The 55,206-nt window shown below is 70.6% G+C and carries 55 protein-coding genes, 1 pseudogene and 1 riboswitch; of the genes and pseudogenes, 30 read left to right on the top strand and 26 right to left on the bottom strand.

Features of this window, described 5'->3' with window-relative positions; translation table 11 throughout:
- The 5 genes from M4J07_RS15130 to M4J07_RS15110 all read left to right on the top strand — a co-directional run.
- The coding region (locus M4J07_RS15130) for an HD-GYP domain-containing protein (RefSeq protein WP_255972026.1) at positions 1–1,066 on the top strand (1,066 nt) is incomplete at its 5' end.
- Positions 1,067–1,183: 117 nt separating this feature from the next.
- The gene (locus tag M4J07_RS15125) at positions 1,184–2,164 is read left to right on the top strand and encodes a tetratricopeptide repeat protein (RefSeq protein ID WP_255972024.1); all 981 of its coding nucleotides are present in this window, start codon (positions 1,184–1,186) and stop codon (positions 2,162–2,164) included.
- A gap of 150 nt (positions 2,165–2,314) precedes the next feature.
- Positions 2,315–2,965, top strand: coding sequence for a peptide deformylase (gene def / locus M4J07_RS15120; protein ID WP_255972022.1), 651 nt, complete (start codon positions 2,315–2,317; stop codon positions 2,963–2,965).
- Between the two features lie 342 nt (positions 2,966–3,307).
- Positions 3,308–4,393 (top strand): terpene synthase family protein, encoded by a 1,086-nt coding sequence (locus M4J07_RS15115; RefSeq protein ID WP_374215042.1) that lies wholly within the window; start codon positions 3,308–3,310, stop codon positions 4,391–4,393.
- Positions 4,390–5,778: a bifunctional albaflavenone monooxygenase/terpene synthase gene (locus M4J07_RS15110; protein ID WP_255972021.1), complete on the top strand. Its 1,389-nt coding sequence runs from the start codon at positions 4,390–4,392 to the stop codon at positions 5,776–5,778. Before M4J07_RS15115 ends, M4J07_RS15110 begins: the two co-directional genes overlap by 4 nt.
- 4 nt (positions 5,779–5,782) lie before the next feature.
- Here the strand turns inward: M4J07_RS15110 and M4J07_RS15105 are convergent, their stop codons facing one another.
- Positions 5,783–6,760, bottom strand: coding sequence for a GlxA family transcriptional regulator (locus M4J07_RS15105; RefSeq protein ID WP_255972019.1), 978 nt, complete (start codon positions 6,758–6,760; stop codon positions 5,783–5,785).
- 93 nt (positions 6,761–6,853) lie between these two features.
- Between M4J07_RS15105 and M4J07_RS15100 the strand changes: the two genes are divergently transcribed.
- Entirely contained in the window at positions 6,854–7,021 is a 168-nt protein-coding gene (locus M4J07_RS15100) for a hypothetical protein (protein ID WP_255972017.1), read from the top strand.
- A 14-nt stretch (positions 7,022–7,035) separates the two neighbouring features.
- Here the strand turns inward: M4J07_RS15100 and M4J07_RS15095 are convergent, their stop codons facing one another.
- The 8 genes from M4J07_RS15095 to M4J07_RS15060 form a co-directional block, all read right to left on the bottom strand.
- Positions 7,036–8,052 carry a ribonucleotide-diphosphate reductase subunit beta gene (locus M4J07_RS15095; protein WP_255972015.1) on the bottom strand — a complete coding sequence of 339 codons (1,017 nt, stop codon included), beginning with the start codon at positions 8,050–8,052 and terminating at the stop codon, positions 7,036–7,038.
- Complete coding sequence (locus tag M4J07_RS15090) at positions 8,052–10,403, bottom strand: ribonucleoside-diphosphate reductase subunit alpha (RefSeq protein ID WP_255972013.1); 2,352 nt, start codon at positions 10,401–10,403, stop codon at positions 8,052–8,054. The genes M4J07_RS15095 and M4J07_RS15090 overlap by 1 nt, the downstream gene beginning before the upstream one ends.
- A 124-nt stretch (positions 10,404–10,527) precedes the next feature.
- Positions 10,528–10,657, bottom strand: a riboswitch (cobalamin riboswitch).
- An 80-nt stretch (positions 10,658–10,737) separates the two neighbouring features.
- The gene (locus M4J07_RS15085) at positions 10,738–11,763 is read right to left on the bottom strand and encodes a nucleoside hydrolase (RefSeq protein ID WP_255972011.1); all 1,026 of its coding nucleotides are present in this window, start codon (positions 11,761–11,763) and stop codon (positions 10,738–10,740) included.
- 76 nt (positions 11,764–11,839) lie between these two features.
- Positions 11,840–13,465: a monocarboxylate uptake permease MctP gene (gene mctP / locus M4J07_RS15080; protein WP_255972009.1), complete on the bottom strand. Its 1,626-nt coding sequence runs from the start codon at positions 13,463–13,465 to the stop codon at positions 11,840–11,842.
- The gene (locus tag M4J07_RS15075; RefSeq protein ID WP_255972007.1) at positions 13,462–13,719 is read right to left on the bottom strand and encodes a DUF3311 domain-containing protein; all 258 of its coding nucleotides are present in this window, start codon (positions 13,717–13,719) and stop codon (positions 13,462–13,464) included. The genes mctP and M4J07_RS15075 overlap by 4 nt, the downstream gene beginning before the upstream one ends.
- 125 nt (positions 13,720–13,844) lie before the next feature.
- A complete protein-coding gene (locus M4J07_RS15070) occupies positions 13,845–14,042 on the bottom strand; it encodes a YbdD/YjiX family protein (protein WP_374215044.1) in 198 nt (65 codons plus the stop codon).
- A complete protein-coding gene (locus tag M4J07_RS15065; protein ID WP_255972003.1) occupies positions 14,017–16,158 on the bottom strand; it encodes a carbon starvation CstA family protein in 2,142 nt (713 codons plus the stop codon). The genes M4J07_RS15070 and M4J07_RS15065 overlap by 26 nt, the downstream gene beginning before the upstream one ends.
- Positions 16,159–16,293: 135 nt before the next feature.
- Complete coding sequence (locus M4J07_RS15060; protein ID WP_018535186.1) at positions 16,294–17,058, bottom strand: GntR family transcriptional regulator; 765 nt, start codon at positions 17,056–17,058, stop codon at positions 16,294–16,296.
- A gap of 417 nt (positions 17,059–17,475) precedes the next feature.
- Between M4J07_RS15060 and M4J07_RS15055 the strand changes: the two genes are divergently transcribed.
- The 4 genes from M4J07_RS15055 to M4J07_RS15040 all read left to right on the top strand — a co-directional run bounded on the left by M4J07_RS15055 (position 17,476) and on the right by M4J07_RS15040 (position 22,265).
- On the top strand, positions 17,476–18,780 hold the full coding sequence (locus M4J07_RS15055; RefSeq protein ID WP_255972000.1) for a sugar ABC transporter substrate-binding protein: 1,305 nt from the start codon (positions 17,476–17,478) through the stop codon (positions 18,778–18,780).
- Between the two features lie 219 nt (positions 18,781–18,999).
- Positions 19,000–19,878 carry a carbohydrate ABC transporter permease gene (locus M4J07_RS15050; protein WP_374215043.1) on the top strand — a complete coding sequence of 293 codons (879 nt, stop codon included), beginning with the start codon at positions 19,000–19,002 and terminating at the stop codon, positions 19,876–19,878.
- Positions 19,875–20,741 carry a carbohydrate ABC transporter permease gene (locus M4J07_RS15045; RefSeq protein ID WP_255971996.1) on the top strand — a complete coding sequence of 289 codons (867 nt, stop codon included), beginning with the start codon at positions 19,875–19,877 and terminating at the stop codon, positions 20,739–20,741. The genes M4J07_RS15050 and M4J07_RS15045 overlap by 4 nt, the downstream gene beginning before the upstream one ends.
- Positions 20,742–20,750: 9 nt before the next feature.
- Entirely contained in the window at positions 20,751–22,265 is a 1,515-nt protein-coding gene (locus tag M4J07_RS15040) for a glycoside hydrolase family 3 protein (RefSeq protein ID WP_255971994.1), read from the top strand.
- Positions 22,266–22,339: 74 nt separating this feature from the next.
- Here M4J07_RS15040 and nagB read toward each other — a convergent pair whose 3' ends face one another.
- Entirely contained in the window at positions 22,340–23,125 is a 786-nt protein-coding gene (gene nagB / locus M4J07_RS15035) for a glucosamine-6-phosphate deaminase (RefSeq protein WP_255971992.1), read from the bottom strand.
- 524 nt (positions 23,126–23,649) lie between these two features.
- Between nagB and M4J07_RS15030 the strand changes: the two genes are divergently transcribed.
- Positions 23,650–24,672, top strand: a complete 1,023-nt coding sequence (locus tag M4J07_RS15030) for an SIS domain-containing protein (RefSeq protein WP_255971990.1) — start codon at positions 23,650–23,652, stop codon at positions 24,670–24,672.
- A 136-nt stretch (positions 24,673–24,808) separates the two neighbouring features.
- Here M4J07_RS15030 and M4J07_RS15025 read toward each other — a convergent pair whose 3' ends face one another.
- Complete coding sequence (locus M4J07_RS15025; RefSeq protein ID WP_255971988.1) at positions 24,809–25,561, bottom strand: SDR family oxidoreductase; 753 nt, start codon at positions 25,559–25,561, stop codon at positions 24,809–24,811.
- 109 nt (positions 25,562–25,670) lie between these two features.
- Between M4J07_RS15025 and M4J07_RS15020 the strand changes: the two genes are divergently transcribed.
- Positions 25,671–26,294 (top strand): TetR/AcrR family transcriptional regulator, encoded by a 624-nt coding sequence (locus tag M4J07_RS15020; protein WP_255971986.1) that lies wholly within the window; start codon positions 25,671–25,673, stop codon positions 26,292–26,294.
- 425 nt (positions 26,295–26,719) lie between these two features.
- Entirely contained in the window at positions 26,720–28,186 is a 1,467-nt protein-coding gene (locus tag M4J07_RS15015) for a PAS domain-containing sensor histidine kinase (protein ID WP_255972037.1), read from the top strand.
- Between the two features lie 252 nt (positions 28,187–28,438).
- On the opposite strand, the gene M4J07_RS15010 is transcribed toward M4J07_RS15015, so the two are convergent.
- The gene (locus M4J07_RS15010) at positions 28,439–28,696 is read right to left on the bottom strand and encodes a WhiB family transcriptional regulator (protein WP_016639615.1); all 258 of its coding nucleotides are present in this window, start codon (positions 28,694–28,696) and stop codon (positions 28,439–28,441) included.
- A gap of 319 nt (positions 28,697–29,015) precedes the next feature.
- A complete protein-coding gene (locus tag M4J07_RS15005) occupies positions 29,016–29,984 on the bottom strand; it encodes a diacylglycerol/lipid kinase family protein (protein ID WP_255971984.1) in 969 nt (322 codons plus the stop codon).
- 126 nt (positions 29,985–30,110) lie between these two features.
- Between M4J07_RS15005 and M4J07_RS15000 the strand changes: the two genes are divergently transcribed.
- Complete coding sequence (locus M4J07_RS15000) at positions 30,111–30,554, top strand: hypothetical protein (protein ID WP_255971982.1); 444 nt, start codon at positions 30,111–30,113, stop codon at positions 30,552–30,554.
- A gap of 82 nt (positions 30,555–30,636) precedes the next feature.
- Here M4J07_RS15000 and M4J07_RS14995 read toward each other — a convergent pair whose 3' ends face one another.
- The 3 genes from M4J07_RS14995 to M4J07_RS14985 all read right to left on the bottom strand — a co-directional run bounded on the left by M4J07_RS14995 (position 30,637) and on the right by M4J07_RS14985 (position 32,607).
- Positions 30,637–31,671, bottom strand: a complete 1,035-nt coding sequence (locus M4J07_RS14995; RefSeq protein ID WP_255971980.1) for an RNA polymerase sigma factor SigF — start codon at positions 31,669–31,671, stop codon at positions 30,637–30,639.
- The gene (locus tag M4J07_RS14990; RefSeq protein ID WP_255971978.1) at positions 31,668–32,081 is read right to left on the bottom strand and encodes an anti-sigma regulatory factor; all 414 of its coding nucleotides are present in this window, start codon (positions 32,079–32,081) and stop codon (positions 31,668–31,670) included. The genes M4J07_RS14995 and M4J07_RS14990 overlap by 4 nt, the downstream gene beginning before the upstream one ends.
- A gap of 265 nt (positions 32,082–32,346) precedes the next feature.
- On the bottom strand, positions 32,347–32,607 hold the full coding sequence (locus M4J07_RS14985; protein WP_255971976.1) for a UBP-type zinc finger domain-containing protein: 261 nt from the start codon (positions 32,605–32,607) through the stop codon (positions 32,347–32,349).
- A gap of 51 nt (positions 32,608–32,658) precedes the next feature.
- Here M4J07_RS14985 and M4J07_RS14980 point away from each other — a divergent pair, with 51 nt between their 5' ends.
- Positions 32,659–34,257, top strand: coding sequence for a Na+/H+ antiporter (locus tag M4J07_RS14980; RefSeq protein ID WP_255971974.1), 1,599 nt, complete (start codon positions 32,659–32,661; stop codon positions 34,255–34,257).
- Here the strand turns inward: M4J07_RS14980 and M4J07_RS14975 are convergent.
- From M4J07_RS14975 to M4J07_RS14965, 3 genes are all read right to left on the bottom strand, one after another.
- Positions 34,236–35,177, bottom strand: coding sequence for a 1-aminocyclopropane-1-carboxylate deaminase/D-cysteine desulfhydrase (locus M4J07_RS14975; RefSeq protein WP_374215041.1), 942 nt, complete (start codon positions 35,175–35,177; stop codon positions 34,236–34,238). The two genes, M4J07_RS14980 and M4J07_RS14975, sit on opposite strands and share 22 nt — an antisense overlap.
- 114 nt (positions 35,178–35,291) lie before the next feature.
- Positions 35,292–35,882: an N-acetylmuramoyl-L-alanine amidase gene (locus tag M4J07_RS14970; protein ID WP_255971970.1), complete on the bottom strand. Its 591-nt coding sequence runs from the start codon at positions 35,880–35,882 to the stop codon at positions 35,292–35,294.
- Positions 35,883–36,024: 142 nt separating this feature from the next.
- Positions 36,025–36,258, bottom strand: a complete 234-nt coding sequence (locus M4J07_RS14965) for a hypothetical protein (RefSeq protein WP_255971968.1) — start codon at positions 36,256–36,258, stop codon at positions 36,025–36,027.
- Between the two features lie 219 nt (positions 36,259–36,477).
- Here M4J07_RS14965 and M4J07_RS14960 point away from each other — a divergent pair, with 219 nt between their 5' ends.
- The 3 genes from M4J07_RS14960 (at position 36,478) to M4J07_RS14950 (ending at position 39,906) form a co-directional block, all read left to right on the top strand.
- Positions 36,478–37,884, top strand: a complete 1,407-nt coding sequence (locus M4J07_RS14960) for a family 2B encapsulin nanocompartment shell protein (RefSeq protein WP_255971967.1) — start codon at positions 36,478–36,480, stop codon at positions 37,882–37,884.
- A gap of 111 nt (positions 37,885–37,995) precedes the next feature.
- A complete protein-coding gene (locus M4J07_RS14955) occupies positions 37,996–39,117 on the top strand; it encodes a family 2 encapsulin nanocompartment cargo protein polyprenyl transferase (RefSeq protein ID WP_255971966.1) in 1,122 nt (373 codons plus the stop codon).
- 141 nt (positions 39,118–39,258) lie between these two features.
- Positions 39,259–39,906 carry a GNAT family N-acetyltransferase gene (locus M4J07_RS14950; RefSeq protein WP_255971964.1) on the top strand — a complete coding sequence of 216 codons (648 nt, stop codon included), beginning with the start codon at positions 39,259–39,261 and terminating at the stop codon, positions 39,904–39,906.
- Between the two features lie 30 nt (positions 39,907–39,936).
- On the opposite strand, the gene M4J07_RS14945 is transcribed toward M4J07_RS14950, so the two are convergent.
- Positions 39,937–40,533, bottom strand: a complete 597-nt coding sequence (locus M4J07_RS14945) for a TetR/AcrR family transcriptional regulator (protein WP_255971962.1) — start codon at positions 40,531–40,533, stop codon at positions 39,937–39,939.
- Positions 40,534–40,683: 150 nt separating this feature from the next.
- Here M4J07_RS14945 and M4J07_RS14940 point away from each other — a divergent pair, with 150 nt between their 5' ends.
- From M4J07_RS14940 to M4J07_RS14915, 6 genes and pseudogenes are all read left to right on the top strand, one after another.
- Positions 40,684–41,271, top strand: a complete 588-nt coding sequence (locus M4J07_RS14940) for a dihydrofolate reductase family protein (protein WP_255971960.1) — start codon at positions 40,684–40,686, stop codon at positions 41,269–41,271.
- 175 nt (positions 41,272–41,446) lie between these two features.
- Complete coding sequence (locus tag M4J07_RS14935; protein ID WP_255971958.1) at positions 41,447–41,863, top strand: YciI family protein; 417 nt, start codon at positions 41,447–41,449, stop codon at positions 41,861–41,863.
- The gene (locus M4J07_RS14930; protein ID WP_374215040.1) at positions 41,857–43,107 is read left to right on the top strand and encodes an RNA polymerase sigma factor; all 1,251 of its coding nucleotides are present in this window, start codon (positions 41,857–41,859) and stop codon (positions 43,105–43,107) included. The genes M4J07_RS14935 and M4J07_RS14930 overlap by 7 nt, the downstream gene beginning before the upstream one ends.
- 9 nt (positions 43,108–43,116) lie before the next feature.
- Positions 43,117–43,443: pseudogene (locus M4J07_RS14925) on the top strand (DUF952 domain-containing protein); the annotation flags it as partial.
- Positions 43,444–43,467: 24 nt separating this feature from the next.
- Positions 43,468–44,016 (top strand): sugar O-acetyltransferase, encoded by a 549-nt coding sequence (locus M4J07_RS14920; RefSeq protein WP_255972034.1) that lies wholly within the window; start codon positions 43,468–43,470, stop codon positions 44,014–44,016.
- A complete protein-coding gene (locus M4J07_RS14915) occupies positions 44,013–44,948 on the top strand; it encodes a hypothetical protein (RefSeq protein ID WP_255971956.1) in 936 nt (311 codons plus the stop codon). The genes M4J07_RS14920 and M4J07_RS14915 overlap by 4 nt, the downstream gene beginning before the upstream one ends.
- A 143-nt stretch (positions 44,949–45,091) precedes the next feature.
- Here M4J07_RS14915 and M4J07_RS14910 read toward each other — a convergent pair whose 3' ends face one another.
- Together M4J07_RS14910 and sodN are read right to left on the bottom strand one after the other, a co-directional pair.
- Positions 45,092–45,922: a hypothetical protein gene (locus tag M4J07_RS14910; protein ID WP_255971954.1), complete on the bottom strand. Its 831-nt coding sequence runs from the start codon at positions 45,920–45,922 to the stop codon at positions 45,092–45,094.
- 213 nt (positions 45,923–46,135) lie between these two features.
- Positions 46,136–46,531 (bottom strand): superoxide dismutase, Ni, encoded by a 396-nt coding sequence (sodN, locus tag M4J07_RS14905; RefSeq protein ID WP_255971952.1) that lies wholly within the window; start codon positions 46,529–46,531, stop codon positions 46,136–46,138.
- A gap of 145 nt (positions 46,532–46,676) precedes the next feature.
- Here sodN and sodX point away from each other — a divergent pair, with 145 nt between their 5' ends.
- Positions 46,677–47,111 carry a nickel-type superoxide dismutase maturation protease gene (gene sodX / locus M4J07_RS14900; protein WP_255972032.1) on the top strand — a complete coding sequence of 145 codons (435 nt, stop codon included), beginning with the start codon at positions 46,677–46,679 and terminating at the stop codon, positions 47,109–47,111.
- Here the strand turns inward: sodX and M4J07_RS14895 are convergent.
- Positions 47,015–47,644 (bottom strand): CGNR zinc finger domain-containing protein, encoded by a 630-nt coding sequence (locus M4J07_RS14895; RefSeq protein ID WP_255971950.1) that lies wholly within the window; start codon positions 47,642–47,644, stop codon positions 47,015–47,017. The two genes, sodX and M4J07_RS14895, sit on opposite strands and share 97 nt — an antisense overlap.
- Positions 47,645–47,731: 87 nt before the next feature.
- Here M4J07_RS14895 and M4J07_RS14890 point away from each other — a divergent pair, with 87 nt between their 5' ends.
- On the top strand, positions 47,732–48,502 hold the full coding sequence (locus tag M4J07_RS14890) for a class I SAM-dependent methyltransferase (RefSeq protein WP_255971948.1): 771 nt from the start codon (positions 47,732–47,734) through the stop codon (positions 48,500–48,502).
- Between the two features lie 135 nt (positions 48,503–48,637).
- Here the strand turns inward: M4J07_RS14890 and M4J07_RS14885 are convergent, their stop codons facing one another.
- The 3 genes from M4J07_RS14885 to M4J07_RS14875 are packed head-to-tail and all read right to left on the bottom strand — an operon-like array spanning position 48,638 to position 51,360.
- On the bottom strand, positions 48,638–49,390 hold the full coding sequence (locus tag M4J07_RS14885) for an amino acid ABC transporter ATP-binding protein (protein WP_255972030.1): 753 nt from the start codon (positions 49,388–49,390) through the stop codon (positions 48,638–48,640).
- Between the two features lie 11 nt (positions 49,391–49,401).
- Positions 49,402–50,352 (bottom strand): amino acid ABC transporter permease, encoded by a 951-nt coding sequence (locus M4J07_RS14880; RefSeq protein WP_255971946.1) that lies wholly within the window; start codon positions 50,350–50,352, stop codon positions 49,402–49,404.
- A gap of 42 nt (positions 50,353–50,394) precedes the next feature.
- Positions 50,395–51,360 (bottom strand): ABC transporter substrate-binding protein, encoded by a 966-nt coding sequence (locus tag M4J07_RS14875; protein ID WP_255971944.1) that lies wholly within the window; start codon positions 51,358–51,360, stop codon positions 50,395–50,397.
- Positions 51,361–51,926: 566 nt separating this feature from the next.
- Here M4J07_RS14875 and M4J07_RS14870 point away from each other — a divergent pair.
- The 4 genes from M4J07_RS14870 to M4J07_RS14855 all read left to right on the top strand — a co-directional run bounded on the left by M4J07_RS14870 (position 51,927) and on the right by M4J07_RS14855 (position 55,192).
- Positions 51,927–53,141: an NAD(P)-dependent malic enzyme gene (locus M4J07_RS14870; RefSeq protein ID WP_255971942.1), complete on the top strand. Its 1,215-nt coding sequence runs from the start codon at positions 51,927–51,929 to the stop codon at positions 53,139–53,141.
- A gap of 153 nt (positions 53,142–53,294) precedes the next feature.
- The gene (locus M4J07_RS14865) at positions 53,295–54,257 is read left to right on the top strand and encodes a zinc-binding dehydrogenase (protein ID WP_255971940.1); all 963 of its coding nucleotides are present in this window, start codon (positions 53,295–53,297) and stop codon (positions 54,255–54,257) included.
- Between the two features lie 123 nt (positions 54,258–54,380).
- Positions 54,381–54,590: a helix-turn-helix domain-containing protein gene (locus tag M4J07_RS14860; protein ID WP_207827323.1), complete on the top strand. Its 210-nt coding sequence runs from the start codon at positions 54,381–54,383 to the stop codon at positions 54,588–54,590.
- Entirely contained in the window at positions 54,590–55,192 is a 603-nt protein-coding gene (locus M4J07_RS14855; protein ID WP_255972028.1) for a Clp protease N-terminal domain-containing protein, read from the top strand. Before M4J07_RS14860 ends, M4J07_RS14855 begins: the two co-directional genes overlap by 1 nt.
- Positions 55,193–55,206 lie beyond the last annotated feature (14 nt).

Raw genomic sequence — 55,206 nt, 5'->3', positions numbered from 1 at the left:
GCCGCTCGGGGCCGCGGGAGCGCTCGCGTACGCGTTGCTGGGGGAGGTGGCGGGGGAGCCCACGCGGCACGGGGTGCTGCAGGTCGTCGCGGTCACCGTCGCGGGCGCGCTCGTCGGGTGCGTACCGCACGTGGCCCGGGGGAGGGGGCCCACCCTCGATCACATGGCGCGGCGGGTGCTGACGGTCGCCTTCGCCGCCGTCTGCTTCCAACCGCTTTACAACCAGGGCAAGTTGGCGGAGTGGTTCGGCGGCGGCGCGTACTACGCCCTGCTCATCGCCGGACTGCTCGTGCTCACCGCGCTGTGCGACGCCGTGCTCGCCGCCGCCATGGCCAGGGCCAGGACCCGGTGGCCGTTCGGCCCGCTGCTGCGCGACGAGCTGCGGGCCATGCTCGGGATCGGCTCCGCGGTGTGCGCGACCGGCGCGGTCATGGCGCTCGCCGTCGCCGTCGCCGGGCTGTGGGCGCTGCCCGTGATCAGTCTGCCGCTGCTCCTCACCCAGCTGGCCTTCCGCCGGTACTCCGCGGTGAAGGAGACCTACCGCCAGACCATCGCCTCGCTGGCCCGGGCCACCGAGATCGCCGGGTACACCCCGCACGGGCACGCCCACCGGGTGGCGGCGCTGAGCCGTGCCATAGGGCGTGACCTGGGGCTCTCGGGTCCCGACCTGACCGTTCTGGAGTACGCGGCCCTGATGCACGACATCGGGCAGCTGTCGCTGGTCGACCCCGTGATGGAAGGCGCCACCGCGGCGCTGCCGCCGGCCCAGCAGCGGCGGATAGCGCTCCTCGGCGGCGCCGTCGTCCGGCAGACCGGCGTGGACGCCCGGATCGCCGTGGTGGTCGAGCGGCAGGCCGATCCGTACCGTGAACAGCCCCTCACCGCCCGGATTGTGCGGACAGCGAACGCGTACGACGAGATGGCCAGGGAACAGGGCCCTCAGGGGCCGCTGGCGGCCTTGGAACGGCTGCGTCTGGCCACGGGCCACGAGTACCAGCCGGAGGTCGTGGAAGCCCTGGCCAGAGTGGTGTCGCACCCCGGTCTGAGCCTAGGGTCGGCTGGGTAACCCATGGGTAATGAGCGGGCGTCCGACCGTACGTGGTTGGATGCGAATGAAGGCAGGAAACGCAGAGAACGCGCGGCGTCCGGGGGCGCAGGCCTCGAGCATCGGCAGGCGGGAATCGTGAGGATCTTCGGCAAGGGACGGCACCGGCCCTCCGCCTCCTGGCGGCAGGCCACGGATCGTGCGTTCACGCTGATCGGCGACGGTCGCTACGAGGACGCGGGAGCGCTGCTCACCCGCGCCGCCGACCTGGAGCCGTGGCTGTCCGAGTCCTGGTTCAACCTCGCGCTGCTGCACAAGTTCCGGCACGACTGGGAGCAGGCCAGGACGGCCGGGCTGCGGGCCGTCGCGCTGCTCGACCGGGAGACCGGCGCTCCCGACTGGTGGAACGTGGGGATCGCCGCCACCGCGCTGCAGGACTGGCCGCTGGCGCGGCGGGCCTGGCAGGCGTACGGGCTGAAGGTGCCGGGCGGCGCCGCCGCCGCCGGTGAGCCGACCGGGATGGACCTGGGCAGCGCCGCCGTGCGGCTGTCGCCGGAGGGCGAGGCGGAGGTCGTGTGGGGCCGCAGGCTCGATCCGGCGCGCATCGAGGTGCTGTCCATTCCGCTGCCGTCGTCCGGGCGGCGCTGGGGCGAGGTCGTACTGCACGACGGGGTGCCGCACGGGGAGCGGACGACCGCGGCCGGGCACTCGTACCCCGTCTTCGACGAGATCGAGCTGTGGGCGCCGTCGCCGGTGCCGACGTGGGTGGTGCTGCTGGAGGCCGCCACCGAGGCCGACCGGGACGCGCTGGAGCGGCTGGCCGCCGACGCCGGGTTCGCCGCGGAGGACTGGTCGTCGTCGGTGCGGCTGCTGTGCCGGATGTGTTCGGAGTCGCGGATGCCGTCCGACGAGGGCGACGGTGAGCACCTCGATCCGCACGACCACAGCGAGCCGGGGCATCCCGGCCCGCTGGGGCACCGGACCGACGGGCAGTTGTGGGTGCCGGAGCGGGAGTGCGGGGTGGCCGCGCCGGCTTCGCTGGTCCGTGGGCTGCTCGACGGGTGGGTCGCGGACTCGCCGGACTCACGGGACTGGCGGGATCTCGAAGAGGTCTGCTGAGGTGTGCCGTCGTCCGCGGGCCGTCGGGGGTCGCTCGCGCTCCGCGGCTCAGCCGCCGATCGTTACGGCCCCGCGCCCCTGACGGGGCGGCCCCCACCTCCCCGTACCCTTGTGGACGTAATCGTTTCCCTAGGAAGGCTTACCCCGGTCATGGCCCAGCAGGACACCGATCAGCAGCACTCCGGCGTGCTCCCCGTGGACGACGAGGGCTTCGTCATCGACACGGAGGACTGTGAGGCACGGGAGGCGGCGTACCGCGAGCGGGGCACGTCGCGGCCCATCACCGTGGTCGGCAACCCCGTCCTGCACAAGGAGTGCAAGGACGTGACCGCCTTCGACGACGAGCTCGCCGCGCTCGTCGACGACATGTTCGCCAGTCAGCGCACCGCCGAGGGCGTCGGTCTCGCCGCCAACCAGATCGGTGTGGACCTCAAGGTCTTCGTGTACGACTGCCCGGACGACGAGGGCGTGCGCCACACCGGCGTCGTCTGCAACCCGGTCCTCCAGGAGCTGCCCGCCGACCAGCGCCGCCTCGACGACTCGAACGAGGGCTGCCTGTCGGTGCCGACCGCGTACGCCGAACTCGCCCGCCCCGACTACGCGGTGGTCACCGGCAAGGACGAGAAGGGCAACGCGATCACCGTGCGCGGCACCGGCTACTTCGCCCGCTGCCTGCAGCACGAGACGGACCACCTGTACGGCTACCTGTACATCGACCGGCTGTCGAAGCGTGAGCGCAAGAACGCGCTGAAGCAGATGGAGGAAGGGACCCCGCGCTACCCCGTGGTCCCCAACGACTGAGGCCTTCAGGCCTGTTGGTCCCCGAGCGGCGTCTGGTACGGATGATTCCGGCCAGGCGCCGCTCTCTCGTGCGCCCACAGACGCTCGCGGAACATCCGTCGACACCCCGCACACCCGCACACACCCGCGTACGCCCGCGTGTGCGAACAGGACCGGCCGCCGGAGATCCATATTCGGTCATGTAAGGGGACGAATCCGGTGACGAGGGGTAGTGAGGGGAGCAAATCCGTTCCCAGAACGGTCAGTTGTAGTGCTGAATAGAAAGCGCGGGGATACGCAACGGCGCGCGCCCGGCACTGCGGGAGGGGCGTACGCCTTCAGGCGGCAGAGAGGGGTTTGTTCGTGCCTGCCTATCCACAGACAGCGGTCCCACCGGCGCTGGCGCTTCCGGTGATCGAGGACGCGTTTCCTCGTAATCTGCACCCGTATTGGCCAAAGCTTCAGGAGAAGACCCGCTCCTGGCTGCTCGAAAAACGGCTCATGCCCGCCGACAAGGTGGAGAAATATGCCGATGGCCTGTGCTACACCGACCTCATGGCGGGCTACTACATTGGTGCCCCCAACGACGTGCTGGCCGCGATATGCGACTACAGCGCGTGGTTCTTCGTCTGGGACGACCGCCACGACCGCGACGTGATCCACGGAAGGACGGCGAGCTGGCGGCGGCTCGCCGTCCAGCTGCACGCGGCCACCGAGGCCCCACAGCTTCACCTGGACCACAGGGACCCGCTGGTCGCGGGCTTCGCGGACAGTCTCGAGCGGCTCTACGGGTCGCTGAGCCGGACGTGGAACGCCCGGTTCGCCCGCCACTTCCACGTGGTGATCGACGCGTACGACCAGGAGTTCCGCAACCGAATGACGGGAACGGTCCCGTCCGTCGACGAGTACATCGCTCTGCGCCGGAATACATTCGCGCACTGGATCTGGCTCGACCTGTTGGAGCCGACCGCGCAGCACGAACTCCCCACATGGGTGCGGAAGAACGAGGCATTCACGCGTGCGGCGCTCGCCTGCCAGGATTTCGCCGCCTGGTACAACGACCTCTGCTCGCTTCCGAAAGAACTCGCGGGAGAGGAACTGCACAACCTCGGGATCAGCCTCATCAAACACGAAGGGCTTTCCCTTCAGGAGGCGATCGCAGAAGTGCGGAGGAGGGTCGAGGGAACCATCACCGATTTCCTCGAGGCGGAGATCGAGGTCGAGCGTATCGCGGCCGCGACCGAGAATATCGGACCGCACGGGAAGGAACTCGCGGACGCCATCAGGTCGTGCATGTCGAATATGCGGAACTGGTTCAGTTCCGTGTACTGGTTCCATCACGAATCGGGGCGGTACGCGGTGGACAGCTGGGACGATCGCGCCACTCCGCCGTACATCACCGACACCGAACCGACGGAACAGACGGATCAAGTAGGTGAGTGCGCATGACCGTCGAGTCCACGCTGCCGGCCCCCGCGCCGAGCACCGGCCCGGAGCAGCCGCCGCCCGCCCCCGGTGGCGCGCCGCTCCTCGGCCACGCCTGGAACCTGCTGCGCGACCCGCTGGGCTTCCTGACGGAGCTGCGCGACGGCGGCGACGTCGTCCGGCTGAAGCTGGGCCCGAAGACGGCCTACGCGGTGTGCGACCCGGAGCTGGTCGCCACGCTCCTCAAGAGCCCGGACTTCCTGGTCGGCGGGCCGCTGTGGGAGACCATGGGCGTCCTGCTGGGCAAGGGGGTGGCGACCAGCAACGGGCCGCTGCACCGGCGCCAGCGCCGGGCGATCCAGCCCGCGTTCAGGATGGACCGGATCCACGAGTACGCGGTCGTGATGGAGGACGAGGCGCGCGCGATGGCCGCGCGCTGGAGCGACGGGCAGACGGTCGACATCGGCGCCGAGGTGTTCCGCACCGCGACCCGGATCGTGGCGCGTTCCGTGCTCCAGGTCGAGTCGATCGACGAGCGGGCGGACCGGCTGAGCGCGGCACTGCACACGGTGTTCGAGGGTCTGTACCGGCGGATGATCCTGTCCTTCGGGCCGCTGTACCGGATGCCGCTGCCGGCCAATCGGCGATTCGAGAACGCGCTGGCCGATTTGCATCGGCTGGTCGACGAGATCATCGCGGAGCGAAGGGCCGCGGCGGCTTCAATGGCCCCGGGAAGCAATCCGGACGACCTCCTCGCGGCTTTGCTCGACGACCGCGACGAGAATGGTGAAACGGTCAACGAGCAGGAGGTGCACGACCAAGTCGTCTCGCTCGTCGTGGCGGGAGCCGAGAATGTGGCGAAGACGCTGACGTGGACGTTCCAGCTTCTCGCCGAACACCCCGAGCACGAAAGCCGGTTGAGCGAGGAGCTCGAATCCGTCACGCGTGGCCGGCCGGTCGCTTTCGGTGACATCAAAGAACTCGCATATATGCGGAATCTCATCACCGAGTCGATGCGGATACGGCCCGCCGTCTGGATATTGACGCGGCTCGCCGCCGTCGACACGACGCTCGGCGGGTATCGCATTCCGGCCGGGTCGGACATCGTCTACAGCCCGCTGGCCATGCAGCGCGACCCGCGCGCGTTCCACGACCACCTGGCGTTCGACCCCGACCGCTGGCTGCCCGAGCGCGCCGCGGACGTCACGCCCGCGGCGCACGCGCCGTTCAGCGTCGGCAACCGCAAGTGCCCAGGAGACCACTTCAGCATGGCGGAACTGTCCCTGGTCCTGGGGGCGGTCGTGCAGAAGTGGCGGGTGACGCCGGCCGCCGGTGCGGACGGCACGCCCCGGATCGGGATCACGCTGCAGCCCCGGCAGGCGCTGATCAGGGTGGAGGCCCGCACCTAGAGCCCTAGCCCGCGAGCCGGACTCGGAAGGTCCTTCTGAAGGCGTTGGGCGTCGTGCCCAGCGCCTTCATGAACTGGTGCCGCATCGCCGCCGCGTTGCCGAACCCCGCGCGGAACGCGATCGCGTCGACCGTCTCGTCGGTGCCCTCCAGCAACGCCTGGGCCAGCAGCACCCGTTGGCGCAGCAGCCAGCGGTACGGGGTGGTGCCCGTCTCCTGCTGGAAGCGGCGCGCGAAGGTGCGCGGGGACATGTGGGCACGCGCCGCGAGCTCCTCCACGGTCACCGGCGCGTCCAGGTTCCGCTCCATCCAGGTCAGCACCTCGCCCACCGTGTCGCAGCGGGAGACGGGCAGCGGGCGCTCCACGTACTGCGCCTGGCCGCCGTCGCGGTGCGGTGGGACGACCATCCGGCGGGCGATCGCGTTGGCCACCTCGGAGCCGTGCTCGGTGCGGACGATGTGCAGGCAGGCGTCGATGCCCGCGGCCGTGCCGGCGGAGGTGATGACCGGGCCCTCGTCGACGTACAGCACGTCCGGGTCGACCCGGGTGCGCGGGAACTGGACGGCCAGCTCCCGGGCGTAGCGCCAGTGGACCGCGCAGCGGCGCCCGTCGAGCAGTCCGGCCGCGCCGAGCACGAACACCCCCGCGCACAGGCTGAGCACGCGCGCGCCCCGGTCGACCGCCTGCCGCAGCGCGTCGAGCAGCTCCGGCGGGTACTGGTCGAACCGGCGCCCGGCCGAGGGGATCGCGATGAGGTCGGCCTCCGCGAGCCGCTCCAGGCCGTGCGGGGTGGAGATCGTCATGCCGGGGACGTGCGTGGTCAGGGTCGGACCTTCGGCGGAGACCGTCGCGAAGTCGTACACGGGGAGCCCGGCGTCGCTCCGGTCGAGGCCGAACACCTCGCAGACGACGCCGAGTTCGAAGGGGTGCACGCCGTCGAGCAGCACCGCGGCCACGTTCGTCAATGTCGCTGCCTTCTGCATGCCGTCCAGTGTGCCGCAGAGTTGGCAGTAATTCGAGGGTCAGTGACGGTCCTGCCACTGCCCGGGCGGTCCGTGCGGCGCGACAGTAGAGGCATGAACACAGCGATGAACTACCTCACCGTCCTCGTCGTCTTCCTCCTCCTCGCCGCCCCGTCCCTGTACGGGATGGCGCACGACCGCCGCATCGACCGCGAGATCGCGAAGGCGCGGCGCGAGGCCGAGGAGACCTCCCGCCGCGCCGGGTTCGCCAAGGCGGCCTAGTACACCGGAACGCCTCAGAACTCCTCGTCGAAGCCGACCGAACCCTCGACCGCGACCTGGTAGGCCGAGGGGCGGCGCTCGAAGAAGTTGGTCAGCTCCTGGACGCCCTGCAGCTCCATGAAGGAGAAGGGGTTCTCCGAGCCGTAGACGGGCGCGAAGCCGAGGCGCTGCAGGCGCTGGTCGGCGACGCACTCCAGGTACTGCCGCATGGACTCGGTGTTCATGCCCGGCAGGCCGTCACCGCACAGGTCGCGGCCGAACTGCAGCTCCGCCTCGACCGCCTCCCGCAGCATGGCGGTGACCTGCTGCTCCAGTTCGTCGTCGAACAGGTCCGGCTCCTCCTTGCGGACCGTGTCGACCACGTCGAAGGCGAAGCTCATGTGCATCGTCTCGTCGCGGAACACCCAGTTGGTGCCGGTGGCGAGCCCGTGCAGCAGGCCGCGCGAGCGGAACCAGTAGACGTAGGCGAACGCCCCGTAGAAGAACAGCCCCTCGATGCACGCCGCGAAGCAGATCAGGTTGAGCAGGAAGCGGCGGCGGTCCGCCTTGGACTCCAGGCGGTCCATCTGCTCGACCGAGTCCATCCACTTGAAGCAGAACTCGGCCTTCTCGCGGATCGACGGGATGTTCTCCACCGCCGCGAACGCCGCCGACCGGTCCTCCGGGTCGGGCAGGTAGGTGTCGAGCAGCGTCAGATAGAACTGGACGTGCACGGCCTCCTCGAACAGCTGACGGCTCAAGTAGAGCCGCGCCTCGGGGGAGTTGATGTGCTTGTAGAGCGTCAGCACCAGGTTGTTGGCGACGATCGAGTCGCCCGTCGCGAAGAACGCGACCAGACGGCCGATCATGTGCTGCTCGCCCGGCGACAGCTTGGCGAGGTCGGCGACGTCCGAGTGGAGGTCGACCTCCTCCACCGTCCAGGTGTTCTTGATCGCGTCCCGGTAGCGCTCGTAGAAGTCCGGGTAGCGCATGGGCCGCAGGGTCAGTTCGAAGCCCGGGTCGAGCAAGTTCTTCTCAGGAGTGGTCGTCATTACTGGCAGGCCTCGCAGGACTCGGGGTTTTCCAGGGAGCAGGCGACCGCGTCGGCCTCGGACGCCGTCTGTACGGGGACGGTGGCGCGGGCCGCGGCGCGGGCGATGCGCGTCGCGGGGCGCGAGCGCAGGTAGTACGTCGTCTTCAGGCCCGACTTCCAGGCGTACGCGTACATCGAGGAGAGCTTGCCGATGGTCGGCGTCTCCATGAACAGGTTCAGGGACTGGGCCTGGTCGAGGAACGGGGTGCGGGCCGCCGCCATGTCGATGAGGCCGCGCTGCGGGATCTCCCACGCCGTGCGGTACAGGGCGCGCACCTCCTCGGGCACCCAGGTGAAGCCCTGCACCGAGCCGTTGGACTCGCGCAGCGCCTCCCGGGTCTGCGCGTCCCAGACACCGAGCGCCTTGAGCTCCGCCACCAGGTACGAGTTCACCTGGAGGAACTCGCCCGACAGCGTCTCGCGCTTGAAGAGGTTGGAGACCTGCGGCTCGATGCACTCGTAGACGCCCGCGATGGACGCGATGGTGGCCGTCGGCGCGATGGCGAGGAGCAGCGAGTTGCGCATGCCGGTCGAGGCGATGCGCTCGCGCAGCGCGGCCCAGCGCTCCGGCCAGGTGAACTCGACGCCGTAGTGGTCCGGGTGCAGCACGCCGCGCGCGGTACGGGTCTTCTCCCAGGCCGGGAGCGGGCCGTTGCGCTCGGCGAGGTCGGCGGACGCCTCGTACGCGGCGAGCATGATGCGCTCCTGGATCCGCGTGGAGAGCGCCTTGGCCTCGGGGGAGTCGAACGGGAGCCGCAGCTTGAACAGGACGTCCTGCAACCCCATCGCGCCCAGGCCCACCGGACGCCAGCGGGCGTTGGAACGGCCCGCCTGCTCGGTCGGGTAGAAGTTGATGTCGACGACCCGGTCGAGGAACGTGACGGCCGTGCGGACGGTCTCGTCGAGCCGCTCCCAGTCGATGTCCGAACCGTCGACGAACGCGCCGAGGTTGACCGACCCCAGGTTGCAGACGGCCGTCTCCCCGTCGTCCGTCACCTCCAGGATCTCGGTGCACAGGTTCGAGGAGTGGACCGTGTGGCCGGGCTCCGCCGTCTGGTTGGCGGTGCGGTTGGCGGCGTCCTTGAAGGTCAGCCAGCCGTTGCCGGTCTGCGCGAGGGTGCGCATCATGCGGCCGTACAGGTCCCGGGCGGGGATGGTCTTCTGGGCCTTGCCGTCCGCCTCGGCCTTCTTGTATGCGGCGTCGAACTCCGCGCCCCACAGGTCGACCAGCTCGGGCACGTCGGCCGGCGAGAACAGCGACCACGGCGCGTCCGCGTTCACCCGGCGCATGAACTCGTCCGGGATCCAGTGCGCCAGGTTCAGGTTGTGGGTGCGGCGCGCGTCCTCACCGGTGTTGTCGCGCAGCTCCAGGAACTCCTCGATGTCGGAGTGCCACGTCTCCAGGTAGACGGCGGCCGCGCCCTTGCGGCGGCCGCCCTGGTTCACGGCGGCGACCGAGGCGTCCAGCGTCTTGAGGAACGGCACGATGCCGTTGGAGTGCCCGTTCGTGCCGCGGATCAGCGAACCACGGCTGCGGATGCGGGAGTACGAGAGGCCGATGCCGCCCGCGTGCTTCGACAGCCGGGCCACCTGGTGGTAGCGGTCGTAGATCGAGTCGAGCTCGTCCAGCGGGGAGTCGAGCAGGTAGCAGCTCGACATCTGCGGGTGCCGGGTGCCGGAGTTGAAGAGCGTGGGGGAGGACGGCAGGTAGTCGAGCCGGCTCATCAGGCCGTACAGCGCGGCGACCTCGTCCAGGGCGCGGGCCGAATCGTCCTCGGCCAGGCCCGCGGCGACGCGCAGCATGAAGTGCTGCGGGGTCTCGACGACGTGCCGGGTGATCGGGTGGCGCAGCAGGTAGCGGCTGTGCAGGGTGCGCAGCCCGAAGTAGCCGAAGCGGTCGTCGGCGGCCGGGTCGATCAGGGCGTCGAGCCGGGCGGCGTGCACGCGGACGAAATCGGCGGTGCGGTCCGCGATCAGGCCCTCGCGGTGGCCGACCGCGACCGACTCCGTGAAGGACGTGACGCCCTGCGAGGCGGCCTCGGCGGCGATGGAGAGGGTGAGCAGGCGCGCGGCGAGCCGGGAGTACGCGGGGTCCTCGGAGATCAGCCCGGCCGCGGCCTCGGTGGCGAGTTCGCGCAGCTCGGCCTCGTCGGCGCGGGCACTGCGGCCGCGCAGCGCGGCGGCGGCGACCCGGCCGGGGTCGGCGTCGGGGAGGTCGGCGGTCAGCTCGGTCAGGGTGCGCAGCAGCGCGGTACCCGGAGCGTCTTCCGGTGCGGCTGAGACCGGTTCGGCGGGCGGCGCGATGGTCACGTGGAGGCTCTCCCTCGCTCGGCTCGGGGCCTGCGGGGAGGAGTGGCTCGGGCGCGCACACGGCGGCGCCGTCGTCACCGGCCCATTCCGCGAGGCCCGGACGTCGTCGACACCCGGACCGGACGGCTCGGGCGTACCGTCGACAGGTCCTCGGACTCACGCAGGCGCTTTGCGCGCTTACGTTCACCGTTGCGGGACAGTTCCGGATTTGCACCGGATTCCCCTGTGGCGACAGCGAGAGCGAGCATACATGTTGTGCCGGGCGCGTGCCGCATGCCCAGATGTTGTGTCGGCGCGCGCCGGGCGGTGGGGCCGCCCGACGCGCCGCGTGACCTCAGACGCCGGTGGCCGGCTGCTTCAGGATCGTGTTCACGAAGTCCTCGGTGAAGTTGCGCGCGCCGGTGCCGAGGGCGACCCGGCCGCGGTGCGCCGTGCGGGCGCTCACCAGGGGCGACTCCTGGTAGTAGGCGCGCGGGTAGTCGGCGTCGTAGGGGATGAACACCGTCTTGCCGCGGGTGAGTTCGGAGGCGCACTCCACGACGACCGTGCCGTCGGCCGCGGTCACGAACGACTCGTCGGCGCAGACCCCCACGGCGAGCGGGTCGTGCAGCGGGGAGCCGTTGGCCTCCTGGTACGCGTGCAGGTAGAAGCGCATCAGACGGGCCGACAGCGCCATGCCGTCACCCGCCGCCTCCAGCGTGGCCAGCTCCTCGGTCCCGAACCGCCAGCCGTGCGTCGCGTCGAGCCCGACCATCGTGTACGTGATGCCCGACGACACGACCAGATCCACCGCGTCCGGGTCCGCCCACGCGTTGAACTCGGCGACCGGCGTGATGTTCCCCGGCACCTCGGCGGCCCCGCCCATGAAGACGAGCCGCTTCACCCGCGCCGCGAAGCCCGGGTCCTCGGTCAGGGCGAGCGCCACATTGGTGAGCGGCCCCGTCGCGCACACCGTCAGCTCGCCCTCGTACTCCCGCGAGAGCCTGAGCAGTGCCTGCGCCGACGGCTCGGTCTGCTCGGCCGCGGTCGAGTCCGGCAGTCGCACGTCGCCCAGGCCCGCGTCGCCGTGGAACTCGCCGGCCGCGGAGTACGGCAGCCGGGTCAGCGGGCGGCCCGCGCCCCGGTGCACCGGGACGTCGGCGTCGATGCCGAAGGCGCGGGCCAGCGCCCGGCCGTTGCGGTAGGTCTGCTCGGCGGGGACGTTGCCGCCGACGGTCGTGTAGGCCTTGAGGTCCCACAGCCCGGTGCCGAGCAGGTACTGGAGGGCGACGGCGTCGTCGATGCCGGGGTCGCTGTCGAGGACGATGGGCGCGGTCGGCCGCGGCGAGAGGGACAAGGTTCCTCCAGGGTTGGTGGTCACGGGACACCGTAAAGGGACGAGCCCCCCTCCGGCCTGGAGGGGGGCTCGTCCCGGTGCGCGGGGCGGACGGCGGGGATCAGTGTCCGGCGCCGGCTCCCACGGAGGGCAGCTCGACCTGTACGCCCTTGTCGCCCGCGTCGGCGGTGTAGTCCTCGGGCGACGTCTCGTCGACGCCCTCCGGGGCCTTCACGGCCTTCAGGACGAAGGTGAGGACGACGGTGACGACGACGTTCAGGACGAACGCGGTGAGGCCGATGTAGCCGATCTCGCCGATGCCCGGGATCTCCTTCGACGAGCCGCCGAAGTGCTTCTGCGTCGGCGAGGCCACCCCGTACGCGGCGAACGTGCCGTACACCATGCCGACCGCCCAGCCGGCGAGCAGCGCCCAGCGGTGGAACCAGCGGGTGAACAGGCCGCCGACCAGGGCCGGGAAGGTCTGCAGGATCCAGATGCCGCCGAGCAGCTGGAAGTTGATGGCGACCGTCTTGTCCATGGTCAGGACGAAGGCGAGGGCGCCGACCTTCACGAGCAGCGAGACCAGCTTGGAGACCTTGGTCTCCTGGGCGGGCGTCGCGTCGGGCTTGATGAAGTCCTTGTAGATGTTGCGGGTGAAGAGGTTCGCCGCGGCGATGGACATGATGGCGGCCGGCACCAGGGCGCCGATGCCGATCGCGGCGAACGCCACGCCCGTGAACCAGTCGGGGAACATGTCCTCGAACAGCTGCGGGATCGCCAGCTGGCCGTTCTGCACCTTCACGCCGGCCGCGATCGCCATGAACCCGAGCAGCGCGAGCAGGCCGAGCATCAGCGAGTACAGCGGCAGGATCGTGGTGTTACGGCGGATGACCTCACGGCTCTTCGACGACAGGGTCGCCGTGATCGAGTGCGGGTACATGAAGAGCGCGAGCGCCGAGCCGAGCGCGAGCGTCGCGTAGGTCCAGGTGCCCGTCGAGCCGGGTGCGAGCGCTCCCACCGGCTTGTCGGTCGCGGGGTTGATCTGCGAGAACTTCTCCCCGGCCGAGGCGAAGATGTCGTCGAAGCCGCCCAGCTTGATCGGGATGTAGATGATGGCGACCGCGATGACGATGTAGATCAGCGTGTCCTTGACGAACGCGATCAGCGCGGGGGCCCGCAGACCCGACGAGTACGTGTACGCGGCCAGCACGCCGAAGGCGATCAGCAGCGGCAGGTCCTTGACGAACCAGTTGGTGCCCTCGCCGCCGCCGACGCCCATCACGTCGAGGACGGCCTGGATGCCGACGAGCTGGAGCGCGATGTACGGCATCGTGGCGAGGATGCCGGTGACGGCGACCGCGAGCGAGAGGCCCTTGGAGCCGAAGCGGCCGCGCACGAAGTCGGACGTCGTCACGTACCCGTGCTTGTGCGAGACCGACCACAGGCGGGGCAGGAACGTGAAGATCAGCGGGTACACGAGGATCGTGTAGGGCACCGCGAAGAAGCCGGAGGCGCCGGCCGCGTAGATCGCCGCCGGGACGGCGACGAAGGTGTACGCGGTGTAGAGGTCGCCGCCGAGCAGGAACCAGGTGATCCAGGTGCCGAACGAGCGGCCGCCCAGGCCCCATTCGTCGAGCGAGTCGGTCTCGGACCTGCGCCAGCGAGCGGCGAGGAAGCCCATGACCGTGACGGCCACGAAGAAGAGTATGAAGACGGTGAGTGCGACACCGTTGACGCCGTTGTTCACGCCTGGCTCCCAGCGGACTTACGGCCGCGCTGGTCACGCTGCCACAGCTTGTACGCGATCATCGTGAGCGCGGTCGAGATGAGCACCCAGAGCATCTGGTACCAGTAGAAGAACGGGATCCCGATGAAGTCCGGGTCGACCTTCGCGTACGAACTCACCCAGAGCATCGCGACGAACGGTGCGACAAGGCAGAGTGCAATGATCACGCGGACCGGCGTGATCACCGGTTGTTTCACTTCAGGCGCATCGGACATTTCGCGGCTCCGTCCCCTCGCTGGTCACGCTTATCTCGTGTTTAACGTGCGGGAAATCTAAGCGAGAGTCTTGATCTATGGAACCCCGGTCCGGATAACGGACGGGTCGCGATTCGCACACGCCCCTAGCAACAGCGGAACCCCTGCCGTGGATCCTTCTCCTGCCGGTCCGTCCGCATGCGTTCGAACTCCCGGCGCGAGGGCACGGAGGCGCCCGGATGCCGGTCGCGGGCGTGCGTGACGTACCGCTCGTACGCCGTCTCGTCCGTCAGCTCCCGGATGTACCAGCGCACGTGCCTAGCCGCCCGGAGCAGTGCCGACACCCGCATCGCGCGCCTCCTCCTTCTCCCGCCGGCTCGGGACCAGCCCGGCCGGTGCCACCAGCGTGGACTCCACGTACGGCGCCTCGCTGAGCCGCGACGACCCCGGGTGGCGGACGTGCCGGAGGCAGACCCGGGCCGCGTCCGCGATGACCACGACGACGAGCAGGGCGAGCGCGGCCGAAAGGACGCCGTCCACCGTGGAGTTGGTGACGACGGTGTGCATGTCGTCCATGTTCTTGGCGGGCGGCAGCACCTTCCCGGCGTCGATCGCGTCCTGGTAGTTCGAGCGCTGCTGGAAGAAGCCCACCCGCGGGTCGGAGGAGAACACCTTCTGCCAGCTCGCGGTCAGCGTCACCGTGGCGTCCCAGGCGAGCGGGATCCCGGTGATCCAGGCCCACTTGAGGCGCCCGGACTTCACCAGCAGCGTCGTGCAGACGGCCAGGGCGACGGCGGCGAGCAGCTGGTTGGCGATGCCGAAGATCGGGAAGAGCTGGTTGATCCCGCCGAGCGGCTCGTGCACGCCGACCCACAGGAAGTAGCCCCAGAGCCCGACCACGACACCGCTGGTGAGGACGAGCCCGGGCTTCCAGCTCACGTTCCTGAACGGCTTGTGGACGTTGCCCAGCATGTCCTGGAGCATGAAGCGCCCCACCCGGGTCCCGGCGTCGAGCGCGGTGAGGATGAACAGCGCCTCGAACATGATCGCGAAGTGGTACCAGAAGGCGCGCAGACCGCCCCCGGTGACCTTCGAGAAGATCTCGGAGACGCCGACGGCGAGCGTCGGCGCGCCGCCCGTGCGCGACAACAGGGTGGATTCCTCGACGCGTTCGGCCGCCCGCGCCAGGTCGTCGGGGGAGATCGAGTAGCCGAGCTGGGCGACGGCGTGCGACGCGGACTGGACGCTGTCGCCGATGACCCCGGCGGGCGCGTTCATCGCGAAGTAGAGGCCGGGGTCGATGATCGAGGCGGCGACCAGCGCCATCACGGCCACGGACGACTCCATGAGCATGGAGCCGTAGCCGATCATCCGGATCTGGGTCTCCTTCTGGATCATCTTCGGGGTCGTCCCCGACGAGATGAGCGCGTGGAAGCCGGAGAGCGCGCCGCAGGCGATGGTGATGAAGACGAAGGGGAACAGGGAGCCCGCGAAGACCGGTCCGTCCCCGCGCGTGGCGAAGTCGGTGACCGGGTCCATCTTCAGCGTCGGCAGCGCCACCACGACGCCGATCGCGAGCAGGGCGATGGTGCCGAGCTTCATGAACGTCGACAGGTAGTCGCGCGGCGCGAGCAGCATCCACACGGGCAGCACCGACGCGACGAACCCGTACGCGATCATCCAGATGACCAGCGTCGACGGCGCGAGCGTGAAGGTGTCGGCCCAGGACGACTCGGCGACCCAGCGGCCCGCGACCAGCGAGAGCAGCAGCAGCCCGACGCCGATCAGGGACACCTCGCTCACCCGGCCGGGGCGCAGCACCCGCAGGTAGACGCCCATGAACAGGGCGATCGGGATCGTCATCGCGATGGAGAAGGTGCCCCAGGGCGAGGCGGCGAGCGCGTTCACGATCACCAGGGCGAGCACCCCGAGCAGGATGATCATGATGGCGAAGGCGGCGAGCAGGGCCGCGGCCCCGCCGAACGGGCCGATCTCGTCGCGCGCCATCTGGCCGAGCGAGCGGCCGTCCCGCCGGGTCGAGAAGAACAGCACGACCATGTCCTGGACGGCACCCGCGAAGATGACGCCGACGATGATCCAGATCGTGCCCGGCAGGTACCCCATCTGCGCGGCGAGCACCGGCCCGACCAGCGGTCCGGCGCCGGCGATGGCGGCGAAGTGGTGGCCGAGCAGCACCCGCCGGTCGGTCGGGTGGAAGTCCATGCCGTCGTTCAGCCGCTCGGCGGGCGTGGCCCGCTTCGCGTCGACCTTCAGGACCTTGTACGCGATGAACTTGGCGTAGAAGCGGTAGGCGATGGCGTACGACCCGAGGGCGGCGGCCACCATCCACGCGGCGGAGACCTCCTCACCGCGGGAGAGCGCGAGCACGGACCAGCCGGCCGCGCCGACGAGCCCGACGACGGTCCACAGGATGATGGTGCGCGGAGTTGTTGTACGCACGGGTGCGTCCTCCCGTCCATGCGGTGACGGGAGGACCGTAGGGCAGAAATGTGATGTGCGCTACACCGCGAACGGGCTTGGTGCTACGGCGAGTTGGGTCGTCGTCGGTCCATCGGCCGCTGCACCGTGCCCCTCTCAGTCCATCGGCCGCTTCAGTCGCGCGACGAACTTGTAGCGGTCGCCGCGGTAGACCGAGCGGACCCACTCCACCGGCTGGCCCGAGCCGTCGATCGAGTGGCGGGAGAGCATCAGCATGGGCAGGCCCACGTCGGTGCCGAGCAGGCCGGCCTCGCGCGGCGTGGCCAGGGAGGTCTCGATGGTCTCCTCGGCCTCGGCGAGGTGGACGTCGTAGACCTCGGCCAACGCCGTGTAGAGCGAGGTGTACTTGACCAGGCTGCGGCGCAGCGCCGGGAAGCGCTTGGCCGAAAGGTGCGTGGTCTCGATCGCCATCGGCTCGCCGCTCGCGAGGCGCAGCCGCTCGATGCGCAGGACGCGCCCGCCCGCGGTGATGTCGAGCAGCCCGGCGAGGGTGTCGTCGGCGGTGACGTACCCGATGTCGAGCAGCTGCGAGGTCGGCTCCAGGCCCTGCGCCCGCATGTCCTCGGTGTACGAGGTGAGTTGGAGCGCCTGCGACACCTTCGGCTTGGCGACGAACGTGCCCTTGCCCTGGATCCGCTCCAGGCGGCCCTCGACGACGAGCTCCTGGAGGGCCTGGCGGACCGTGGTGCGGGAGGTGTCGAACTCGGCGGCGAGGGTGCGCTCCGGCGGCACCGGCGTGCCCGGCGGCAGCGTCTCCGTCATGTCGAGCAGGTGCTTCTTCAGGCGGTAGTACTTGGGCACGCGTGCGGTACGGACGGGCGCCCCGCTCTCGTTCTCCGCACTGCTGACGTCGGTGCTCATGCTCCGCCTTCCCGGCTCCGGTGCCGAAGCGACCGACGTACCCATCGGCCACGGCTCACATCGTGGCACGGCTCGCTCCGCGGGTCCCCTCTTGAGCACCCGCACGCTCCGTGATCCCTCCTTATACCGTCCGGTGACCGTCTGGTCTAGTCCACGCCGCCGGGCGAGTGGGAGCGGGCCCAACACCCGTGCCCCGGCGGGCGGGTGTCGTTCCGATAACGGACGCACGGTCCTTTCTCGGCCACCCTTGACACGTCTATTGGTCTGGGCCAAGCTCCCGGTACTGGTCTACACCATTAGTGACCAGGTCCCAGTCCCACCAGCCGTCACCACGTACGTCTCCACGTGCGTGGGCGCGTACTCGCCGTATGTCATCGCTGTGGGTGGGGGGTTGCAGGCATCCCTGAGGAGGGTGACATGAAGCGCAAGCTCATAGCGGCCGTAGGCGTCGCGGCCATGATGTCCGCGGTGGCGGCCTGTGGGGGAGACGGCGACAGCAACGCCGCCAAGGACCCGAAGGACCGTACCGGCACCGTCACGGTCTGGCTGATGGTCGACGCGCAGAGCACCTGGCCCGAGCTGGTCAAGGACGTCAACGCGCAGTTCAAGAAGAAGTACCCGAAGGTCAAGGTCAACGTCGCGTACCAGCAGTGGGCGGACAAGGCCAAGAAGCTCGACACCGCCCTCGGCGGTGACAAGTTCCCGGACGTCGTCGAGCTCGGCAACACCGAGACGATGCAGTACATCCTCAACGGGGCGCTCGCCGAGATCGACCCGAAGAAGTACGACAACAGCGACACCTGGATCAAGGGCCTCAAGGACACCTGCACCTTCGAGGGCAAGCAGTACTGCGTCCCCTACTACGCGGGTGCCCGCGTCGCCATCTACAACAAGGACATGCTGAAGGCGGCCACCGGCTCCGACACGCTGCCCACCACCGAGGACGACTTCCTCAAGGCGATGGACAAGGAGACGGCGAAGCAGGGCGCCAAGGACAAGCGCTTCTCGTCGCTGTACCTGCCGGGCCGCTACTGGTACGCCGCCATGTCCTACGTCGCTGCGTACGGCGGCCAGATCGCCAAGTACGACGACGGTTCGAAGGAGTGGAAGGCCTCCCTGTCCGACCCCAAGTCGCAGGAAGGCATCCAGCACTTCATCGACCTGGTGAAGAAGTACAACAAGGGCGACATCACCAAGGACGAGCAGGACCACGCCAATGTGATGGCCAACGAGAAGGCCGGCGTCCTGTACGGCAACGGCTGGGAGGCCGGCTCCGTCATCGACGGCAAGGCCAACGGCAACCCGAAGCTGAAGGACAAGATCGGCACCGCGGCGATGCCCGGCCCGAACGGCAAGACCCTGCCGTCCTTCATCGGCGGCTCGGACCTCGCGGTCACGCAGAAGTCGAAGAACGCGGACCTCGCCGAGGACTGGATCTCCCTGTTCACGAGCGAGAAGTCCGAGGAGGTCCTCGCCTCGAAGAACATCCTCCCGAACAACACCAAGCAGCTGCAGCCGCTGAAGGACAAGCCGGAGACGGCCCCCGTCGCCAACGCGGTCGAGAGCGCCTGGTTCACGCCGATCGCCCCGGGCTGGACCGCGATCGAGAAGGAGGAGGTCCTGAAGAACATGCTCCTGGACATCCTCAAGGGCAAGTCCGTCGCCGACGCCACCAAGACGGCCGACGCCAAGATCGACGAGCTGATCAACAAGGAGTCCTGAGCCTTCAGGGCTCCGGGGTGACGGGCGGGGCCGGGTGCATCATCCGGCCCCGCCCGGGCCCCTTTCTCCCTTTCGCTGAGAACGAGGAAGGTCAGCCACGTGACTGCCGCCGACACCAAGGCCGCCGGGCCGCCGCTCACCGCAGCGGACGCCCCGCAAGGAGGGCCGCTCGCGAAGCAGCCCCCCGGCGCCGGCCGCCCCAAGCGGAAGAAGGGGGCGCTGCTCCCCTACCTCCTGATCCTGCCGGCGATCGTCGCGCTGGCCGCCGTCTATGCGTACCCCCTGGTCAAGACCGTGATCATGTCGTTCCAGGACATGGGGCGGCGTGAACTGTGGACGGGCGAGAGCCCGCCGTGGGTCGGCTTCGACCAGTTCACCAACATCCTCGGTGACCCCGAATTCTGGCGCGTCACCCTCCGCACGGTCGTCTTCATGGCGGTCTGCGTCGTCGCCACCATGGCGATCGGCCTGCTGATCTCGCTGCTGATGATGCGCCTGTCGACCTGGGTGCGGCTCACGCTCACCACCGCGCTGATCGCCGCCTGGTCGATGCCGCTGCTCGTCGCCTCGTCGATCTTCCGCTGGCTCGCCGACTCCGACTACGGCCTGGTCAACACGATCATCGCCAAGTTCGCCGGCGACGACTGGCTCGGCCACAACTGGTTCCTCGACCCGGTCCAGGGCTTCACGGTGATCGCCGCGCTGGTCATCTGGGGCGCCATCCCGTTCGTCGTGATCACCCTCTACGCGGCCCTCACCCAGGTCCCCGCTGAGCTGGAGGAGGCCGCCCAGCTCGACGGCGCCAGCGCCTTCGGCGTCTTCCGCTTCGTCACCTGGCCGGTCATCAAGCCCGTCTTCATCATGGTCACCACGCTCTCGGTGATCTGGGACTTCAACGTCTTCGGGCAGATCTGGCTGCTGCGCGGCAACAAGCCCGAGCCGGACTACGAGACCCTCGGCCTCTACTCCTTCTCCAAGGCCTTCACCTCGACGTCCTTCAGCCAGGGCACCGCCATCGCGCTGATCACCGTACTGATGCTGTCCGGCGTGGCCGTGTACTACCTGCGCCAGCTCATGAAGACAGGAGAGGTCGAATGAGCGCCTCCACCGCACCGGTCAAGGAGGGGCTGCGCCCCGACCGCAAGAAGACCAAGCTCGGCTACAACGTCCTCGGGCTCGTCATCGCCGTCGTGATGGCCTTCCCGGTCTACTGGCTGATCATCTCGGCGCTGCGCCCCAACCACGAGATCCGGTCCTACGACCAGACGCTGTGGCCGTCGTCGATCACCTTCGACAACTTCGCGCGCGCCGTGAAGCAGCCCAACTTCGGCACCGCGATCCAGTCCAGCCTCATCATCTCGATCACCGCCGTCGTCGGTGGCATGATCATCGCGACTCTCGCGGCACTCGCCGTCGGCCGCTTCCGCTTCACCGGCCGGCGCGCGCTCCTGATGGTCCTGATCCTGGTCCAGATGCTGCCGCCGACCGCGATGCTCATCCCGATCTACGCACAGCTCAACGCCATGGGCGGACTCAACGAGTACTGGGGCGTCATCGTCGTCTACCTCGTGTCCACGCTGCCCTTCGCCACGGTGATGATCCGCGGCTTCGTGGTCAACATCCCCGTGGAACTGGAGGAGTCGGCGATGGTCGACGGCTGCACGCGCATGGGCGCGTTCCGCCGCATCATCTTCCCGCTGCTCGCCCCCGGCCTCGCCGCCTCGTCGATCTTCGCCCTCGTCAACGCGTGGAACGAGTACCTGTTCGCGTACATCCTGATGAACGAGGACTCGAAGTACACCCTGAACGTCTGGCTCATGACGTTCACGACGGAACGGGGCACCGACTACGGTGCGCTGATGGCCGCGTCCACGATGATCGCCCTGCCGGTGGTGGTCTTCTTCATGTTCATCCAGAAGAAGATGGCCACGGGGCTCACCTCCGGCGCCGTGAAGGGATAACGCCACCCGATGACGACACTCGCACCCGGTACGGACACCCTCACGCGGGACGCCCTGACCGTCCTGCAACCCGGCTTCACCGGCACGACCGCCCCCGACTGGCTGCTCCGGCGCCTCGGCGAGGGCCTGGCATCGGTCGGACTCTTCGGCCGCAACATCGCCACCCCCGACCAACTGGCCGCCCTGACCGCACAATTGAGGTCCGAGCGCGGCGACGTCCTGGTCGCCATCGACGAGGAGGGCGGGGACGTCACCCGCCTCGAGGTCCGCACGGGCTCCTCGTTCCCCGGCAACCACGCTCTCGGCGCGGTCGACGACGTCGAACTGACGCGGGGGGTGGCCTTCGAACTCGGCCGCCGCCTCGCGGAGTGCGGCGTCAACCTCAACTGGGCACCGTCCGCCGACGTCAACGCCAACCCCGACAACCCGGTCATCGGCGTCCGCTCCTTCGGCGCCGACCCGGCCCTGGTGGCCCGGCACACCGCGGCGTACGTCGACGGCATGCAGGCCGCCGGAGTCGCCGCCTGCACCAAGCACTTCCCCGGCCACGGCGACACGGGCGTCGACTCGCACCACGACATGCCGCGCATCGACGTCGGCCTCGACGTGCTGCACGCCCGCGACCTCGCCCCGTTCCGCGCCGCGATCGAGGCGGGCAGCCGGGCCGTGATGAGCGCGCACATCCTGGTCCCGGCCCTCGACCCGGACCGCCCGGCGACGCTGTCGCGCCGCATCCTCACCGGACTGCTCCGCGAGGAGATGGGCTACGACGGGCTCATCGTCACCGACGGCATGGAGATGCAGGCCATCGCCGGCACGTACGGCATCGAACGGGGCAGCGTCCTCGCCATCGCCGCGGGCGCCGACGCCATCTGCGTGGGCGGCGGGCTCGCCGACGACGACACGGTGCTGCGGCTGCGCGACGCCCTGGTCGCCGCCGTCCGCGCCGGCGAACTGCCGGAGGAACGGCTCGCGGACGCCGCCGCGCGGGTGCGGTCCCTCGCGGAGTGGACCTCGGCGCCGGCCGGCCGCACGCCGGGCGCGTCGGGGGGCGTGCCCGGCAGCGGCGGCGTCAGCAGCGACATCGGCCTGGTCGCCGCGCGCCGCGCGCTCACGGTGACCCGCGGCGCGTACGTCCCGCCGGTGGCCGGGGCCCCCGTCCACGTGGCCGCCTTCTCGCCGGTCGCCAACATCGCGGTCGGCGACGAGACCCCGTGGGGCGTCGGCGCCGAGCTCGAACGCCTGCTGCCCGGCACCACCACCGGTTCCTACACGGGGCCCGAGGCCGGTGCGCAGGCGCTCGCGGCCGCGGGGGAGCACCGCATCGTCGCGGTCGTCCGCGACGAGCACCGGCACGCGTGGATGGCCGCGGCCCTGGACACGCTGCTCGCGGCGCGGCCCGACACGGTCGTCGTCGAGATGGGCGTCCCGCAGGCGTCCCCGCGCGGCGGTCTGCACATCGCCACGTACGGCGCGGCCCGGGTGTGCGGGGTCGCTGCCGCGGAGGTCATCGTCGGCGGCTGACCGACGCGTGGAACCGACAGTGCCGGTCACCCCGGGCGGGGGTGACCGGCACCGTCATGTGCGGAGCGGCTCGGCTACAGGCCCTGCCACTCCGGCTTGTTGACGTATGTGTGCCGGAAGTAGTCGGCGAGCTTCAGCTTGGACGCGGCGGCCTCGTCCACGACCACGGTCGCGTGCGGGTGCAGCTGCAGCGCGGACGCGGGCACCACGGAGGCGACGGGTCCCTCGACGGTCGCGGCGACGGCGTCGGCCTTCCCCTCGCCCGTGGCGAGCAGCACCAGGTGCCGCGCCTCCAGGATGGTGCCGATGCCCTGGGTGATGACGTGCCGCGGGACCTGGCTCAGGTCCCCGTCGAAGAACCGCGCGTTGTCCGTGATCGTCTGCTCGGTGAGCGTCTTGATCCGGGTCCTGGACGCGATCGACGAACACGGTTCGTTGAACCCGATGTGCCCGTCGGTCCCGATGCCGAGCAGCTGCAGGTCGACGCCGCCGGCCTCGGCCAGCGCCTTGTCGTACGCCTCGCAGGCGGCCTGCACGTCGTCGGCGCTGCCGTCGGGGCCGATGAACGAGCCCTCGCCGAGCCCGAGCGGCTCCACGACCTCGCGCAGCACGGTCGCGCGGTACGACTCGGGGTGCCCGGTCGGCAGCCCCACGTACTCGTCGAGCTGGGCGATCCGCGCCTTGGACGCGTCGACCTCGCCGCCGCGCACCTTGGCCGTCAGTGCCTGATAGATGGGGAGCGGGGTCGAGCCGGTGGCTACCCCCAGCAATGCGTCGGGCTTGCGTCGCAGCAGCTGGGCCATGGCCTCGGCGATCAGCTCGCCACCTGCCTTGGCGTCCGGAACGATCACAACTTCCACGCTGGGCCTGCCGTTCTGGTCAGAGGGGACTGGAGAAGACGGTGGTATAGACCAATCTAGCAGAGCGACACCCTGCCGGTCAGGCCCTCCACGGACCCCACCCCGTCCATGCTCCGCGCTGCACCGACCCACGGCACGTCGGGGCATCCGCCCAGGGGGTGACCGCCCTGCCGCGCCCCCGTCATGGCGGGACGGCCGAGCCGGCGCGGGCCCTGCGTGGCCGGTCAGCCCCGGGTGCGCGTCCCCCGGGAAGCCCTTCCGCTGGGCGGGGCGCACGGTCGGCGGCCACAGTGGAGGGTGGAAGGTGTCCGGGGTCAGCAGGCGCCGGGCCGTGCCCACGTACCGGAGGTGCCCGCATGCCCGCCACGCCCTCTGCCCCGGCCCCCCAGGACCAGCCGCCGGGCGGGCCGCCCTCGGGCCCTACCGGGAAGCCGGCGGATCGGTCGGACAGGTCGGATCGGTCGGACAGGTCGGATCGGTCAGAGCGATCGGAGCCGCGAGCTCAGGACCGGCCCGGGCGGATCATGGCCCGCGAGATCCGCGAACAGCCCGACGTGCTGCGCCGCCTCCTCGCCACCGGTGCCCCGCGCATCCAGGACGTGGCCCGCCAGGTCGCCGCCCGCACCCCCCGCTTCGTCCTCCTCACCGCCCGCGGCACCTCCGACAACGCCGCCCTCTACGCCAAGTACCTCCTGGAGATCCAGCTCGGCCTGCCCTGCGGCCTCGCCTCGATGTCCACCACGACGGCCTACGGCGCCCGCCCCGACCTGCGCGACGTCCTCGTCATCACCGTCAGCCAGTCCGGCGGCTCGCCCGACCTGGTCGCCTCGACGAAGGCCGCCCGCGAGGCCGGCGCGATCACCCTCGCCGTGACCAACAACCCGGACTCCCCGCTCGCCGCCGTCTCCGAGCACCACATCGACATCATGGCCGGACCGGAGAAGGCGCTCCCCGCGACGAAGACCTACACCGCGTCCCTGCTCGCGCTCTACCTCTTCGTCGAGGGACTCCGGGGCGGGGACGGCTCGGCCGCCGCCGTGCTGCCCGACCACATGACCCGGCTGATCGACCGCCAGGACGAGGTCCGCACCCTGGCCTCCCGCTACCGCTTCGCCGAACGCATGGTGATCACCTCCCGTGGCTACGGCTATCCGACCGCCAAGGAAGCGGCCCTCAAGCTGATGGAGACCAGCTACATCCCCGCGCTGGCCTACTCCGGCGCCGACCTGCTGCACGGCCCGCTCGCCATGGTCGACAACATCTCCCCGGTCATCGCCGTGGTCACCGACGGCAGGGGCGGCGAGGCGCTCCAGCCCGTCCTCGACCGGCTGCGCGGGCGCGGCGCCGACCTCATGGTGATCGGCCCCCAGGCCCAGGTCGACCGGGCCTCCGCCGGCTTCGTGCTGGCGACCGACGGGGTGGCGGAGGAGGTGCAGCCGGTGCTGGAGATCCTGCCGCTGCAACTGCTCGCCTACGAGGTGACGATCGCCCGCGGCCAGGACCCGGACGCACCCCGCGCCCTCGCGAAGGTCACGGAGACGAGGTAGGCCGTCGGGCCGTCGGGTCGTCACAGCCGTCACGGCCGTGGGTGCCGCCACAGCCGCGGGTGCCGTCACGGCCGTGGGTGCCGTCGGTCCGGTCTTCGGTCCCGGGAGGCGAGGCGGACCCGGGGCGGGAAGACCCTCAGATCAAGGAACCCCCCGTCGCATCGACCCACTGCCCCGTCACCCACCGACCGTCCGGCGACGCCAGGAACGCCACCACGTCGGCTATCTCCGCCGGTGTCCCCACCTTGCCGAGCGCCGAGAAGGCCGCCGCCCCGGCCCACGCCTCGTCACTGGAGCGCAGCCACTGCGCGTTCACGTCCGTGTCGACGATGCCCGGCGCCACCGTGTTCGCCGTGATCCCGCGCGGGCCGAGCACCCGGGCCAGGTACCGCGTGAAGACCTCCAGCGCGCCCTTCGTCATCGCGTACGGCATGAGCTCGGCCATGGCCGTCGTCCGCGTGGCGCCCGAGGAGATGTTGATGATGCGGCCGCCGTCCCGCAGTCGTTCCGCCGCGAGCCGGGTGAGGAAGAACGGCGCCCTGGTGTTCACCGTGAAGAGCCGGTCGAACTCGGCCTCGTCGATCGCCTCGAACGCGCTCGACGTGGGCACCGCCGCGTTGTTCACGAGGATGTCCAGGCCGTCCGCCCGCGCGTCGAACCTCGCCCACACCTCCTCGGCCGCGCCCGGCGTACCGAGCTCCACCCCGAGCGCGAACGCCGACCCGCCGGCCGCCTCGATCGCCGCCACGGTCTCCTTCGCCGCCGCCTCGTTCGTCCCGTAGTGCACCGCGACCCGTGCCCCGTCCCGTGCGAGCCGCTCGGCGACGCCCCGCCCGATACCCCGGCTCGCCCCCGTGACCAACGCCGTCCTGCCCGTGAGTACGCCCATCCCGGACGCCCCCTCTCATGCTCGTCGCACATATCTGTAGCGATCGTTAGAGAAAGACCGTAGCGCACGCCCGACCCGGTTTTCTAGTGGGCGCTATAGAATTCACCCCATGGCGACCAAGCAGCGCGGGCGGCCCCGTTCGTTCGACCGGGAGACCGCCCTGGAGAAGGCCATGCGCGCCTTCTGGGAGAACGGCTACGAGGCGACCTCGGTCTCCGACCTGACCCGCGAGATGGGCATCGGGGCCCCGAGCCTGTACGCCGCGTTCGGCGACAAGCGCTCGTTGTTCGAGGAGGTCGTGCGGGTCTACGGCGTCACGCACGGCTCGGGCCCCGGCCGCGCCCTGACCGAGGAGCCCACGGCGCGCGGGGCGATCGCCCGGCTGCTGCGCGAGGCGGCCGACGAGTTCACCGACCCCGGGCACCCGCACGGCTGCCTGGTGATCCACGCCGCGACGAACTGCACGACCCCCGAGGTCGAGCAGGCCCTCCGGGACCAGCGCGGCGCCAGCCTCGCCGCCATCGAGGACCGGCTCCGGCAGGGAGTGGACGCCGGAGAGCTGCCGTCCGGCACGGACACCGCGGCGCTCACCCGCTTCGTCGGGGCCGTGTTCCAGGGCATGTCGCAGCAGTCGCGGGACGGCGCGAGCCGCGCCGAGCTGGAGGCCGTCGCCGATCTCGCGATGACGGTCTGGCCTCAGAATGAACCGGTCGTGCCCGGCACCCGTGGGTGAGGGCGTACGTTGGAGTAGCCGTGGGCTCCGTCGTCGGAGGAAGAGACGACAACAAACCTCCGTCGATGCATGGACATCGGAGAATGGTCTAGTCCACAATGCGTAACTGAGACCTCCGCCCTCCCCGCACAGGAGGACGGACAGAGGAACCGCGCTCTCTGCCCTGACTGCGCCGGATCCTCGATCGACAGACGGGACCGCACACCTGGACGTCGATGCACCTGAAGGGCTGCGGTGCCAGGGAAAGGGTTGAGGGTCCCGACCCCCGGCGCCGCGGCCCGTCGGTCTTTCCGGGGCGATACCTGGCGATACCTGTCGACACTCGTCGATACCCGCCGACACCCGCCGACCTCCGTCGGTCAGAGGCGATACCGATCGATTCGGGGCCCTGCCGACCGACAGGTACGCTCGGGCTCGTGCCCTCCATGAACGATCTCGTACGCCAGCACACCGCCCTCGGTGACTCCGACCTCGAGTGGCTGCATCTGCTGGTCTCGGAGTGGCAGTTGCTCTCCGACCTCTCCTTCGCCGACCTCGTCCTGTGGGTGCCCACGCGCGACGGCACGCGGTACGTCTCCGTCGCGCAGATGCGCCCCAACACCGGGCCCACGTCCTACCAGGACGACATGGTCGGCCACCTGGTGCCGCGCGGCCGCCGCCCGATGCTGGACGCCGCGCTCGACGAGGGCCGCATCGTGCGCGAGGGCGACCCCGAGTGGCGCGAGGAGGTCCCGGTCCGGGTCGAGTCCATCCCCGTACGCAGGGAGGGCCGCGTCCTCGGCGTCATCGCGCGCAACACGAACCTGCTGACCGTCCGTACGCCGTCGCGCCTGGAGCTGACCTACCTCCAGTCGGCGTCCGACCTCGCGCAGATGATCGCGGCCGGATCGTTCCCCTTCCCGGGGCAGCAGGTCGACATGGACGCGTCCCCGCGCGTGGGCGACGGACTGATCCGGCTCGACGCCGACGGGGTCGTCCAGTACGCGTCGCCCAACGCCCTGTCCGCGTACCACCGCCTCGGCTTCCAGGCCGATCTGGTCGGCCACCACCTCGGCACCACCACGGCCGAACTCGCCCCGTCCCGCGGACCGGTGGACGAGGCGCTCGCCAAGGTGGCCAGTGGCTGGGCGCCGCGCGAGTTCGAGATCGAGGGCGAGGAGGGCTCGATCCAGCTGCGCGCGATCCCGCTCAAGCCGAAGGGGACCAGGATCGGTTCCCTCGTGCTGCTCCGCGACGTCACCGAACTGCGGCGCCGCGAGCGGGAATTGATCACCAAGGACGCGACCATCCGGGAGATCCACCACCGGGTGAAGAACAACCTGCAGACCGTCGCCGCGCTGCTGCGCCTGCAGGCCCGGCGCATCGAGTCGGACCGGGGGCGCGAGGCGCTGGAGGAAGCGGTCCGGCGCGTGGGTTCGATCGCGATCGTGCACGAGACGCTCTCCCAGAACCTGGACGAGCGCGTGGAGTTCGACGAGATCGCCGACCGGGTCCTCGCGATGGTGGCGGAGATCTCGCCGGGCCAGGTGACGGGCCGGCGCACGGGACGCTTCGGGATCCTGGACGCCGAGGTGGCCACCCCGCTGTCGATGGTCCTGACCGAGGTGCTGCAGAACGCACTTGAGCACGGCTACCGGCAGGGCGACACCGGCACGGTGGAGGTCTCGGCCGTCCGCGGCGGCACCAGCAAGGAGGCCCGGCTGCTGATCACCGTCCAGGACGACGGCGTCGGACTGCCCGAGGGCTTCGACCCGAAGCGGGCCGGGAACCTGGGGCTGCAGATCGTCCGCACCTTGGTGGAGGGCGAGTTGGGCGGATCGTTCGACATGGTGCCGGCCCCGGAGCGCGGCACCCGGGTCGTCCTCGACATCCCGGTCAACTCGCAGAAGTAGCCGCCTACGCAGAAGCAGCCGCCTACGCAGAGTCGTAGGCGCGCTGCGGCTCCTCCGTAGACACTGCGCAGACGCAAACAGCAGTGAGCCCCGGACCGTTGAACGGTCCGGGGCTCACTGCTCGCGTTGCTCGGGTCATGTCCCGGGCTGAGCCTGGGGGAGCATCGGGGGTACTGCGCGCTGCGGCTCGGGGGCGGGAGATGCGTACTCGCTGTACGCGCCGCCGGGCTCAGGCTCGAACGGGGTGGGGAATCAGGCGGAGGCCTGACGGGCCCGGTTGCGAGCGGCGCGGCGCTTCATCGCGCGGCGCTCGTCCTCGCTGAGGCCACCCCAGACGCCGGAGTCCTGGCCGGACTCGAGCGCCCACTGCAGGCACTGCTCCATGACGGGGCAGCGACGGCAGACGGCCTTGGCTTCCTCGATCTGCAGCAGCGCAGGACCAGTGTTGCCGATGGGGAAGAAGAGCTCGGGGTCTTCTTCGCGGCAAACGGCGTTGTGACGCCAGTCCATGGCTGCTACCTCTCCTTGGTATTACGTGCAGGTTGCTTGTGAATGTGAACGCTTTCACGAATCCCTCAACAAGTGAAGGGCCGAACGTCACATACGCGACGGTGGTCCGTTGCTTTGAGGAGGGGATTCGGGCTCTCTGTGGGGCCGATGTTGCGGGCCGTCCCGAGCGCCATGTAGAGATTCGCAAACCTCGGCGGCGGATACAACCCCTTCCGGAAAGTTTTTTTTGATTCCTCGGTGTCGGCTAGGTCACAGCCGTACTTCCATGGGGTGGATGCTGGCCCAAACGTTCGAGATAAAGGACTTTGGGCCCTTCCACTCACACAATCACACGCAGTGCACGGCGTACGCCTGTGAACGTCACGCTCGTCCGCAGCCCGAGGTGGTCACCGTCCATCTGAAGGGGCAGGGGCACCTTCGAATGCAAGGTGAAGTCGGTCAGGTCGTGGAGCGTGACCGCGTTCTTGCCGTGGGGGCCCCGGTCGGGGGTCGACATCAGCAGCTGGGTGCCGTAGCGGGTCACTGCCGGGGTCGACAGTTTCTTCAATCCGAGCACGTCAAGGCCGGTGTCGAAGGACGCCTGGGGCGTCGGGTAGAGCGGCCGGTTGCCCAGGAAGGACCACGGGGACGTGTTGCTGACTATGGAGACGACCAGATCCGTGACCGGGTCCTCGCCCGGGCGTTCGAGCGTGATCGTGCCGTGCCGGCGGTCGGGCTCGCCGAGGAACTGGCGGACCACCTGTCGCACATACAGGGCGTGCGTCGAACGCTTGCCGCGTTCCCGCTGCTGCTCGACCCGGCCCACGACGCCCGCGTCGAAACCGAGGCCGGCACTGAACGTGAACCAGCGGGACGGCACCGCCTCGTCCTCGGTGCCGGGAGTGCCTCCGGCGAGACCCAGGCCCACCGTGCGCTGCCGGCCCTCGCGCAGGGCGTCCAGGAGCTGTCCCGTGGCCTCCACGGGCTCGTTCTGCAGACCCAGGGCGCGGGCGAAGACGTTCGTGGAGCCGCCGGGCACGACCGCGAGGCCCGGCAGGCGGTCGAGGTCGGGGCCGTGGTGCAGCAGGCCGTTCACGACCTCGTTGACCGTGCCGTCGCCGCCGAGGGCGACGACCAGCTCGATGTCCTTGCTCTCCGCGGCCTGCCGGCCGAGGTCCCGGGCGTGGCCGCGGTACTCGGTGGTGACGGCCTCGAGCTTCATCTCGCTCGCCAGCGCGTGGATCAAGACATCACGCGTGCGCTCGCTGGTGGTGGTTGCCGCCGGATTGACCACGAGAAGTGCACGCATGCAAGGCAGGGTACCTAGCGGCCTTGATCGCGCCCAGACCGAGGTAGGAGTCACGTAAGAGTCCGCCGGTCACCGGGGCAGGACGCACCCTCCGGTGGGGCGGGCGCCGGGGGCTACTCTGCAAAGGTGACCTCAGAGCAGAACCCCGCCCCCGAGACCTCCGTAGAAGACGGCCCCCGCCCCGGTCGGCTGACCGCCGCCGCGGCCCTGGCCGGCCTCGAAGGGGCCGCCCTCGTCGTGGGAGGCGCCTACATGCTGATCGCCGGACTCGCGGGACACCCCGACAACCCGGAGCAGGCGATCACCGGCGGCGTCACGCTGATCGTGCTCGCGCTGCTGCCGCTGTTCGCCGCGCGCGGACTGCTGGCCCGCAAGAGCTGGAGCCGCGGTCCGGCGATCATCACGCAGATCATGGCGCTGCCCGTCGCCTACACGCTGCTCCAGGCCGACAGCGTGGCCATCCCCGGCGGGATCGTGCTGGGCGTGGTGGCCGTCGCCGCCCTCGTACTCCTGGTCAATCCCGCCACCACGCGCGCGCTCGGCATCCGTACGCCGGGGTCCTCCCAGTAGCGCGCGGTACGTCGCCACGAGAAGGCGCCCGGTACGGGATCCGTACCGGGCGCCTTCTCGTTCGTTCTCGTCGCTGCGCGGGTCACTCCTCGACGAGGAGCTTCTCCCGCAGCTGCGCCAGCGTGCGGGCCAGCAGCCGGGAGACGTGCATCTGCGAGATGCCGACCTCCTGGGCGATCTGCGACTGCGTCATGTTCCCGAAGAAGCGCAGGAGCAGGATGCGCTTCTCGCGCGGCGGCAGGTCCTCCAGGAGCGGCTTGAGGGACTCGCGGTACTCGACGCCCTCCAGCGCCTCGTCCTCGGCCCCCAGGGTGTCGGCCACCGCCGGGGACTCGTCGTCCGTGTCCGGGACGTCCAGGGACAGCGTGGAGTACGCGTTGGCCGACTCCAGGCCCTCCAGGACCTCCTCCTCGGAGATGCCCAGCTTCTCGGCGAGCTCGTGGACCGTGGGGGAGCGGCCGTTCAGCTGCGACAGCTCCGCCGTCGCCGTGGTCAGGGCGAGCCGCAGTTCCTGGAGGCGGCGCGGGACGCGCACCGCCCAGCCCTTGTCGCGGAAGTGCCGCTTGATCTCGCCGACGACCGTCGGGGTCGCGTACGTGGAGAACTCCACGCCGCGCTCCGGGTCGAAGCGGTCGACGGACTTGATCAGGCCGATCGTCGCGACCTGCGTGAGGTCGTCGAGCGGCTCGCCGCGGTTGCGGAAGCGGCGCGCCAGGTGCTCGACCAGGGGCAGGTGCATGCGCACGAGCTGGTTGCGCAGCTCGGCGTACTCCTGGCTGCCGTCCTTGAGGGTGCGCAGCTCGATGAACATCGCCCGCGCACCGCTGCGGTCCTGCGGGTCGTGTCGGCCGTGCTGCTCACCGTGTCGCTGGTGGTCGCTCATCAATCCCGCCCGTCGCGCGTCCGATCCCCCTGGGGCCCCGCGAAGCCCGGCCCCGGTGGTCGGTGCTGCCTGCTGTGGAGCATCGGCCGCCGGGTCCGTCGTGTCCTCCGGGTGCGGCCGGGCCTGCTGTTCGGGGATGCCGGTGGTCAGCCGTCGCATCCCGCCCGTGCCGTCGGCCGGGAGATCCCGTGTGCCGCGCTTGTCGTCCCGCACCGGACCGTCCCCGTTCATCACGCCGGGCCGGGGCCCGCGCCGCGCTTCTTGTAGAGGCTGATCGAAACGGTCCTGTCCTCGGCCACGGTGGAGTCGACCTGGCCCGCGAGGGCCGAAAGGACCGTCCACGCGAAGGTGTCGCGCTCCGGCGCCCGGCCGTCCGTCGTCGGCGCGGAGACGGTCACCTCCAGGGAGTCGTCGACGAGACGGAACACGCAGCTGAGCACGGAGCCGGCGACGGCCTGCTGGAGCAGGATGGCGCAGGCCTCGTCGACCGCGATGCGCAGGTCCTCGATCTCGTCGAGGGTGAAGTCCAAACGCGCTGCCAGACCGGCTGTGGCCGTCCGCAGCACCGACAGGTAGGCACCCGCAGCCGGCAGCCGGACTTCCACGAAGTCCTGATTCCCGGGCTCGCCTGCGATCTGGGACACCCTCACCTCCAAGGTGGTACAAGCACTTTCGGGCTCCGGAGGCTTCGTCCCCCGGGTGATGCGCCACATATATCTGCGGTGACGCTACCGCGCGCCCGACTTCCCTGTCCCGGGGACCCCCGGCCCATTGCTGTCACTCATAGTAAGCCTACGGGTACGGACAGTGGCTAGAGGGCGGGCGGACCCAATTGGAAACGGCGAGCGCCGGGATGACGTACCCAAGCGCTCACCGATCGAACCCCGACGCGCCCGCGGAACGTCCGGATCAGACGAGAGTCATGTCGACAAAGCACCAACGCCAGCTCTCACCAGGCTCGAAGGTGCGCATCACGGGATGACCGGTCGCCTTGAAGTGCTCGGTCGCGTGCTGGAACGGGGAGGAGTCGCAGCAGCCGACGTGGCCGCAGACGAGACACAGCCGCAGTTGCACAGGGTGACTGCCGACGGCCAGACACTCCAGGCAGGTCTCGCTCAGAGGGGCGGGCTCGGGGCTCGGCAGCGCGTCGGCGTGCGGGCACTCGTTCATGATGGCCAGGTTACGACGGGCGCTGCGGACACGTAGGGCGGAAGGCGGGTCATGGACGTATTGCCACTGGTGGGGCTGGTCGCGGCGAGTGCCGCGGTGGCGGGGGCGGCGCGCAGGACACCGGTTCCGGCGCCGCTCCTCCTTGTCGCGGTCGGGTTGGTGGCCTCCTATGTGCCGGGTGTTCCCGAGTACACCCTCGACCCGCACGTCGTGCTGCCGCTGATCCTGCCGCCGCTGCTGCACACGGCCGCCCTGGAGAGCTCCTACCTCGACCTGCGGGCGAACCTCCGGCCCGTGGCGCTCCTGTCGGTGGGGTACGTCCTGTTCGCCACGGTGGCGGTCGGCTGGCTCGCGTACGAGCTGATCCCCGACCTGCCGCTGACCGCCGCGCTCGTCCTGGGCGCGGTGATCGCACCGCCGGACGCGGTGGCCGCCACGGCGATCGCCCGACGGGTGGGGCTGCCGTCCAGGATCACCACCATCCTCCAGGGCGAGTCCCTCGTGAACGACGCGACGGCGATCACCGCCTACAAGGTGGCGCTCGCCGCCGCCGTGGGGGAGGGGGCCAGCTGGGCGGGCGGCATCAAGGAGTTCCTGGTGGCGGCCGTCGGCGGGGTCGGCGTGGGGCTGTTGCTGATGGTGCCGCTGCACTGGCTGCGCACCCACCTGAAGGAGGCGATCCTGCAGAACACGCTCTCCCTGCTGATCCCCTTCGTCGCGTACGCCGCCGCCGAACAAGTAGGCGCCTCGGGAGTGCTCGCCGTGGTGACCGTCGCCCTGTACCTGGGGCACCGCTCCTGGCAGGTCGACTTCGAGACGCGGCTCCAGGAGGCCGCGGTGTGGAAGGTCGTCGCGTTCATCCTGGAGTCGTCGGTCTTCGCACTCATCGGGCTCCAGCTGCGCTTCGTCCTCACGGGGCTGGGTGAGTACAGCGTGGGGCAGGCCGTCTGGTACGCGGTCGCGGTGTTCTTCCTCGTGGTCGTGATCCGGTTCGTGTGGTCGTACCCGGCGACCTACCTGCCGTGGTGGCTGCTGCCACGGGTGCGCGAGCGTGAGGACGACGTGGACTGGCGCAAACCGCTCATCGTGAGCTGGGCCGGGATGCGCGGGGTGGTGTCGCTGGCCATCGCGTTCTCGATCCCGCTGGTCACGGACGACGGGGAGGCGTTCCCCGGACGGAACCTGGTGCTGTTCCTGACCTTCACGACCGTCATCGGCACGCTCGTCGTGCAGGGCCTCACGCTGCCGCCGCTCATCAGGCTGCTCAAGCTGCCCGGCCGCGACGTGCAGGCCGAGACGCTGGCCGAGGCGCAGGCGCAGAACGTCGCCTCCACGGCCGCGGAGGAGCGGGTGGAGGAACTGATGCGGGACCGGCGCAACTGCCTGCCACAGCCCCTCCAGGACCGTCTGCACACCGTTCTGGAGCGCCGCCGCAACTCCGTGTGGGAGCGGCTCGGCCAGCCCAACCCGGTGACCGGGGAGTCCGCGGACGACACCTACCGGCGGCTCGCGCGGGAGGCGATCGCCGCCGAGCGCGAGGTCTTCGTGCGGATGCGGGACGAGCGGCGGATCGACGACGAGATGATGCGGACGCTGCTGCGCAAGCTGGACCTGGAGGAGGCCGCCGCCTACCGGGAGGTCGACGACTGAGCGTCCCCGTCGGGCGCTCCGGTGATCACGGCCGCGACGGTCGTGCCGTGCGCGAACCTGCCCTCCTGCGCGAGGGCGACCAGCGCGTACAGCATTTTGGCGACATAGAGACGCTCCACCGGCAGGCCGTGGCGGAGTTCGAAGTCGTCGGCGAACTCCGCGAGTTCGGCGGGCACGCGCGCGTAGCCGCCGAAATGGAAACCGTCCGCCGTCCGCCAGGTGCCGCGCGGGCCGCCGAAGGCCGCCTCCTGGAGGGCGCGGATCTCGGCCGGCAGGAAGCCGCCCTTGAGTACCGGGACGCCCAGGGCCCGCTGCTCGGGGGCGAGGCCCGCCGCGAGTCCCGCTAGGGTGCCGCCGGTGCCGCAGGCGACGGCGACGACGTCCGCGTGGCCGCGCAGCTCGCGCCCCAGTTCCGTGCAGCCCCGCACGGCGAGGGAGTTGCTGCCGCCTTCGGGGACCGGGTAGGCGCCGACGGCGTCGGCCGTCCGCAGGAGGGCGGCCAGGACGGCGGGATCGTCCTTGCGTCGATACGTCGACCTGTCGACGAAGTGCAGCCGCATGCCGTCGGCCGCGCAGCGGGACAGGGAGGGGTTGAGCGGGCGGTCGGCGAGCTCCTGGCCGCGCACGATGCCGATGGTGGGCACGCCCAGCAGGCGGCCCGCGGCGGCCGTGGCCCGCAGGTGGTTCGAGTACGCGCCGCCGAACGTGACGATCGCGCGGCCGTCCGCCGCGTCGAGGTTCGGGGCGAGCTTGCGCCACTTGTTGCCGATCAGGTCCGGGTGGATCAGGTCGTCCCGCTTGAGCAGGACGCGGACGCCGTGGCGGGTGAAGCGGTCGTCGTCGAGCGCGACGAGGGGCGACGGCAGGCGGGGCGACAGGTCGGAGGCGGTCGGACGGGGCACCCGGCCATTGTCGGACATGTGTCCGGGTGCCCGCCGTGACCGACCCGCTCGGAGCCCCGGCCCCGCACCGCCGCCGGTCCCTTCCGGCCTGAGCCGCGTCCTGCTTGAGTCGGGTCTTGCTTGGGCCGCGTCCTACTTGAGCCGCTCCCGGATGCGCTCGCGCATCGCGGTCATCGTGAAGCCCTTGGGGTCGATCTTGCCGGGCTGCCACTCCAGGTGGCCGATGACCGAGCGCTCCGTCCAGCCGTGGTGGCGGCAGAGCGCGGCGGCCGCCTTCTCGATGGCCTCCAGCTGCGCGGCCGGCCACGGGTCCTCGCCGTCGCCGAGGTTCTCGCACTCGAAGCCATAGAAGTGACGGTTCCCGTCCGTGTTCGCCTCGTTGTCGTGCGGGAGCGCCTTCTCCGCGATCACCGCCCGCAGCACGTCGTCGTCGCCGAGCCCCGCGTGGTTCGCCCTCCCGTACCCGACCAGGTGCACCCGGCCGTCCTTCGTGATGACGCCGTGGCACAGCGGGCCCGGCAGGTCCGGGTGGCCGTCCCGGCAGATGCGGACGGTGCGCTCGCTGCCCGAGGTGACGGTGTGGTGGATCATCACGCCGTGCAGCGGACCCCAGGCCCCCTTGTGGTTGCGATTGCGATGCTGCCAGTCGCCGACTTCGACGACGGTCAGACCCTCGTCCCTGAGGGCGTCGATGAAACTGCTCGCGGACATGGGTGGGGCCATGGCCGGCTCCTTCGTGCGGCGCGACGGCCACCGGTCGTGGCTCGTCTCGTACCGCTGCTTGTACCCGGAACGGCCAGGCAGGGACGACTCGTTCGGATTCCGTGCGAGCCGTTCCGGACACCGGTCGGCCGGCCCCGGGGGGTCAGCCGCGCAGGAACGCGTCCCCGTTCGTCGCGATATGCGCCTCCAGTGCCCGCAGCGCGCTCTGCGTGGCCTCGGGGCTGCCGCTGCCCGAGCGCTCCGCGTAGTACGCGGCGCCCAGCTTCTTCAGCAAGTCGCTGCCCGCGCGCTGGGCCTGCACGTCGTCCAGCTTCTGCTTGCCCTGCGTCAGCCCGCGCTGCGCCTGCTCCTTGGCCCGGTCCAGAAAGCCCGCCATGGTGGTCACCTCTTCTGTCGTCTGCCGTTTCCCGATCAACGCGTGCCAGGATCTTCGAGTTCCGAAACCCGCCCCCCACCCCTCGAACCGGGTGCGAAAAGTGCCACCCAATGCCCGGTCCCACGAGATCCATTCCCCCTCATTTGTGTAATGGCGCGCGCACGTTCCGTGCTGAAAGGCTTGTCTCCGCAGGTCAGTTCATGATCGGGAGGGCATTCCATGTCGGTAGGCGAAGAGGTCCGCGCGGAGCAGTCGGGGCAGCAGAAGAGCCTCGGCACATCCGCCGCGCGGAATCTGGCCACCACCACCAAGTCCGCACCGCAGATGCAGGAGATCAGCTCCCGCTGGCTGCTGCGCACCCTGCCCTGGGTGAACGTGCAGGGCGGCACCTATCGCGTGAACCGGCGGCTGAGTTATTCGGTCGGCGACGGGCGGATCACCTTCGTGAAGACCGGGGACGAGGTCCGGGTCATCCCGGCGGAGCTCGGTGAGCTGCCCGCCCTGCGGGACTTCGAGGACCCGGACGTCCTCGGCGAGCTGGCGCAGCGCTGCACCCAGCGGGAGTTCGCGGCCGGCGAGGTCATCGCCTCGTTCGGCAGCCAGGCGGACGAGGTGTTCCTGCTCGCGCACGGCCGCGTGGAGAAGATCGGCACCGGGCCGTACGGGGACGACGCGGTGCTCGGCGTGCTCGCCGACGGCGCGTACTTCGGCGACCAGGCGCTGCTCGACCCGGAGACCATCTGGGAGTACACGGCCCGCGCCGTCACCGCGTGCACCGTGCTCGCCCTGCCGCGCCGCGACCTGGAGCAGGTCGCCGAGCGCGCCGAGCCCCTGCGAGCCCACCTCCAGCAGCTGCGCGCGGTCCCGGAGCAGCGGGCGAACAAGTACGGGGAGAAGGAGATCGACCTCTCCGCCGGCCACGTCGGGGAAGCGGTGCTGCCCGGCACCTTCGTCGACTACGAGTCGGCGCCGCGCGAGTACGAGCTGAGCGTCGCGCAGACCGTGCTGCGCATCCACACGCGCGTGGCCGACCTCTACAACCAGCCGATGAACCAGACGGAGCACCAGCTCCGGCTCACCGTCGAGGCGTTGAAGGAGCGCCAGGAGTACGAGCTCGTCAACAACCGGGAGTTCGGACTGCTGAACAACTGCGAGTACGACCAGCGTCTGCAGCCGCACGACGGCGCGCCCAGCCCGGACGACATGGACGAACTGCTCAGCAGGCGGCGCGGCTCCAAGCTGTTCCTGGCCCACCCGAAGGCGATCGCGGCGTTCGGCCGTGAGTGCAACAAGCGGGGGCTGGTCCCCGAGAGCGTCGACGTCGGCGGGAACCGGATCCCGACCTGGCGCGGTGTGCCGATCTACCCGTGCTCCAAGATCCCGATCTCGGAGGCGCGCACCACGTCCATCATCTGCATGCGTACCGGAGAGGAGGACCAGGGCGTCATCGGTCTGCGGCAGTCCGGCATCCCGGACGAGATCGAGCCGAGCCTGTCGGTGCGGTTCATGGGCATCAGCGAGCAGGCGATCATCTCGTACCTGGTGACCACGTACTACTCGGCGGCCGTGCTGGTGCCGGACGCGCTCGGCGTCCTGGAGAACGTCGAGATCGGCCGCTGGCGGTGACGAGCCGCTTCCGGCACGCCGTGTCCCCGCCCACCCGGGCGGGTACACCCAAGGGGTACGCGCCCAGCAGCAGCGGAACCGCCACCGTCCGCACCCTCCCGGGGTGAGTCCATGACGCAGACGACGGAGACGCGAGTGGCGGCAGTGCCTGCCGGGTCGAGCGGGGCGGGGCACCGGCCCGAAGGGCCGGAGGCCGGCGGGCACGACGCGCAGGAGGCGGCAGTGATCCTGGCGCAGGCCAGGGCCTCGGTCGACCCCGAGCTGCGGCGGGCCGTCGAGGCCCTTCCGGGGTCCATACGCCGCGTCGCCCTGTACCACTTCGGCTGGGAGCACGCGGACGGGACGCCGGCTGCCGGGCATGCGGGGAAGGCCGTCAGGCCCGCCCTGGTGCTGGCCGCGGCGCGGGCTCTCGGTGCGGGCTCCGGGCGGGCGGTGAGGGCGGCGGCAGCCGTGGAGCTGACGCACAACTTCACCCTGCTGCACGACGACGTGATGGACCGGGACGCCACCCGGCGGCACCGCCCGACCGCGTGGACCGTCTTCGGGGACGCCGACGCGATCCTCGCCGGTGACGCCCTCCAGGCGCAGGCCCAGTTGTTGCTCGCCGAGGACCCGCACCGGGCGGCACCGGCCGCGGCGGCCCGACTCGCGTCCTGCGTCGTGGAGTTGTGCGCCGGTCAGTCCACCGACGTCGCCCTGGAGCAGCGCGATCCGGCGGCGGTGACGCTGGAGGAGACGCTGGCCATGGCGGAGGCGAAGACCGGGGCGCTGCTCGGCTGCGCGTGCGCGATCGGCGGGCTGTACGCGGGGGCGGACGAGGAGGAGGTCGCGGCGCTCGACGCGTTCGGGCGGGCGGCCGGGCTCGCCTTCCAGCTGATCGACGACGTGATCGGGATCTGGGGCGATCCGGCCCGTACCGGCAAGCCCGCGGGTGCGGACCTGGCCGTGCGCAAGAAGTCCCTGCCGGTCGTCGCGGCGCTGGCCGAGGGCGGGTTGGCGGGCGGTGACCTGGCCGCGTTGTACGGGCCGCCGCCCCCGAGGAAGGAGTCCGAGGCCGAGCTGGAGGCGATCGTGCGGGCGGTCGAGCGGGCCGGCGGCCGTGACTGGGCGCAGACGCAGGCGGCGGACCAGATGTCCCGGGCGATGCACCACCTCCAGCGGGCGGTTCCGGTGCCCGAGGCGGCGGACGGCCTGCTCGCCCTCGCGGAGTTCGTGACGCGGCGGGGCCACTGAGCGCCGCCGCCCCGGAAGAAGCCGCCCCGGACAAGCCGCCCCGCGCCTCGTGGTGCGGGGCCCGTGCCCACCCGCTCGGGAGATCGCTTAGGCTGCCAACGACCATACGGAGCAGGCGGGTTGGGCAGGGGGCGGTTCGGCGTGGGTGTGCGGGTCCGGCGGGCACAGGAGAGCGACCGGGACCTCGTCGTGCGGCTGCTCGACGAATCGTTCAGGGACGACCCGGTCAGCAACTGGGTGTTCCCCGGCGAGGAGCACCGGCTGGCCCGGCACGCGGGTCTCATGGGGGTGTTCACCGACGTGACGCTCGCCGAGGGGTACATCGACCTCGCGGAGGACGGCTCGGCCGTCGCGCTGTGGATGGACATGCCGGACGCGCCGCACGACGGGGCGGGCGGCGAGGGCCACGAGGGCCACGAGGGTCATGGGGGAGAAGGCGACCAGGACGACGTGCCCGCTCAGGTGCGCGCCGTGGTCGACCCCGACAACGAGCGGGTCGAGCAGATAGCGCGCTGGACCACCGAGATCCACCCCGAGGGCCGCGCGCACGTCTACCTGTGGATGATCGGCGTCGCGCCGGGACGGCAGGGCGAGGGCCTCGGCACCGCGCTGATGGCGCCGGTCCTGGAGCGCTGCGACCGCGAGGGGCTGCCCGCCTATCTGGAGGCCAGCAACCCGCGCAGCCGCGCCCTGTACGAGCGCCTCGGCTTCGTCTTCACCGGCACCGCGCTCGACCTGCCGGACGGCCCTTCGATGTGGCCCATGTGGCGGGAGCCGCAAGCCGGTTGACCAGTGGCGCGGTAGGCCGGGCGCGGTGCGTCAGACGCCGCCGTCGGGCACGATCCGCTCCACGAGCCGTTCCACGACACCGTCCGGCACGCTCACGCCGGGGATCGCGTCGTCCAGCATCCCGGGCATCGTCAGGTGTTCCAGGATGAGCCCGAGCATGCCCAGGTAGAGCAGGGTGATCTCCTCCGCGCCGCCGGGCAGTCCGGCCTGCGCGTTGAACGCGACGCCTTCGTCGAGGTCGCCGCGGAGCGACGTCATCAGGGACGCCCGCAGCTCGGGCCTGCGGCCCGCTTCCAGGCGCAGTTCCATCATGGCCAGGAACCCGGTGCGGTCCCGCTGCGCGCGCCCCATCAGGTCGTGCATGAACGCGACGACGAGAGCCCGGTCCCTGGGCCGCTCCAGGAGCCGCTCGACGACCTTCGGGTCGGGGGCGAGCCGCTGGTGCAGCCAGCCGTCGATCTGGTGGATGAGGTCGTCGCGGTTGCTGAAGTAGTTCGACGACGTGCCGGTCGGCACGCCCGCCGCCGCGTCCACCGCCCGGAAGGTCAGCCCCCGCGCGCCCTCGGCCGCGAGCACCTCGACCGCCGCATCCACGAGAGCCGCCCTGCGCTCCGCGTTCCTCGCCATGACATTCCTCCGACTCTGATACCGGCTGCCCGGCTCCGGCTGCCCGTTTCCAGGAAACCTCTTGCAACCACTACACATGGAGCACTATAACTGAAGTGGTTCGAGCGCCGGAGGTGCTCGACGACCAGTCGCCTACGAAAAGAGACCAGCTTGCGCAAGCTCACGTACTTCGTCGCCGTGTCCATCGACGGCTTCATCGGGGACGAGTCCGGTGACGGCAACATGTTCATGTCGTACGTGGACGAGGAGTTCCTCGCGTACCTCAAGAGCGAGTACCCCGACACCATCTCGGTGGAGGGCCGCAAGATCCTCGGCCTCGAAGGGGTCGAGAACAAGAAGTTCGACAGTGTCGTCCAGGGCCGCGGCAGCTACCAGGTGGCGCTCGACCTCGGCATCACCAGCCCGTACGGGCATCTGCGCGAGTTCGTCGCCACGCGCAGCCTCACCGAGTCACCCGACCCGAACGTCGAGCTGGTCCGCGACGACGTCGTCGGCCGGATCCGCGAGCTCAAGGCGGAGGACGGCGACAGGGACATCTGGCTGTGCGGCGGCGCGCAGCTGGCCGGGCTGCTCGCGGACGAGGTCGACGAGCTGGTGCTCAAGACCTACCCGGTGATCCTCGGCGCCGGCATGCCGATGTTCGGCGGCCGCACGTCCGGGCTCGACGAGTTCGCCCTGGTGGAGAACCGCACCTTCGGGAACGGCGTGATCGTCCGCCGGTACGCCAGGAAGCGGTAGTCCTTCGCTGCCACACTGGAGCCGGGGCAGCCACTGGAGCCGGGGGAGCCCCTGCGGAGAGATTCCCGAAGAAAATCTTCGGCGCGGTGTCGAGAACGTGTCGACGGCTCCGACGTCCCAGGTGAAGCAGCCGCCGGCACCATGCGGGCGGCCCGCACCGAAGGAGCGCAGAACCATGAAGTACTTGGTGATGATCCAGGGCACGCAGGCGGACTACGAGGCCATGAGCGGCAAGGGCGGCAAGGACAGCCCGGCCTGGGGCGAGAAGGACCTGCAGGCGATGTACGCCTTCATGGGCGCGCTCAACAACGACCTCGCGGAGTCCGGCGAGATGGTCGACGGCCAGGGCCTCGGCGAGCCCGCGCAGGCCCGCACGGTCGGCCTCGGCGCGGACGGACGGCCGGTGGTCACCGACGGTCCCTACGGAGAGACCAAGGAACTCCTCGCCGGCTACTGGGTGCTGGACTGCCCGAGCCTGGAGCGCGTGACCGAGATCGCGGAGCGCATCCTCCAGTGCCCGCAGCCCGAGGGCGCGCCCGTCTACCCCGTCGTGATCCGGCAGATCATGGAAGGCGGCGGCGACGTGTGCTGAGCCCGTCGTACGTCGTCGAGGACCTGCTGCGCCGCCATGCGCCGCAGGTCCTCGGCGCGCTCGTGCGCCGGTACGGGCACTTCGACGCGGCCGAGGACGCCGTGCAGGAGGCGCTGCTCGCCGCCGCCCGGCAGTGGCCCGAGGCAGGGACCCCGGAGAACCCGCGCGGCTGGCTGATCAGGGTCGCCGCCCGCCGCCTCACCGACGCGCTGCGCGCCGAGCGGGCGCGGCGGCTGCGGGAGGAGGCGGAGGCGGCGCTGCTGCCGCGGGACGCGTTCACGGCCCCGCCGCCGGACGCTCCCCGGGCGCCGGCCGAGGACGACACCCTCACGCTCCTCTACCTGTGCTGCCATCCGGACCTGAGCCCGCCGTCCCAGGTGGCGCTCACGCTCAGGGCGGTCGGCGGTCTGACGACGGCCGAGATCGCCCGCGCGTACCTCGTGCCCGAGGCCACCCTGGCGCAGCGCATCAGCCGCGCCAAACGACAGCTCCGCGGCGTGGGGTTCCAGCGGCCGGAGGGGTGGCGGGAGCGGCTGCCCGCCGTCCTCCAGGTGCTGTACCTGATCTTCAACGAGGGGTACACGGCGACGTCGGGCGCCGAGCTGCGCCGCGCCGACCTCGCGGTGGAGGCGATCCGGCTGACCCGCGCCGTGCACGCCCTGCTGCCCGACGACAGCGAGGTCGGCGGGCTGCTCGCCCTGATGCTGCTCACCGACGCCCGCCGCGCCGCCCGCACCGACGCCGCGGGCGAACTCGTCCGCCTCGACGAGCAGGACCGCACCCGCTGGGACCGGGCGGCCGTCGCCGAGGGGATCGCGCTCGTCGAGCGGGTGCTGCCGCGCGGCCCCGTCGGGCCCTACCAACTCCAGGCCGCCATCGCCGCGTTGCACGACGAGGCGGAGCGCGCCGAGGACACCGACTGGCCGCAGATCCTCGCCCTCTACGACCTCCTCGTACGGATCGCGCCCGCCGGTGAGCCGATGGCCGCGCTCGGCCGGGCCGTCGCCGTCGCGATGGTGCACGGGCCCGAGGCCGGGCTCGCCGAGGCGGATGAGTTGACCGACGCGCTCGGCGGCCACCACCGGCTCGCCGCCGTCCGCGCGCACCTCCTGGAACTCGCCGGGGACACCGACGCGGCGCGCGCCGCCTACCAGGAGGCCGCCACCGGGACGCTCAGCCGGCCCGAACAGCGCTATCTGCGCATACGGGCGGCCCGCCTCACCCCCGGCCCGGACGGCTCATAGATTGGGCGCATGACCGAACTCCTGCACATCACCGAGCGCGCCCTGTGGGAGAGCGCCCAGGCCGCCGGTACGTACGAGATGTCGACCCGCGGCAGGACCCTCCAGGAGGAGGGGTTCATCCACTGCTCGTTCCCGCACCAGCTGCGGGGCGTCGCGGAGATGCTGTACGGGACGGATCCCGCGCCCGGCGAGCTGGTGGTCCTGGTCATCGACCGGGACCGGCTCGACGTGCCGGTGCGGGTCGAGGAGGTCGCGCCCGGCGGTCCCCGGTTCCCGCACCTCTACGGGCCGTTGGCGGTGGCCGCGGTGACCGACGTGCGCGCGTGGCCGCGCCCGGAACCCCGTAGCCAGAAGGAGCGGATGCTCGCCGGTGACCTCTACCTCGCCGACGACCCCGAACTGGAGGCGGACGCGTTGCGCGCCGCCGGGCTCGGCGAGCGCTACAACGCGAGCAGCGTCACTGACCTGCCCGCCCGGCAGGCCCTGCTGCGCGAACTGCTCGGCGAGGTCGGCGAGGGCGTCGTCGTGCGGCCGCCGCTCTCCGTCGACTACGGGCAGTACATCAGCATCGGCGCGCGCACCTTCGTGAACTGCGGTGCCGTGATGCTGGACGTGGCGCCCATCCGGATCGGCGACGACGTCCAGATCGGCCCGAACGTGCAGCTGCTGACGCCGACGCACCCGGTCGACCCCGAGCCGCGCCGCGCCAAGTGGGAGGCCGCGAAGCCCATCGCGATCGGCGACAACGTGTGGCTGGGCGGTGGCGTCATCGTCTGCCCCGGCGTCACCATCGGCGCGAACACCGTGGTCGGCGCGGGCGCCGTCGTCACCCGCGACCTGCCGGCCGACGTGGTGGCCGTGGGCAATCCGGCGCGTGTGGTGCGCAAGATCGGGGAGGCGGGGGAGTGAGACGCGCGGTGGCGCTCGTCGCCCTGGTGGTGGCCGGACTCGTGGGCTGCGGCGGGGCGGGGACGCCGGACACGGTGGACGGCGTCCCGGTCGTGCGGGACGAGAAGGCGCTGCCCGAACTTCCCATGGAGCGCTATGAGTTCGACGGTTCCGACGACAAGGCGTTCGACCGGTTCGAGCGTGCGAAGAACCTGCTCGCGCAGCGGTGCATGGTGCGGCTCGGCTTCACCGACTTCCCGCGCGACCCCAAGTGGCCGGGCATGGCGAACACCACGCACGGCGCGCTGGTCGCCGTGAGCACCGGCCCCGTCGGCCTGCTCGACCTGGACACCGCGCGGCACTGGGGCTACGGCTGGGACCCGCAGCGGAAGGACACCGGCCTCCGGCAACCCGCGGGGCGGGAGATGACCTACGAGGAGTCCGACGCCTATTCCGCCTCGAGTTCCGAGGACGTCCACCGCACCGCGCACGGGCACGAGGTGCCGCGCGGCGGCTGCACCGGGGAGGCGGACCGGCGCCTCCTGCGCGGTGCCCAGGACACCCGCCGCCTGTGGACGTACGTGGCCGAGCGCGACGCCGCCGTCGACAAGCGGGCCGCGAAGGACGCGGAGCTGCGGCGCGCCCTGAAGACCTGGTCGGCCTGCGTCGTGGACCGCGGGTTCAAGCGGTACGCCGACCCCTCGGCAGCCTTCTCCGACAAGGCGTGGCGACGCGGCGACGACGGCAATTCCCGGCGCACGGAACGGGAGTTGGGCACGGCGACAGCGGACGTCGAGTGCAAGCGGGAGCACAACACGGCCGGGGTGTGGTGGTCCGTCGCCGACCGGCTGCAGCGCCAGGAGCTGGCACGGCACCGCACCACGTTCGAGGCGGTCCGCCGCGACCGCGACCGGGTCCTCGGCACCGTACGGGAGGTGCTGGAGTCGGCCTGAGGCCCGCCGGGACCGACGTGGCCCGCCGCTGTCCGGTACGTTCCGTCGGGTCCCGGTCGACGGTCGCCGTCCGCACCACGTCGAGCACCTGACCTGGTTCACGGCCCAAGTGGCAGTGGTGAGAGGCCGGTCGGCCGGAGCGGTCAGCCGGTGTGCACGGCGGACCGGATCGACGCGGCCGTCGCCGCCACGAAGGCGTCCCGGGTCGCGTCGTCCAGCAGGCCGAGCGAGAGGTACGGGTTGAGGTCCTCCAGCTCGACGAGCAGCAGACCGCCCTCGGGGGTGCGGCAGGCGTCGACGCGCTGGATGCCGTGCGGCAGCGTGTTCCACTCCACGAAGGAGCGGGCGAACTCCCGGTCGGCGTCGGTGACGTCGTAGGGCCGCAGCTCCCAGCGGCGGTCCGGGTCCGGCGCGTAGAGGGCGTACTGGAGCGCGTCGTCGACGAAGTAGAAGGAGACCTCGTACCGGAAGTCGATCCGCGGCTGCACCAACAGGCCATCGGAGTACGGGAGTTCGGCGAGGTCACCGGGGTCCACGAAGCGCAGGCCGATGGAGTCGGCGCCGAGCTTCGGTTTCGCCACGTACGCGGGGGCCGCCGGGAGCCGGTCCAGGGCGTCGGGCCCGTCGACGGTGGGGATGACCGGGTACCCGGCCTCCGTCAGGTCGAGGAGGTACTGCTTGCCCGCCATGTCCGCGCGGCCGGTCAGTGGGTTGTAGACGTTCGTGCCGCGGTCGAGGGCCTGGGCGCGGAACGCGTCGTAGGCCTCCTGGTAGCCGAGCGCGGGACCGCTGTTGCGGACCACGACCACGTCGAAGCCGTCCATCAGCGCCGCCGCGTCCAGCGGATGGCAGAGCGCCAGGTCGAAGGAGGCGCGCAGCCGGGAGGTCAGGAAGACGTCCTCGTCGCCGTAGCGCCGGCCGCGGGCCTCGTACGCGAGATCGGAGACGTACAGGACGCGGGGGCGGCGGGACATGGACGGGCTCCTGGGGGCGTGCGCCGGTCGGACGGGGGCGGGCTGGGGACGGGCCGGGGGGTGGGCTGCCATTGTGGACCACCCCGCGCCGCCCGGTGAAAACGCCCGAGGGGCCCGGCCGAGCTGCTGCTCGGCCGGGCCCCTCGGAATGTCCACGGACACGTACCTGCGGGGGTGCACCGCCCGCCGGTCACGGTGTGAACGCGGCCCGGGTCAGGCCTTCTTGGTCTCCCAGAAGATCTTGTCGATCTGGGCGATGTAGTCCAGCGCCTTCTGGCCCGTGGCCGGGTCCTTCGACGCCTTGGCGGCCGAGAGGGCCTTCAGGGTGTCGTTGACCAGCTGGTGCAGCTCCGGGTACTTCTCGAAGTGCGGGGGCTTGAAGTAGTCGCTCCAGAGCACCGAGACGTGGTGCTTGGCGAGCTCGGCGCGCTGCTCCTTGATGACGGTGGCGCGCGCCTGGAAGTGCACGTCGTCGTTGGCGGCCATCTTCTCCTGGACGGCCTTCACCGACTCGGCCTCGATGCGGGCCTGGGCCGGGTCGTACACGCCGCAGGGCAGGTCGCAGTGGGCGCTGACCGTCACCTTGGGGGCAAACAGGCGGGAGAGCATTGAGCTGTCCTTCCTCGTGATCGTCTTCTCAGGTGGGACATTACTCCGTGAGAGACCGGTTTTCGCGAGTGCCCCCATGGGCTTAGGACAAAAGTCCGGGGTGAGACTGGGACTGGTGGAGGATAGGACCGGGGAGGTGCCGGTGATGCCGGAGCTGTCGCAGGAGACCGAGCGAGGGAAGGCCGTGCTGCCGTTCGGAGCCGCTGAGGTGACGGGGCCGTCCATGGTGCCCACGCTGTTGCACGGGGACCGGCTCGTGGTGCAGTACGGGGCGCGGATCCGTCCGGGTGACGTGGTCGTCCTGCGCCACCCTTTCCAGCAGGACCTGTTGGTGGTGAAGCGGGCCGCCGAGCGCCGGGAGGGCGGCTGGTGGGTGCTGGCGGACAACGTCTTCGCGGGCGGTGACAGCACCGACTACGGCACCGTGCCCGACGACTTCGTGCTCGGCAGGGTCCGGCTGCGCTTCAGGCCGCCGAAGCCGGGTCAGCGCTCGCCGTTCGCGCTCGCCCGCTGGGCGCTGTCGTCCGTGCGCCCGGTGCTCTCGGACCGGTCGGCCTCCAGGCGCTTGCGGGCGCGGTAGGCCGCGACGTTGGCGCGGGTCGCGCAGCGGTCCGAGCAGTAGCGGCGCGAGCGGTTGGTGGACGTGTCCAGGTAGGCGTTGCGGCAGGGCGACGCCTCGCACAGGCCCAGTCGGTCCACGCCGTACTCGGTGAGGTGGAAGGCGAGGCCCATCGCGGCGATCGCGGCGTAGCCCGCCGTCGCGTTGGACGGGTGGTCCGCCAGGTGCATGTGCCACAGCGGGCGGCCGTCGTCGTCGCGGTGGTCGTGCCCGGAGATCTGCGGGCTCACCGGGAACTCCAGGAGCAGCGAGTTCAGCAGGTTCACCGCGAGCTCCTCGTCGCCGCCGTCGGCCGCCTCGAAGACCGCGCGCAGCCGGGCCCGCACGCTCCTGAAGCGCGTCAGGTCCGCGTCCGTGGCGCGGCGGGCGGCGTCCTGGCTCGGGCCGAAGAGCTCGCGCACCACGTCCACCGAGGTCAGCGAGTCCTTGCCGCGGCCCGGCTCCTCGGTGTTGACGAGGCGCACCGCGTAGTCCGAGTAATAGGCCAGTTCCACTTGTAGTCCTTACCGGGGCGGTCTATGTTCGTGAAGAGCGAGAGTAATGCTCGCTCCGTGCTTAAGGGTATTACGGGAGGGCCTGGAATGACCGAGACCGCAGCCGACACGCAGACCACCGACTGGCGGGCCTGGCAGGAGAGCTGGGACCGGCAGCAGGAGTGGTACATGCCCGACCGCGAGGAGCGGTTCCGCGTCATGCTCGACATGGTCGAGGCGTTCACCGGGCCCGCGCCGCGCGTGCTCGACCTCGCGTGCGGCACGGGAAGCATCACGGACCGGCTGCTGCGCAGGTTCCCCGAGGCGACCAGCGTCGGCGTCGACCTCGACCCCGCGCTGCTCGCGATCGCCCGGGGCACCTTCGAGGGCGACGAGCGGGTCACGTTCGTGGCGGCGGACCTCAAGGACCCGGAGTGGACGAAGGCGCTGCCGCACGACTCGTACGACGCCGTGCTCACCGCCACCGCCCTGCACTGGCTGCACTCCGACCCCCTCGCCGCTCTCTACGGCCAACTCGCGCCGCTGGTGCGGGACGGTGGCGTGTTCATGAACGCGGACCACATGATCGACCAGACGACGCCGCGGATCAACGCCGCGGAGCGGGCGCTCCGGCACGCGCGGATGGACGCGGCGAAGACGGGCGGGGCGGTGGACTGGGCCGAGTGGTGGGCGCTCGCCGCGAAGGATCCGGTGCTGGCGGGGCCCACGGCCGAGCGGTTCGCGATCTACGGGGAGCACGCGGACGGGGACATGCCCTCGGTGGCCTGGCACGCGGAGGCGCTCCGCTCGGGTGGGTTCGGTGAGGCCCGCGCGGTGTGGCGGTCGCCGTCGGACGCGCTTGTTCTCGCCGTGAAGTAGGGGGTGCGTCGTCGGGTGCGGGTGCGTGGGGTCTGGTCGCGCAGTTCCCCGCGCCCCTAAAGGGGCGCCCCTGGGATGCCGCACGTAGTGCGTGCGTCCCAGGGGCGCGGGGAACTGTGCCGAACCGTTCGCCGGTTACAGGACCTTCGAGAGGAACGACTTCGTCCGGTCGTGCTGCGGGTTCGTCAGGACGTCGCGCGGGTGACCCGACTCGACGACCACGCCCTCGTCCATGAAGACCAGGCTGTCGCCGACCTCACGGGCGAAGCCCATCTCGTGCGTGACGACGACCATCGTCATGCCCGACTCCGCGAGGTCCCGCATGACGTCGAGCACGTCACCGACCAGCTCGGGGTCGAGCGCCGACGTCGGCTCGTCGAACAGCATCAGCTTCGGGTCCATCGCGAGCGCCCGGGCGATCGCGACGCGCTGCTGCTGGCCGCCGGAGAGCTGCGAGGGGTAGTTGCCCGACTTGTCGGCGAGGCCGACGCGGTCGAGCAGCTCCTTGGCCCGCTCCCGGGACTGAGCCTTCGACTGCTTCTTGACCTGGACCGGCGCCTCCATGACGTTCTCGAGCGCCGTCATGTGCGGGAACAGGTTGAAGCGCTGGAACACCATGCCGATGTCCCGCCGCTTCAACGCGACTTCCCGGTCCCGGAGTTCGTAGAGCTTGTCGCCCTGCTGGCGGTAGCCGACCAGCTCGCCGTCCACGTAGAGGCGGCCGGCGTTGACCTTCTCCAGGTGGTTGATGCAGCGCAGGAACGTCGACTTGCCGGAGCCGGAGGGGCCGATGAGGCAGAAGACCTCGCCCTTCCTGACCTCCAGGTCGATGCCCTTGAGGACCTCGACGTTGCCGAACGACTTGTGCACGCCCTCGGCCTTGACCATCGCGTTCTCGGTCATGCGCCCACCGCCCCGGATCGGTTCGAGAAGGAGAGCATGTTGGCCTTCACCTTCTGCCACGGCGTGCTCGGCAGCTGTCGCGACGTGCCCCGCGCGTAGTAGCGCTCGATGTAGAACTGGCCGACGCTCAGGACCGACGTCATGACCAGGTACCAGGCCGCCGCGGTGAAGTACATCTCCACCGGGGCGCCGGACTGCTGGCCGATGTCCTGGGCGTACCGGAAGAGTTCGTTGAACTGGACCGCCGCGACGAGCGAGGTGGTCTTCAGCATGTTGATGAACTCGTTGCCGGTCGGCGGCACGATGACCCGCATCGCCTGCGGGATCACGATGCGGCGCAGCGTCTTGGAGTGGCTCATGCCGAGCGCGTGCGACGCCTCGGTCTGGCCCTCGTCGACGGACATCAGGCCCGCGCGGCAGATCTCCGCCATGTACGCCGCCTCGTTGAGGCCCAGCCCCAGGAGGGCCGTGAGCAGCGGCGTCATGAAGGACGACCAGTAGTCCTTGTAGATCGGCCCGAGGTTGATGTACTCGAAGACCAGACCCAGGTTGAACCAGATGAACAACTGGACCAGGACCGGGGTGCCGCGGAAGAACCAGATGTAGAACCAGGCGATGGAGCTGGTCACCGGGTTCTTCGACAGGCGCATCACGGCGAGGGTGATGCCGCCGACGACACCGATCAGCATCGACAGGACCGTCAGGAGCAGGGTCTTGCCGACACCGGTCAGGATGCGGTCGTCGAAGAAGTACTCCGGGACCGTGCCCCACTGGATCTTGCCCTGCCCGAAGGCATAGACGATCGAGGCGAGGATCGCGATCGCGACGAGTGCCGCCAGGTAGCGCCCGTAGTGCCGGACCGGGATCGCCCTGATGGCTTCCGGAACGGTCGCGGGCGGCGGGGCGTCCTCGGGGCCGCCGCCCGTCTTCTCTATGTCAACTGACACGGATCTTGCCTTTCAACGACTTCAACTGCGCGTACTACGCGGTCACTTGCCGCCGTTGACGGTGGCTGCCTTCACGGCACCCGCCTCGACGCCCCACTTGGCGATGATCTTGTCGTAGTCACCGCTCTTGATGACGGCGTCGAGCGCGGCCTTGATGGCGTCGCGCAGCTGCGTCTGGTCCTTGGCGACGGCGATGCCGTACGGGGCCGCCTCGACCTGGTCGCCGACGATCTCGAAGTCCTTGCCGCCGCCCGCGGTCTTCACCGCGTACGCGGCGACCGGGAAGTCGGAGGAGCCGGCGTCCGCGCCGCCGGAGCGGAGGCGGGTCTGGGCCTGCTGGTCGTCGTCGAAGGCCTGGATGCCGAGCTTCTTGCCGTCCTTGCACTTCTTGGCCTGCGCCTTGGCGAGGTCGTGCGAGACGGTGCCGCGCTGCACCACGATCTTCTTGCCGCACAGGTCGTCCCAGCTCTTGATGCCCTGGGTCTTGCCCTTCGGCGTGTAGATCGAGACGCCCGCGTTGAAGTAGTCGACGAAGTCGACACCCTCGCCGACCTTCTTGCCGGTGTCGGAGTCGACACCGTCCTGGCGGTCCTTGGTGTCGGTCATGGCCGACATGGCGATGTCGTAGCGGTTCGAGCGCAGACCCGTGATCAGGGTGTCGAACGTGCCGTTCTGGAACTCGAACGTCACACCGAGCTGCTTGCCGAGCGCGTCCGCCAGGTCGGGGTCGATGCCGATGGCCTTGCCGGACTTGTCCTTGAACTCGACCGGCGCGTAGGCGATGTCCGAACCGACCCGGATGACGCCCTTGTCGCGGATCTCCTTGGGGAGCTTGTCCGCGAGCGGAGCCGCCTTGGAGGACGCCGAGCCGGAACCCGTGTCGTCCTTCTTCGTCTGGTCACCGCAGCCGGTCAGCAGCAGAGTGCCGGCGACCGCGATCGCGCCGACCGCGGCTATCCGGGACTTCGCGGACTTCGCGGTCGTGCGACGGGTGGTGCTTGCGGTCATGGTGGGGTCCTCCGGCAGGGTGTGGGAGTTGCCGTTTGTCGGTCGCCGTGCACACACCTTCGGGTGTCGCGACCTCGCGTGATTACGGCATCTTGCCATTCGGACTGACCTGTTCAGGGGGTCAGAGATGTCAAAATCGGATAACGGGTGGACCAAGGCACCCAACAGGGCCGCACATCACGGTGCATGGGGCCCACATCTTCTGCGGACCTTTCGCCCAGCAGCCGGAGATTCTCCGGCGAACCGTCCGCTGTCTCACCATTCGGGCGGACTTCCGCCGGCGTTCGGCTCCGAGTTGCTGACTTGTCCAGATATTCGGCTATGAGTCATGTCACCGGGCAGTGATCGATCACGTATGGGGTCGTCCCCAGCACCGTCCGTCGGGTAAGAAGGTTCTTTACACCCCTCATCCGGGGCTCAGGGCGTGCGTGCGGCGCGCCCGTCGCGTACGTGCCCGTAGGGCGGTCCATCAAAGGGACCGACCGGTACGTACGCGGTGCCCGCCCGCTCCTCAACCAGGAGCGGACACCCTCAACTGATGCAATAAGACTTAAGGGGTCAGACAAGTGGCAGCGGAGATCGTCAATCCTCGCAGCGACAGCAGTACCGGCGACGAGGGCACTGACGAGCCCTTCGATCCGGCGTTCGCGCTGCACCGCGGCGGCAAGATGGCCGTGCAGGCCACCGTGCCGATCCGCGACAAGGACGACCTGTCCCTGGCGTACACGCCCGGCGTCGCGAAGGTGTGCAGCGCGATCGCCGAGCGGCCGGAGCTCGTCCACGACTACACGTGGAAGTCGAGCGTCGTGGCGGTCGTGACGGACGGTACGGCCGTCCTCGGACTCGGTGACATCGGTCCCGAGGCATCCCTCCCGGTGATGGAGGGCAAGGCCATTCTCTTCAAGCAGTTCGGTGGTGTGGACGCGGTTCCGATCGCGCTCGCGACGACCGACGTCGACGAGATCGTCGACACCGTCGTGCGGCTCGCCCCGTCCTTCGGCGGCGTGAACCTGGAGGACATCGCGGCTCCGCGGTGCTTCGAGATCGAGCGCAAGCTCCAGGAGCGGCTCGACATCCCGGTCTTCCACGACGACCAGCACGGCACCGCCGTGGTGACGCTGGCCGCGCTGAAGAACGCGGCCAGGCTCAGCGGGCGCGAGCTCGGTGAGCTGCGCGGCGTGATCTCCGGCGCCGGTGCGGCGGGCGTGGCGATCGCGAAGTTCCTGCTCGCGGCAGGCCTCGGCGACGTCGCGGTCACCGACCGCAAGGGCATCGTCAGCCGGGACCGCGAGGACCTCACGCCGGTCAAGCGCGAGCTCGCCGAGATCACGAACAAGGCGGGCCTCTCGGGCTCCCTGGAGGACGCGCTCGCGGGCGCCGACCTCTACATCGGCGTCTCGGGCGGTACGGTCCCCGAGCCGGCGGTCGCCTCCATGGCGCCGGGCGCCTTCGTCTTCGCGATGGCCAACCCGAACCCCGAGGTGCACCCCGACATCGCCCACAAGTACGCGGCCGTGGTCGCGACCGGGCGCTCGGACTACCCGAACCAGATCAACAACGTCCTCGCCTTCCCGGGGATCTTCGCGGGCGCCCTCCAGGTGCGCGCCTCGCGGATCACCGAGGGCATGAAGATCGCGGCGGCCGACGCGCTCGCCGCGGTCGTGGGCGACGAGCTCGCCGCCGGTTACGTCATCCCGTCGCCGTTCGACGAGCGGGTGGCCCCGGCCGTCACCGCAGCGGTCGCCGCGGCCGCCCGGGCCGAGGGCGTCGCCCGGCGCTAGTCGGCGCGAGCGGTTGTCGTTCTTGGCCAGTGATGGTCGTCAGTGGTGAGGCCCCGCCGTTCGGCGGGGCCTTTTCCACGCCCTGCGCCAGGGGACGTGTGTCACAGGCGGAGGTGGTTCCCCGTGCCCCGTGCGCCACCTATCGTCAAGGTCATGTTCGCCGCCTACGCAGCCCGCATCGACCGTGATCAGCCGCTGAACGGCCTGGAGTTGGGGGAGCGGCCCGCCCCCGAGAACCGGCCCGGCTGGACCACCGTGAACGTCAAGGCCGCCTCCCTCAACCACCACGACCTGTGGTCCCTGCGCGGGGTCGGGCTCGGCGAGGAGGCGCTGCCCATGATCCTGGGCTGCGACGCCGCCGGCATCGACCAGGACGGCAACGAGGTCGTGCTCCACTCGGTGATCGGCGAGACCGGTCACGGGGTCGGACCGCGCGAGCGCCGCTCCATCCTCACCGAGAAGTACCAGGGCACCTTCGCCGAGCAGGTCACCGTGCCCGAGTGGAACGTGCTGCCCAAGCCGAAGGAGCTCTCCTTCGAGGAGGCCGCCTGTCTGCCGACCGCCTGGCTGACGGCGTACCGGATGCTCTTCACCAACGCCGGGGTGCGTCCCGGTGACTCGGTCCTCGTACAGGGCGCGGGCGGCGGCGTCGCCACGGCCGCCATCGCCCTCGGCAAGGCGGCCGGTCTGCGGGTCTTCGCGACCAGCCGTGACGAGGCCAAGCGGAAGCGGGCCCTGGAGCTGGGCGCCGTGGAGGCCGTGGAGTCCGGGGCGCGGCTGCCGCAGCGCGTCGACGCCGTGATCGAGACGGTGGGCGCCGCGACGTGGTCGCACTCCGTCAAGTCCCTCAAGCCGGGCGGCACGCTGGTGATCTCCGGCGCGACCAGCGGCCCCAACCCGCCGGCCGCCGAGCTGAACCGCATCTTCTTCCTGGAGCTGAAGGTCGTCGGCTCGACCATGGGCTCCAAGGACGAGCTGGAGGATCTGCTGTCCTTCTGCGCGGCGACCGGGGTGCGGCCCGTCATCGACGAGACGCTGCCCCTGGACCGGGCCCGCGAGGGCTTCGGGAAGATGGCGGGCGGCGAACTGTTCGGCAAGGTCGTGCTGACCGTGTGAGTCGGTTCTCGGGGAGGGTCTCCGGGAGATCCACGGAGAGGGGCGCTGTGACGGCGCCCCTTTTTCGTTCCCCGCATGTCAACTGTGGTTGACATCGCCCGACTGTCAACTTACATTGACATCATGACGGAGGCAACGGATCTCGCCGAGCAGGCGGGCGCCCGCGACCCGCGCGTCGGATTGCGGGCGGTCGCCGCGCTGAGGCGGCTGCTGGAGCAGCTGGAAGCGGTACAGGTGCGCAGTGCGCGCAATCAGGGCTGGTCGTGGCAGGAGATCGCGGCCGAACTGGGAGTCAGTCGACAGGCCGTGCACAAGAAGTACGGGAGGCGATGATGTTCGAGCGGTTCACCAAGGGTGCCCGTGACGTGGTCAAGGGTGCCGTCGAGCACGCGGAGCGGGAGCGTGCCGAGCGCGTCGACGAGGGGCATCTGCTCCTCGCGCTGCTCGACGCCCGCGGCACCCGGGGCGCCTTCGCCCTCGGCGCGCTGGGGGCCGCCACGGAGGACCGGCGATCGGAGATCGGCCGCTCGCTGACCGCCGCGCGCCGCCGGGCCGGGCTCTCCCGGGCCGACGCGGAGGCCCTCGCCGGGCTCGGCATCGACGTGGCGGAGGTCGTCGCCCGGGTCGAGGAGGCCCACGGCGTCGGCGCGCTGACCGGCGGGCGGCGACTGGGCGGCCGCCGCCCCTTCGCCCGCGAGGCCAAGGGCGTCCTGGAGTCCTCCCTGCGGACGGCTCTCGCCCACCACGACCGCGCCATCGGCGACGAGCACCTCCTCCTCGCCCTCACCCATCGCCCGGGCATCGTCTCCGAGGTCCTCGCCGAACACGGGGTGACGGCCGGGGGAGTGGAGCGGGTCCTGTACGGAGGCGGGGAGGCGGCGGCCCACATCGGGGCGGCGCTGCACACTCCGGAGGCTGGGGGCAAGAAGGTGTGAGCGAGGGGCGGGGA

Origin of the sequence: Streptomyces longispororuber, from assembly GCF_024448165.1 — a bacterium.
GTDB lineage: Bacteria > Actinomycetota > Actinomycetes > Streptomycetales > Streptomycetaceae > Streptomyces > Streptomyces longispororuber_A.
The sequence above is the reverse complement of the archived record's forward strand: the minus strand, read 5'-3'. Positions and strand labels throughout refer to the sequence as shown.

Excerpts from the sequence above, each read along its gene's own strand:
- def (WP_255972022.1), top strand. The coding sequence starts at position 2,315 with ATGGCCCAGCAGGACACCGATCAGCAGCACTCCGGCGTGCTCCCCGTG.
- M4J07_RS15110 (WP_255972021.1), top strand. The coding sequence starts at position 4,390 with ATGACCGTCGAGTCCACGCTGCCGGCCCCCGCGCCGAGCACCGGCCCG.
- M4J07_RS15105 (WP_255972019.1), bottom strand. The coding sequence starts at position 6,760 with ATGCAGAAGGCAGCGACATTGACGAACGTGGCCGCGGTGCTGCTCGAC.
- M4J07_RS15100 (WP_255972017.1), top strand. The coding sequence starts at position 6,854 with ATGAACACAGCGATGAACTACCTCACCGTCCTCGTCGTCTTCCTCCTC.
- M4J07_RS15095 (WP_255972015.1), bottom strand. The coding sequence starts at position 8,052 with ATGACGACCACTCCTGAGAAGAACTTGCTCGACCCGGGCTTCGAACTG.
- M4J07_RS15075 (WP_255972007.1), bottom strand. The coding sequence starts at position 13,719 with ATGTCCGATGCGCCTGAAGTGAAACAACCGGTGATCACGCCGGTCCGC.
- M4J07_RS15060 (WP_018535186.1), bottom strand. The coding sequence starts at position 17,058 with ATGAGCACCGACGTCAGCAGTGCGGAGAACGAGAGCGGGGCGCCCGTC.
- M4J07_RS15055 (WP_255972000.1), top strand. The coding sequence starts at position 17,476 with ATGAAGCGCAAGCTCATAGCGGCCGTAGGCGTCGCGGCCATGATGTCC.
- M4J07_RS15045 (WP_255971996.1), top strand. The coding sequence starts at position 19,875 with ATGAGCGCCTCCACCGCACCGGTCAAGGAGGGGCTGCGCCCCGACCGC.
- M4J07_RS15040 (WP_255971994.1), top strand. The coding sequence starts at position 20,751 with ATGACGACACTCGCACCCGGTACGGACACCCTCACGCGGGACGCCCTG.
- M4J07_RS15030 (WP_255971990.1), top strand. The coding sequence starts at position 23,650 with ATGGCCCGCGAGATCCGCGAACAGCCCGACGTGCTGCGCCGCCTCCTC.
- M4J07_RS15025 (WP_255971988.1), bottom strand. The coding sequence starts at position 25,561 with ATGGGCGTACTCACGGGCAGGACGGCGTTGGTCACGGGGGCGAGCCGG.
- M4J07_RS15020 (WP_255971986.1), top strand. The coding sequence starts at position 25,671 with ATGGCGACCAAGCAGCGCGGGCGGCCCCGTTCGTTCGACCGGGAGACC.
- M4J07_RS15015 (WP_255972037.1), top strand. The coding sequence starts at position 26,720 with ATGAACGATCTCGTACGCCAGCACACCGCCCTCGGTGACTCCGACCTC.
- M4J07_RS15010 (WP_016639615.1), bottom strand. The coding sequence starts at position 28,696 with ATGGACTGGCGTCACAACGCCGTTTGCCGCGAAGAAGACCCCGAGCTC.
- M4J07_RS15005 (WP_255971984.1), bottom strand. The coding sequence starts at position 29,984 with ATGCGTGCACTTCTCGTGGTCAATCCGGCGGCAACCACCACCAGCGAG.
- M4J07_RS14985 (WP_255971976.1), bottom strand. The coding sequence starts at position 32,607 with ATGAACGAGTGCCCGCACGCCGACGCGCTGCCGAGCCCCGAGCCCGCC.
- M4J07_RS14980 (WP_255971974.1), top strand. The coding sequence starts at position 32,659 with ATGGACGTATTGCCACTGGTGGGGCTGGTCGCGGCGAGTGCCGCGGTG.
- M4J07_RS14975 (WP_374215041.1), bottom strand. The coding sequence starts at position 35,177 with ATGTCCGACAATGGCCGGGTGCCCCGTCCGACCGCCTCCGACCTGTCG.
- M4J07_RS14970 (WP_255971970.1), bottom strand. The coding sequence starts at position 35,882 with ATGGCCCCACCCATGTCCGCGAGCAGTTTCATCGACGCCCTCAGGGAC.
- M4J07_RS14965 (WP_255971968.1), bottom strand. The coding sequence starts at position 36,258 with ATGGCGGGCTTTCTGGACCGGGCCAAGGAGCAGGCGCAGCGCGGGCTG.
- M4J07_RS14960 (WP_255971967.1), top strand. The coding sequence starts at position 36,478 with ATGTCGGTAGGCGAAGAGGTCCGCGCGGAGCAGTCGGGGCAGCAGAAG.
- M4J07_RS14955 (WP_255971966.1), top strand. The coding sequence starts at position 37,996 with ATGACGCAGACGACGGAGACGCGAGTGGCGGCAGTGCCTGCCGGGTCG.
- M4J07_RS14945 (WP_255971962.1), bottom strand. The coding sequence starts at position 40,533 with ATGGCGAGGAACGCGGAGCGCAGGGCGGCTCTCGTGGATGCGGCGGTC.
- M4J07_RS14935 (WP_255971958.1), top strand. The coding sequence starts at position 41,447 with ATGAAGTACTTGGTGATGATCCAGGGCACGCAGGCGGACTACGAGGCC.
- M4J07_RS14920 (WP_255972034.1), top strand. The coding sequence starts at position 43,468 with ATGCTCGCCGGTGACCTCTACCTCGCCGACGACCCCGAACTGGAGGCG.
- M4J07_RS14910 (WP_255971954.1), bottom strand. The coding sequence starts at position 45,922 with ATGTCCCGCCGCCCCCGCGTCCTGTACGTCTCCGATCTCGCGTACGAG.
- sodN (WP_255971952.1), bottom strand. The coding sequence starts at position 46,531 with ATGCTCTCCCGCCTGTTTGCCCCCAAGGTGACGGTCAGCGCCCACTGC.
- sodX (WP_255972032.1), top strand. The coding sequence starts at position 46,677 with ATGCCGGAGCTGTCGCAGGAGACCGAGCGAGGGAAGGCCGTGCTGCCG.
- M4J07_RS14890 (WP_255971948.1), top strand. The coding sequence starts at position 47,732 with ATGACCGAGACCGCAGCCGACACGCAGACCACCGACTGGCGGGCCTGG.
- M4J07_RS14885 (WP_255972030.1), bottom strand. The coding sequence starts at position 49,390 with ATGGTCAAGGCCGAGGGCGTGCACAAGTCGTTCGGCAACGTCGAGGTC.
- M4J07_RS14875 (WP_255971944.1), bottom strand. The coding sequence starts at position 51,360 with ATGACCGCAAGCACCACCCGTCGCACGACCGCGAAGTCCGCGAAGTCC.
- M4J07_RS14865 (WP_255971940.1), top strand. The coding sequence starts at position 53,295 with ATGTTCGCCGCCTACGCAGCCCGCATCGACCGTGATCAGCCGCTGAAC.
- M4J07_RS14860 (WP_207827323.1), top strand. The coding sequence starts at position 54,381 with ATGACGGAGGCAACGGATCTCGCCGAGCAGGCGGGCGCCCGCGACCCG.
- M4J07_RS14855 (WP_255972028.1), top strand. The coding sequence starts at position 54,590 with ATGTTCGAGCGGTTCACCAAGGGTGCCCGTGACGTGGTCAAGGGTGCC.